Source organism: Amycolatopsis heterodermiae, from assembly GCF_034929455.1.
Lineage (GTDB): Bacteria > Actinomycetota > Actinomycetes > Mycobacteriales > Pseudonocardiaceae > Amycolatopsis > Amycolatopsis heterodermiae.
This window is the reverse complement of sequence record NZ_JAYFSI010000015.1, coordinates 1-55,368: the sequence shown is the minus strand read 5'-3', so window position 1 is coordinate 55,368 and position 55,368 is coordinate 1. Positions and strand designations below refer to the sequence as shown.

Sequence of the window (55,368 nt, the reverse complement as noted above, 5' to 3'; positions counted from 1 at the left end):
ACGAGCGCGACGGCGTCCCGTGGTGGGCGATGCGGTTCGTGCCCTTCAACGGCGGTGCCGTCGTCCCGGACTGGGCGTTGCGCCCCGCGGACCGGCCGCGGATCGCGGTCACGCTGGGCACGGTGGTGCCGGTGATGTCCGGGGTCAGCAGCCTGGCCGTCGTCCTGGAGGCGCTCGGCGCCTTGGACGTCGAGGTCGTGCTCGCCGCCGGGACCGCGGACCTGACGGAGCTGGGCGAACTACCGCCGAACGTGCGCTCGGTCGGCTACCTCGCGCTGTCGGCGTTCCTGCCGTCCTGCTCGGCGATCGTGCACCACGGCGGGTCAGGCACCACGGCCGCGCCGCTGTCCTACGGCGTCCCGCAGCTCGTGCTGCCGTCCTTCGCCGACAACCCGCTCTCGGCGCGGCGCGTCGCCGACCGGGGTGTCGGCCTCAGCCACGACCCGGCCACCGTGGACGCCGCCACCGTGCGGGCTTTGGTCGGGCGGTTGCTCACCGAAGACGGGTTCCGCACGGCGGCCCAGGAGGTCGCCGCGGAGATGGCGGCCCAGCCCAGCCCCGCCGACGTCCTGGCCCGCGCGGTCGCCGCACTGCGCTGACCCGGGTGGGTGAACACCCCTGGACGGGCCGCCCTAATCTGACCGGGATTCACAGCGAAACCGCGCGGGACGTTCGTGAGTCCAAGGGCGGACGAAAGAGGTGAGCCCGTGCGGAGCCGTTCCTTCCGGCACAGTGTCCTGGCCGTTGCCGTGGTGCTGGGCGCCGCCGCCTGCACGACGTCGACGGCCGGTCAGCCCCAGCCGGTGCCGACCGTGACCGCGGCCGCCCCGGCTGGCGACCGGGTCGACGTCGGGACCATGCACGTCACGGTGCCGAAGGGCGCGAAGTACACCGCGCACAGCCAGGACGGCCTGCTCGACGGCTGTCTCACCGAAGGCACTGTGGTCTGCGAAGCACGGATGCTGGACCTGCGCGAAGCCACTTCGGACCCCAACGCGCCCATCAACCTGCCGAGCTCGAAGCGCCCCTTCGGCTGGTACACCGGCACCGACGTGCCGACGTGCATCACCGCCGCGTCGCCGCCCGGTGAAGCCTCGGTCGCGACGGGCAGCAACCTCGTCGACTCCGGGTTCCGGCCGGTCGGGCCCAAGAACGCCGAGTACGGCGCCTGGCAGGTCAGCTGCGAGGACGCGACGCAGAACAACAAGGTCCGGATGTGGTGGCTGCCGACGAGCAAGATCCTCGTCGTCCAGTACGGGTCCTTCGAGGGCTGGGACGCCAAGATGGACACCCTGCTCGCCGGCGCCACGTTCTCCTAGGCGACCACGTCCAGCGCCGCGCGGATGATCGAATCCGTGTCGATGCCGTGGTACCGGTAGACCTCCTCCAGCGCCCCGGACTGTCCGAAGCCGGTGACCCCCAGGGTCGCCGACGGGACGCGGTTGACCCCGGCGAGGAACGCCAGCGTGTGCGGGTGCCCGTCGAGGACCGTGACCAGCGGGCACGCCCGGGAAGCCGGGAAGACCTGGTCGAGGATCCAGCTGTCACCACTCCCCTGCCCGGCCCGCGCGCGCGTCGCCTCGAACAGCAGCCCCGGGCTCGTCACGCAGACGACGTCCGCCTCGACGCCGACCTGCGCGAGCCGCTCGGCGGCCGCCAGCGTGTCCGGCACCAGGGCGCCCATCGCCGCGAGCGTGACCACCGGCGCCTCGGCCCGGCGCAGCAGGTACGCGCCCGCCACGACCTGGCGGCGACGCCGTTCGCGCGCGGCGGGATCGGCCGGGACGTCGGCCAGGGTCTGGTCGACCGGGCGCGTCGAGAGCCGGAAGTACGACGACGTGCCGCCCGGCTTGCCCAGCCGGCCCAGCGCGGCCAGCAGCGTCCACTCGGTGTCGATCGCGAACGCCGGTTCGTAGCTGACGCAACCGGGCTGCTCGATGCCGATCGACGGCGTGGTGATCGACTGGTGCGCGCCGCCTTCCGGGGCCAGCGTGACACCTGACGGCGTGCCGATGAGGATCGACTGGCCGCCCGCGTAGATCCCGAACGACCACGGCTCGAGCGCGCGCTCGACGAACGGGTCGTACATCACGCCGATCGGCAGCAGCGGCTCGCCCCAGCGGCTCCAGGTGGCACCCAGCTCACCCAGGAGCCCGACCAGGTTCGTCTCCGCGATGCCCAGCTCGACGTGCTGGCCGGTGGGCTTCTCGCGCCAGTGCATGATCGTCTCGGGGTCGTCCTCGAACCAGTCGCGGCGCTCGATCGCCGACCAGACGCCGACCTTGTTGACCCAGCCGCCGAGGTTGGTCGTCGAGCTGACGTCGGGGCTTACCGTCACGACGCGCTTCGCTGCTTCGGGCGCTTCGCGCGTCAGGTCGAGCAGGACGCGTCCTAGGGCGGCCTGCGTCGTCGCGGTCCCGGACGGCGTCCGGCCGATGTCGACCGGCAGCTCCACCGAAGGCACCGAAGGAACGTCTGGACGGCGAAGGCGCGAAGCAACTTCGGCGCACAGGGCGGCTTCGGGTGACCCCTCCGCGAAGCCCTGCCACGGCGTTGAAAGATCGGTGCCGAGCGACCCGGCCAGCTCCTCCATCTGGGAGACGGTCAGCAGCGACGAGTGGTTCTGCGGGTGCCCCTGGGTCGGCAGGCCGCGGCCCTTGACGGTGTAGGCGAAGATCACCGTCGGCCGGCTGTCCGAAATGGACGCGAAGACCTCGTCGAGGGAGCCGAGGTCGTGGCCGCCGAGGTTCCGGATCGCGGCCAGCAGCGTCTCGTCGTCGAGTGACGTCACCAGGGCGGCGAGCGCGTCGTTGCCCGCGGGCAGCCGGTCGCGCAGCTGGGCGGCGTCGCAGCGAAGCAGCCGCTGGTACTCGGGGTTCGGCATCGCGTCGATGCGCTCGCGCAGCTCCGCGCCGCCGGGCCGGGTGAACAGCTCCTCCAGCAGCCGCCCGTACTTCAGGGTCAGCACCTGCCAGCCGGCCGCGTCGAACATGCCCTGCAGCCGCCCGGCCGCGATGTTCGGCACCACGCGGTCCAGCGACTGGCGGTTGAGGTCGACGATCCAGACGATCTCGCCCAGCTCGGCCACGGCCGGGTCGAGGATGGCCTCCCAGATCGCGCCCTCGTCCAGCTCGGCGTCGCCGACCAGGGAGTACTGCCGTCCGGTGCCCGCGTCGCGCCCTCGGGTCGTCAGGTAGCGGCGGGCCAGCGCACCCCAGATCGGCGCGGTCGCGCCGATGCCGACCGAGCCGGTCGAGTAGTCCACCGGGTCCGGGTCCTTCGCGCGGCTCGGGTAGCTCTGCAGGCCGCCGAACTCGCGCAACGTCGGCAGGTAAGTCTCGTCCAGCTCGCCGAGCAGGTAGTTGATCGCGTGGAGCACCGGCGAGGCGTGCGGCTTCACCGAGACGCGGTCCTCGGGACGCAGGTGGCGGAACCACAGCGACGTCATGATCGAGACCAGCGACGCGCACGACGCCTGGTGCCCGCCGACCTTGAGCCCGGACGGGTTGGGCCGCACCCGGTTGGCCTGGTGCACGATCGCGGTGGCGAGCCACAGCACCCGCCGTTCGATCGCGGCGAGCTCGTCGGAGCCGGTCGCCGGAGCGGTCGGGGAGGTCTGGGTCATCGTCGACACCTTTCGTGCAGGAAACGCCACCAGGACAGCACTGGCAGGCGCATCGCACAACCGATGCCACCCGAGCTGCGCAGAATGCACGCCGGATGGGGACGGCTCAGGTCTCCGGCTGGGCAGAATGCACGCGCTCCAGAAGCGGCTTCAGCCGGTACGGGACGAGCTCCCGCATGACGAGCGAGATGTTCGTCCGCTCCACCCCCGGCGAGGCGAGGATGCGCCCGGCGATCCGGTAGAGGTCGTCCGCGTCGACGGCGACGACCTGCACCATCAGGTCGCTCGCCCCGGTCAGCCCGCAGACCTCGGTCACTTCGGGGATCGCGGCCAGCGCGTCGGCGATTTCGGCGAGGCGCCGCTGGTCGACCTGCGCGTTGACGAACGCGCGCAGCGGGTAGCCCAGCCGCGCCGGGTTGATGCGGCGCTCGAACGACTCGAGCACCCCGCGCTGTTCCAGGCGCACGAGCCGGGCCTGCACCGTGTTGCGGGACAGGCCCAGGCGCTCGGCCAGGGCGACCGCCGTCGAGCGCGGGTCCGCGCCCAGGGCGAGCAGGAGCCGCGCGTCGATGTCGTCGAGGGTGTCGGGCACGACGCCGATCTTCGCAGGCCGTGAGCGGTGTCACCACGAGCGGGTTGCGATCCGACTGTTTCCGATATATCGTGAACGTGTCGCAACAGTTCGAGAAAGGAACACAGACATGCGTAGGCAACGACACCCCTTCAGCCAAGAACACCCCTTCGCCCAGGGACGTGGGCGCACCCCCTTCGGTGGTTTCGGCGACTTCCCCCCGGGCTTCGGCCCTGGTGGCGGACGCGGCCGGGGCCACGGTCCGGGCCGGCGAGGCCACGGTGGCCGTCGCAGCCGGCGCGGTGACGTCCGCGCCGCGATCCTGGCGCTGCTCGCCGAGCAGCCCCGGCACGGCTACGAGATCATCCGCGAGATCGGCGAGCGCTCCGGCGGCTTCTGGCGGCCGAGCCCCGGCTCGGTCTACCCGACGCTGCAGCTGCTGGCCGACGAAGGCCTGGTCATCAGCAAGGACGAGCACGGCAAGAAGCTCTTCGAGCTGACCGACGCCGGCCGCACCGCCGCGGAGCAGCAGGACAGCACCCCGCCGTGGGAGCAGATCGCGCAGGACGTCGACGCGTCCGAGGTCGGGCTCGCCAAGGCGGGCAAGAACCTCGCCGCCGCCGTCGTGCAGATCATGCGCGCGGGCACCGAGAGCCAGCAGGCCCGCGCGGCCGAGGTGCTCAACGACGCCCGGCGCTCGCTCTACGGCATCCTCGGTGAGGACGAGGACGAGTCTTCGGCTCCGTCCGAAGAAGCAGCCGAGTGACCTGGCAGGACGAGGCCGGTGGGCTTGACCCGCGTGTGCACGCGGTAGCCCACCGGCAGCGTCAGGTCGGTTTCCCGATTCCCGTTACGCTGCAAGGACTTCGCGATCGCCTGTTCGGCGACCGGTTTGCTGAATTCGATCTTCAGCACGGCTTCGAGGTCCGCGGCGGTCGCGAAACGCCACTCGGTGGCGACGCGGCGGCAGCCGAACCCGGCCCGGGCGAAGAACCTTTCGACCGCGGCCGGGTCGTACTGGGGTAGGTCGGCGCGCATCCAGCCGCCGTACGGCTCGCTGGTGACGTCGAGATCGACGATCAGCACCACTCCGCCCGGCCGCAGCACCCGCTCGGCCTCCGCCAGCCCGGGCTCGCACCCGGGCCCGAAGAAGTACGCGGTGCGCGCGTGCACGACGTTGACGCTCGCGCTGCGGACCGGCAGCCGCTGGGCCCGGCCGTGCCGCACATCCACGTTCGCCAGGCCCCGTACCCGCTTCAGCGCGTCCCGTACCAGCGGCTCGTGCGGCTCGATCCCGAGCACCGAACGCGCTTCGCGCGCGAAGTGCGGCAAGTGGAACCCGTCGCCGCAGCCGACGTCCAGCACGTCCAGCCCGGCCCAGTCGCACTCCTCACGCAGCACGCGCCAGATCTCGCCGCCGCTGTCCTGCGCCCGGTTCTCCAGCTCGTAGTCGGCCTGGTAGTACCAGATGTTCGGGCTCGGCACGACCTCCGCGCGCCGGGACGACCACCGCACCGCTGCTCCTTCCGGGGCCTACTTCGCCGACAGTGATTTTCCGGCGTCGAAATCTTGGCGGAAACCTTACGGATCACGCCTAGAATTCGGTGGGTCTCGGGAGGAGCACTTCATGGCATTCGGCCCGCCCAGTACCCCGTCCCCGGTCCCGGCCGGAATTCCGTGCTGGATCGAGCTGGCCTGCCGCGAGCAGGCCATCGCCGAGAGATTCTACGGCGCCCTCTTCGGCTGGACCTTCGCCACGCAACGAGATCCCGCGACGTCCGACGGACGTTACGCGATCGCGACGCTCAACGAGCTCCCGGTCGGCGGCCTGTACCGCGCCGCCGAGGGCGCGCCGCTGGGCTGGATGCCGCACATCTCCGTGCCGCACACCGCGAGCGCGGCCGAATGGGTGGAACACCTCGGCGGACGGCTGACGCTCGGCCCGATGCCGATCCCGCAGCGGGGAACGATCCTGCACGCCTACGACGCGTGCGGCGCGCCGGTGGTGTTCTGGGAGGTCCCGCCGGACTGGGAGTTCGTCACCGGGATCCCGAACACCTTCAGCGGCGCCGACCTCAACACCCACGACGGCGTCGCGGCGGATCACTTCTACACCAAGCTCTTCACCTACTCGAGCCACCAGATCGGCGACGGCGAATCGCTCGACTACGCCGAATGGCTCATCGAGCACCAGCCGGTGCTGTACCGCTACGTGATGGGCTCGGAGTACAGCCTCGACACCCCGCCGCACTGGCTCGTGTACTTCGACATCGACCCGGCGCGCGGTGTGGACGCCGTCGCGGGCGAGGCGCTCATGAACGGCGGCACCGTCGTGATCCAGCCGTACGACACCCCGTTCGGCCGGATGTCGATCCTCGCCGACCCGGAGGGCGCGGTGTTCGCCGTGATCGACCACTCGCGCATCGCCGAAGGCTGGGGCCGCGCCGAGGTCGACGACCCCTACGACGACTGACGCCCGAGCAACGCCAGCACCACGACCAGCGCGTACCCGCCCGCCACCAGCCACATCCCGGTGGCGGGCAGCAGCGCGCCGACGAGCGCGACCCCGATCGCCCCGCCGGTCTGGCGCGACGCGTTGAGCACGCCGGCGGCCAGCCCGGCCTGGTCCGGCAACGAGTTCATGGCCAGCGACGTCATCGCGGGCATCGCGAGCGAACAGCAGCCGAACACCACCGAGACCACGACGAACGGCACCAGCGCGCGACCCGCGGGCAGCAGCGCCAAGCCCGCCGAGCCGGCCAGCCCGGCCAGCGCGCCGGCGATCATCGGGACGCGCGCGCCGAAGCGCCCGGTCAGGCGTCCGCTGAAGAACGCGTTGAGCCCCACCGCCATCGTGACCGGCACGAGCGCGAGACCGGCGGCGAGCGCACCCAGCCCCCACTGACGTTGCAGGTACAGCGCCAAGGCGAACAGGGTGCCGTAGAGGCAGAAGTTGAACAGGCCGCCGATGCCGGTCGCCACCGCGAAGTTCCGGATCTTCAGGACGCCCAGCGGCAGCACGGGATCCGGCACCCGCCGTTCGACCACGACGAACACCGCTCCGGCCAGCACTCCCCCGGCGATCAGCACGAGCGTCGTCCACGCGGACCAGCCCGCGTGACCGGACTCGATGAACCCCGCGACGAGGCAGGCCAGCGCGGCCGTGCCCGCCAGCTGCCCGGCCAGGTCCAGCCGGGCGGACTCGTGGCGCGGCGGTTCGGCGACCGCCCGGCGCGTCAGGACGATCGCGACGATCCCGACCGGCACGTTCACGGCGAACACCAGCCGCCAGTCGGCCAGGCCGACCGCGAGCCCGCCGAGCACCGGACCGGCGGCGAGGCCGACCCCGCTCATCCCGCCCCACACGCCGAGCGCGCGGGCCCGCTGCTTCGGGTCCGGGAACTGGTGGACGATCAGCGCCAGCGACGACGGCAGCAGCGCGGCGGCGCCGGCCCCCTGCACGGCGCGCGCGGTGATCAGCCAGGGGGCCGAACCCGCGAGCGCGCAGCCGATGCTGGCGACCACGAAGACGGCGACGCCTGCCTCGAAGACCCGGCGGGACCCCCACCGGTCACCGGCCGCGCCCCAGGTGAGCAGGAACGCGGCGAGCGTCACGGTGTAGGCGTCGACGACCCACTGCAGCGCGGCGGTGGACGGCTCGCCGAAGTCGGCGCCGATCGGCGGGAGCGCGAGGTTCACGATCGTCGCGTCGAGGGTGATCATCAGGAAGCCCAGGCAGACGGCGGCGAGCGCGAGCCTGGCCGGGGCGCGGGTTTCGGTGGACATGCCCCGAGTCAAACCCCTGGACGCTTCGGTGGTCCACGAACCATCGCCTACCTCTGGTAGGCGGAACCTCCCACCGCAGGTCAGCCCAGCGGCACGAACGCCGAAAGCAGCAGCCAGGACACCACGGCCGAGGGCAGCAGCGAGTCGAGGCGGTCCATGATCCCGCCGTGCCCGGGCAGCAGCGTGCCCATGTCCTTGACGCCGAGGTCGCGCTTGATCAGCGATTCGACGAGGTCGCCCAGCGTCGCGGTCAGCACGATCGCGACGCCGAAGATCACGCCCTGCCAGACGTGGCCGTCGAGCAGCAGGCTGAGCGTCAGCGTTCCGGCCACGACCCCGCCGACCAGGGAACCGCCGAAGCCTTCCCAGGTCTTCTTCGGGCTGATGGTGGGCGCCATCGGGTGCTTCCCGCCGAGGACGCCGGCGATGTACCCACCGGTGTCCGAGGCGACCACGCCGATCAGGAAGGTCAGGACCCGCCCGACACCGTCCGAAGGCGGGACGAGCATCGCCGCGAAAGCGCCGAACAACGGCAGGTAGGCAGCGGCGAACACCGACGCGCTGATGTCACGCAGGTAGCCCTTCGCCCCGCCGGGCAGCCGCCAGAGCAGGCAGGCGAGCACGGTGAGGACGAACGCCGTCAGCGCGCCTTCCCGGCCGAACGGCCAGGCCAGCCAGATCATCGCCTGCCCGCCGACCAGCACCGGAATCATCGCGACCCGGGTGTCGGCAACCCGGCGCAGCACCCCGGCGAACTCGAAGGTACCGACCGCGATCGCGATCGCGATGATCCCGATGAAGAGAAAGCGCACAGTGAGCAGGGAGACGATGATCGCGGCCCCGAGCAGCAACCCGACACCGATCGCCGCGGGCAGGTTCCGCCCGGCTTTGGACCCCTTCTTGACCTCCGGCGCGCTCTCGGCCGGCTCGGCCGCCTGGGCCGCCGCCGAACCGCCGATGCCGTTGGGCAACGCAGCCGGTTGAGCCGCTTCCGGCGAAGCCGCACCAGCCGGCTCGGCCGCAGCGCTCCCGGCACCCGCCAACCGGTCTGCTTCGCCGATTTCCGAGGTACCCGCCGCCGCGGTGCCCGCAGCCGACAACCGGTCCGCTTCGCCCGTGCCCGAAGGCCCCGGCACAACCGGCGTCGCCGCTCCGTTGGCGGAACCCGGGGTCACCGGCGTCGCCGAACCCGGTCCCGGCCTCTCCGCCACCGCGCCGTTCCCCGGGCGCTCCGGTGTGGCCGGAGTGCCGCCGTCCGGCGTCCCGGGGGCGGCCACCGGTTCTTCGCCGGTGGCGTCCACCCGGTCTTCGCGTTCCTCGCTCACCTGTGCCATCAGACCTCGAGCAGCTCGGCTTCCTTGTGCTTGACCAGCTCGTCGACCTTGTGCGAGTACGTGTCGGTGAGGTTCTGCAGTTCCTTCTCCGCGCGCACGACCTCGTCCTCGCCCGCTTCGCCGTCCTTGCCGATGCGGTCGAGCTCTTCCTTGGCCTTGCGGCGGATGCTGCGGATGGTCACCCGAGCGTCCTCACCCTTGCCCTTGGCGACCTTCACCATCTCCTTGCGCCGCTCCTCGGTGAGCTGCGGGATGACGATCCGGATGACCTGGCCGTCGTTGCTCGGGTTGACCCCGAGGTCCGACTCGCGGATGGCCTTCTCGATGGCGTTGAGCTGGGTCTGGTCGTAGGGCTTGATCAGCGCCATCCGGGCTTCCGGCACGTTCACGCTGGCCAGCTGGTTCAGCGGGGTCGGCGCGCCGTAGTACTCGACCACGATGCGCGAGAACATCGACGAAGTGGCCCGGCCAGTGCGCACCGAGGTCAGGTCGTCCTTGGCGACGGACACCGCTTTTTCCATCTTCTCCTCGGCGTCGAGGAGGGTCTCGTCGATCACGGCTACTCCCGGTGTTGTGATGGTGTGGCGCTTGCTGATCCCAGCAGGTCTAGGCCGGTACCCCGTCGGCGGGGGTACTGACCAACGTGCCGATTCTTTCACCACTCACCGCGCGGGCGATGTTCCCCTCGGTGAGCAGGTTGAACACGATGATCGGCATGTTGTTGTCCATGCAGAGGCTGAACGCCGTCGCGTCCGCGACCTTGAGGTCCCGCTCCAGGACCTCGCGGTGGGTGATCTCGCGGAACATCTCGGCGGTCGGGTCGGCCTTGGGGTCCGCGGTGTAGACGCCGTCGACGGCCTTGGCCATCAGCACGGCCTCGCAGCCCAGCTCGAGGGCCCGCTGCGCGGCCGCGGTGTCGGTGGAGAAGTACGGCATGCCGACCCCGGCGCCGAAGATCACGACGCGGCCCTTCTCCAGGTGCCGCTCGGCGCGGCGCGGGATGTACGGCTCGGCGACCTGGCCCATCGTGATCGCGGTCTGCACCCGGGTGGGCAGGCCCTCCTTCTCCAGGAAGTCCTGCAGCGCCAGGCAGTTCATCACGGTGCCCAGCATCGCCATGTAGTCGGCGCGGTCGCGGTCCATGCCCCGCTGCGACAGCTCGGCGCCGCGGAAGTAGTTGCCGCCGCCGATCACGACGGCGACCTGGACGCCGGTGCGGGCGACGTCGGCGATCTGCTGCGCGACCGAGTGGACGACATCCGGATCGACGCCGATCGAACCACCGCCGAACATCTCGCCGCCCAGTTTCAGCAGCACCCGCCGGTAGCCACCTTCGACCCGGTCACCCATCTATGTCGCCTCCTAGGCCCTTCGACCCTCGAAAATTCTTCTTCTGGACCCGGCAGTGCCCCGTCCCCGATGGACGGAGACGGGGCACTGGGGGTGAAACCTATACCCGGACCTGGCCTCAGGCCTGGCCGACCTCGAAGCGGGCGAACTTGGTGATCGTCACGCCGGCCGCGTCGAGCAGGGCCTTGACGGTCTTCTTGTTGTCCTTGACCGAAGGCTGCTCGAGCAGGACGTTGTCCTTGTAGTAAGCGTTGACCTTGCCCTCGATGATCTTCGTGAGGGCCTGCTCCGGCTTGCCCTCTTCACGAGCGGTCTTCTCCGCGATGGAGCGCTCGTTCTCGACGATCTCGGCGGGCACCTCGTCGCGGGTCAGGTACTTCGCGCGCAGCGCGGCGACCTGCATGGCGGCGGCGCGGGCGGCCTCGGTGTCGTCACCGGTGAACTCGATGAGCACACCGACGGCCGGCGGCAGGTCCGAACCGCGGCGGTGCAGGTAGTTCGTGGTCTGGCCCTCGAAGGACACGACGCGGCGCAGCTCGAGCTTCTCGCCGATGCGGGCGGACAGCTCCTGCACGACCTCGTTGACCGTCTTACCGTCCAGCTCGGCGCCCTTGAGGGCGTCCACGTCGCTGGTCTTGAGGGCCTTCGCGACGTCGACGATCTTCGCGGCGAGCGCCTGGAACTCGGCGTTCTTCGCGACGAAGTCGGTCTCGGAGTCGAGCTCGATCAGGACGCCGCCGTCGCCGGCGACGAGGCCCTCGGCCGTGGCGCGCTCGGCGCGCTTGCCGACGTCCTTGGCGCCCTTGATCCGGAGGAACTCGACGGCCTTGTCGAAGTCGCCGTCGTTCTCCTCCATCGCCTTCTTGCAGTCCATGAAGCCGGCGCCGGTCATCTCGCGCAGGCGCTTCACGTCAGCGGCGGTGTAGTTCGCCATTCTGCTAAATCCGTCCTTTTCAGGTACGTGAAATCCTTGGGGGGAGCTACGTCCGTGCGGCCGGGCCGGGAGCCGGCCCGGCCGCACGGACGGCGGTGCATCAGGAGGAGGCGGTCGCCTGCTCGGCGGGGGCCTCGGCCGGCGTCTCGACCGGAGCGTCCACGGCCGCGGCGGCCTCGGTCGCGTCGGCGGCGGCGGTCTCGGAGCCGGCGAGCAGCTCCTTCTCCCACTCGGCCAGCGGCTCGTCGGTGGCGACACCCGGCTCCGACTTGGAGTCGGCGGAAGCACCGTTGCGGCTGGAGCGCTGCATGAGACCGGCGGCCGCGGCCTCGGCGACGACCTTGGTCAGCAGCGCAGCCGACCGGATGGCGTCGTCGTTGCCCGGGATCGGGTAGTCGACCTCGTCCGGGTCGCAGTTGGTGTCCAGGATCGCGACGACCGGGATGTTCAGCTTGCGAGCCTCGCCGACGGCGATGTGCTCCTTCTTCGTGTCGACGATCCACACGATGCTCGGCACCTTGGCCATGTCGCGGATACCGCCGAGGGTCTTCTCGAGCTTGTCCTTCTCGCGGGTCAGCGTCAGGATCTCGCGCTTGGTGAGACCTTCGAAGCCGCCGGTCTGCTCGCGCGACTCGAGCTCCTTCAGGCGGAGGAGACGCTTGTGCACGGTCTGGAAGTTGGTCAGCATGCCGCCGAGCCAGCGCTGGTTCACGTAGGGCATGCCCACGCGCGAGGCTTCGGCCGCGATGGCTTCCTGGGCCTGCTTCTTGGTGCCGACGAACATGATCGTGCCGCCGTGCGCGACGGTTTCCTTGATGAACTCGTACGCACGGTCGATGTACGTCAGCGTCTGCTGCAGGTCGATGATGTAGATGCCGTTGCGCTCGGTGAAGATGTAGCGCTTCATCTTCGGGTTCCACCGACGGGTCTGGTGCCCGAAGTGCACGCCGCTGTCGAGCAGCTGCTTCATGGTGACGACGGCCATTGCCGGAATCAACCTCTTCTGTGTCGTGCGCGCCGGAGCCCCTGGGACCCGCCGCGCTACTCGGTTTTGTCGCTCACGGCCGGGAGGCCGCTCGCCCTGGTGCTCGTGCCGGTGCCCGGACCCTGAAGCGAGGACCTCAGGGACCGCCGGACACCGTGCGACTCGCCCGGGTTGGGTGTGCCAAGGCCGGGGAACGCGCACGTGCACGCGAAGTCAGCCCGCTCACGCGGACCGCGGAAAAGATTCTACCCCCTGCCACCAGCCCCTCCCCCACCGGCGGCCACGGCCGGGCCGGGTTGTCCACATCCGGGTGAGTTGTCCACAGATTCGGACATCGGCCCCCACGGCGTCCGAGGCTGCCGCAGGGTGGACGAGTGGAGTCGATCAGACGGTACGGACATGGGGTGCGGAGTCGCGCCACGGGGCTGCTCGCCCTGGTCACAGCGCTTTTCGCGGGTGCGGCAGTGCTCGCGACCGGAGTGACCGGCCCTGGCCCCGCGGGCGCCACATCGATCACAGCGGAAGCCGCCAACCCCAACCTTGCGAGCAGGGCACCGCGCACGGCGGAAGCGGCTGACCTTGACCTCGCGGGTACCTCAGCGCGCACGGCGCAAGGAACCAACCCCGACTTCGCAAGCGGTGCAACGCAGGTGGCCGAGGTGGCCAGCCCCGACCTCGCGAGCACGGCAGCGCTCGCGGCGGATGCGACCAGCCTCGCCTTCCCGGACCCCGTGCTACTCGCCGCTGCAGCGAACAGCGCCAGCTCTCCCGCGGCCTACCCCGGCTTCGCGGCGGCCAAGCCGACCGTGCCCGAGGCGTGGGGAGCTGAGCCGGAATCACCCGGCTCGCCTTTTCCGCCGCCACCCGCGGCCTGGACCGTGCCTCAGCCGCGGCTTTCCTGGCCGCTTTCACCCGTTCCGGTGGTCACCAAATACTTCGACGCACCGGAAACGCCCTACGGTGCCGGCCACCGTGGGGTTGACCTCGCGGCAGTGCCCGGGCAGGAGGTTCTGGCGGCCGATGCCGGTGTGGTCGTGTTCGCCGGGCTCGTCGCCGGGCGGCCGGTGATCTCCGTGGACCACGATGGCGGCCTGCGGACCACCTACGAGCCCGTCTCACCCGAGGTGGCCGCGGGTGACCAGGTGTTTCGCGGCCAGGTGCTCGGCACCGTCCTCGCCGGGCACCCCAGCTGCGCGGTCGCTGCCTGCCTGCACTGGGGTGTGCGCCGGGGCGAGGAGTACGTCGATCCGCTGTCGCTGACCGGTGAGGTCGGCGAGTACCGGCTCAAGCCGTGGGGCGCTGGCCCGTGATCAGCTGCCGGTCTGCTCGACCAGCTTGGCGCGCAGCCGCATGACCGCGCGGGTGTGCAGCTGGCTGACCCGCGACTCCGTGACGCCGAGGACCTTCCCGATCTCGGCGAGGGTCAGGCTCTCGAAGTAGTAGAGGCTGACCACGATCTTGTCGCGCTCGTTGAGCTGCCCGATCGCCTGCGCGAGCTGGCGGCGGTTGTCCTGGTCGACGAGCACCGCCACCGGGTCGACCGCGTCGTCGTCGGGCAGCGTGTCGACCAGCGAGCCGCTGTCCTTGCCCGCGGCCACCAGGTCCTCGAGCGCGACGACGCTGGTGAGCTGCATCTGGCCGTAGAAGTCGCGCAGGTCGTCGAGGCCGATGCCGAGCTCGACGGCGAGTTCGGCGTCGGTCGGGGTGCGGTGCAGGCGGGCGCCCAAGCGCTCCATCGCACGCTCGGCTTCCTTCGCCTTCGCGCGGATCGCGCGCGGGACCCAGTCCTGCGAACGGAGGTCGTCGAGGATCGCGCCGCGGATGCGCTGCATCGCGTAGGTCTCGAAGCGCAGGCCGCGCTCGGGGTCGAACTTCTCGATCGCGTCGACCAGCCCGAAGATGCCGGACTGCACGAGGTCGCCCACGTCGACGTGGGTGGGCAGCCCGGTGCCGACCCGGCCGGCGACGTACTTGACCAGCGGGGCGTAGTGCAGCACGAGCCGGTCGCGCGACACCTGGTCCGGGCTGTCGGCGAACTGCCGCCACAGCGCCGCGATCCCGGCGTCGACGTCGTAAGCGGCCCGAGATTCCGCGGGCGCGTCAGCGTCACCGCGGGTGTTCACCCCGGTGGCTTCGGTGACGTGCGGTCCTGCGGTCATTGCACAGTCGTCCTCGGCGTGCGGCTCAGTGTCGTCTCCGTGCTCGTGCGGATGCGCGTGCGCCGCCAGGCCTGCTGGTGACGACCCCAACGAGGCTCCCCCGGCCGCTTCAGGCCCTGGGATGCGCTCGGTCATGGATCGCTTTCAACCGGTCGACGGTTACATGAGTGTAGAGCTGCGTCGTGGCAAGCGTAGCGTGACCAAGCAGTTCCTGAACGCTCCTGAGATCGGCACCCCCTTCGAGCAGATGCGTCGCCGCCGAATGACGGAGGCCGTGCGGGCCCATGTCCTGCGTTCCGGGCACCGCCGTGACGGCGTCGTGGACCACGCGCCGCACCGCACGCGGGTCGACGCGTTTTCCCCGGACGCCGAGGAAGAGCGCGGGCTCGACGCCCCCACCGGCGCTTTCGGCGAGGATCTTCGGACGCCCCTCCTCGATCCAGTCGCCCAGCGCCCCGGCGGCGGGCACGCCGAACGGGACCACCCGTTCCTTCCCGCCCTTGCCGAGCACGGTCACGACACGACGGGAGAAATCGGCGCCGCCGACGTCCAACCCGCACAACTCGGACACGCGGATGCCCGTGGCGTAGAGCAGCTCGACCATCGCGCGATCACGCAGTGCGATCGGATCGCGTTCCGCCGCGCCGGCCGCCGACGCCCGCATGACCTCGTCCGCCTGCCCGGCCCGCAGCACACCCGGCAGGGTGCGGTGCGCCCGCGGAGCGGCGAGCCTGCCGCCGGGATCGGCGGTGAGGTGCTCGGCGCGGTGCGCCCAGGCGGTGAACGTTCGGGCCGAGGCCGCCCGCCGTGCCAGCGTCGTGCGGCTGGCCCCACCGGTCTGCTGCGCGGCGAGCCACGCCCGCAGCCGGGCGAGGTCCAGATCCGCGAGCCCGCCCCCGGCCTCGACGACGAACCCGAGCAGCGACACCGCGTCACCGACGTACGCGCGGACGGTGTGCGCGGACAGGCCGCGCTCCAGCCCGAGGTGCCGTTCGTAGCCGGCGAGGACGGCCTGGACCGGCTCGGGCAGCGTGGCCCGGAGCCCGCGCAGGTCCGGCCGGCGGGATCGGGATGGCGGCGGCATGGACGTCACGCTGCGCGAACATCCGCCGCCGGTCAAGGATCGCCACGCGGGCCCACCGGTCCGGCCGAACATATTCGACGATTTCGCGAGGAATCCGTGGTGCTCACGCGCTTTGCCTCCGCCGTCGCCAACCCGCCTCGCCGCGTACGGCGAATCCGTCGATCTCCAGTTCCGGCAGCAGCGCCCGCACCCTCCGCAGCGGCACGCCGGACTCGGTCGCGATCTCGGCGTCCGACCGGTCCCGGCGCACGGCCAGTGCCTCGTACGTCCGAAGGGCGTCGGGGCCCAGCCGGTCGGTCGGGCGTTTCGCCCGGGTTGGGGCACTCGCCTCCGCGACGCCGAAGAAGCCCACGCTCTCGAGGATTTCGTCGACCGTCGAGACCAGCGTCGCCCGGGACTCGCGGATCAGCGCGTGGCAGCCGGCCGACATGCCGGAGGAGACCGGCCCCGGCAGTGCCATCACCACCTTGCCCAGGGCACCGGCGGTGCTCGCGGTGTTGCGGGCGCCGCTGCGCCGCCCGGCCTCGACCACCACGGTGCCTTCGGTGAGGGCGGCGATGAGCCGGTTGCGGACCAGGAACCGGTGCCGCGCCGGCGGGGTGCCGGGCGGGTATTCGCTGACGACCGCGCCGCCGCTGCGGATGATCCGGTCGAGCAGCGGGACGTGGCCCGCGGGATATCCCGCGTCGAGGGCGCAGCCCAGCACTGCGACGGTGACCCCGGACGCGGCGAGCGCACCACGGTGGGCGATGCCGTCGATGCCGTAGGCCGCCCCGGAGAAGACAGGCACGCCGCGGGCGGCGAGCCCGTGGGCGAACTCGGCGGCGTAGTGCTCGCCGTAGTTGGTCGAGGCCCGGGCCCCCACGACCGCCACGGCGCGGTCGGCCACGGTGCCGAGCGGGACGTCACCGCTGACCCACAGCGCCAACGGCGGCACGGCCTCCGCGACCCCGCGCTGGGCGGCGAGGTCGAGGGAGAGCAGCGGCCAGGCCGGCCACTCGTCGTCCTCGGGCACGACCAGCCGCGCCCCGGCCGCCGCGGCCCGCGCGAAGTCCTGGGTGACGAAGTCGTACGCGCGGCGGGCTTCGGTGGCCTTCACGACCTCGGGCGGGCAGTCGCCCAGCCGCACGCGGGCGGCGGCCTCCACCGGCCCGTGTTGCGCCACGAAGGCGACGAGCGCGGGGGCCGGTGGCTCGGCAACTCGCAGCAGGTAGGCGCGGGCTCGGTGTAGTTCGTCGGGGCCCCCTTCGAGGGTGGGTGCGGGGCTGACCGGTTCGGGCTCGCCGGGCAGGTGTCCGGCGGGCGGGCCTTCATGAGTGCTCATGCCGCCACCTGCTCTCGGGCGCTTGGGGGCGAGCCGACCTGATGGGCGGCGGGTGACTCGATGGAGAGTTGGTCCGCGTTGGTGCTCATACCGCTACCTGCTCTCGGACGGCCGGGGCCGGGGCCGAGCCCATCTGCCTGGCGGCAGACAGCGAATCGGTGGCAGCACGCTGGAGTTCGCTGGGGCCCGTGCCGCCACCCACTTTCGGAAGCGCGCCGGGGCTCGTTGGGGTTCATGCCGCCACTCGCTCTCGGAAGTCCAAGGCTGCGCCTACCTGTTCGGCTCCAGGGCGGGGTTCGCCGTCCAGGTCGGCGAGGGTCCACGCGATGCGCAGGCAGCGGTCCGCTCCTCGGCCGCTCAGGGCTCCTCGGTCCATTGCGCGGTCCAGGAGGACCGTCGACTCCGCTGGGAGGGCGAACTCACGTCGCAGGGCCGGGCCGGGGACTTCGGAGTTCGCGCGCCAGCCGTGGTCGTGCCAGCGGTGGGCCGCGCGGGCGCGGGCTTCCAGTACCCGGGCCCGGACCGTTTCCGAGGACTCCGCCGTTCCCGTGTCGTGGGCGCTGATCGCGCTCAACGGGCGGAGGCGGACTCGGAGGTCCACGCGATCCAGCAGCGGGCCCGACAAACGGCCGAGGTAGCGGCGGCGGGCCATCGGTGAGCAGACGCAGTCCGCGTCCTTCGGCGGGGCACACGGGCACGGGTTCGACGCCAGGACGAGCTGGAACCGCGCCGGGTAGGTGATCGCGCCCTTCACCCTGGCGATGCGGACCTCGCCCTCCTCCAGCACCGTCCGCAGCGACTCCAGGCGTTGGCTGCCGAACTCGCACACCTCGTCCAGGAACAGCACTCCTCGGTGGGCGCGGCTGATCGCGCCGGGGGACGCGAGGCCGCTGCCGCCGCCGATCAGGGCCGGTACCGAGATCGAATGGTGCGGGGCCACGAACGGCGGCACCGTGACCAGCGGCGACGACTTCGACAGCGAGCCGTCGACCGAATGGACCGCCGTGACCTCCAGGGACTCGTCGGGTGACAGCGGCGGCAGCAGGCCGGGCAGCCGTTTCGCGAGCATCGTCTTGCCCACGCCCGGCGGTCCGGTGAGCAGCAGGTGGTGGCCGCCCGCCGCGGCGACCTCCAGGGCCCAGCGCGCCTCCGGCTGGCCGACCACGTCGGCGAGGTCCGGGACCTGCGGTGGCGTCGCCGGGGCAGGTGGTGCTGGCGCGACCAGGCCGGTTTCGCCCTTCAGCCACCCCACCAGGTCGCGCAGGTGGGTCACGCCGCCCACCTCGATGCCGTCGACCAGCGCGGCCTCGACGAGGGACTCCGCGGGGACGACGGCGCGTTCGTACCCGGCCGTTCTTGCCGCCAGCAGGCCGGGGAGAACGCCGCGGACCGCGCGGACCCGGCCGTCCAGCGCGAGCTCGCCGAGCAGGACCGTCCCGAGCAGCCGGGTCGCCGGGACCGCACCCGTGGCCGCGAGCACGGCCGCCGCGATGCCGAGGTCGTAGGCCGAGCCGACCTTCGGGAGGTTCGCCGGGGACAGGCCGAGGGTCACCTTGCCGTCGGGCCAGGGCTGCCCGGAGTTGCGCACGGCCGAGCGGACGCGGTCCTTCGCCTCGCGCAGCCCGGCGTCCGGCAGGCCGACGAGGGTGATGCGGCTCAGCCCGCCGCCGAGGTCGGCCTCGATCTCGATGACACGGCCGTCGATGCCCAGCAGGGCGACCGACCAGGACTTGGCGATCGGCATCAGAAGGCCGCCTCGATGTGCTGCAGCCGCGGGCGGGCGCCGGCCTCGGCGAGGATCGTGACGACGTCGTAGCGGACCGGGCACCAGCCGATGCGGAACTCGCGCAGCCAGCGTTGCGCCGCGCGGCGGACCCGGCCGGCCTTCTCGTCGGTGACGGTCTCGGACGGCAGGCCGAACTCCGTGCCCGAGCGGGTCTTCACTTCGCAGAAGACGACGCGCGTGCGGTCGGTCAGGACGAGGTCGAGCTCGCCCTCGCGGCACCGCCAGTTGCGGCCCAGCAGGACCAGGCCGCGGTCCTGCAGGTGCCGGGCGGCCAGGTCCTCGCCCCAGGTGCCGAAGTCGCGGCGGTGTCTCGCGAGCTGATCGGTGCCCGTCATCGTGTTTCGTCCCCTCGCCGCGCCGTTGCGGTCACCGAGGCGGTCCCGGCGATCACGGTGCGTGCTTGATCGACGGTGCCAGGGTGCGGGGCGGGGTCACCAGACCCGGATCGCCGGGTTGTGGACAACCGGGGGGATGTGGACAACTGCTCTGCCGGGAGACGGTGTGGGACCGGAAATGTCGGTGCAGCGTGCTAGGGGCGGGTGCTGCCGAACGCGCGGATGGAACCGAACCAAGGGCGAGGAGAACGACGAACTAGCCGGAGGACGGCCGCGTCATTTCGGGCTCCGACACCGACCGCCGGGCCCTGGAGACGGCAAAACCGGCGAAACCGCGCCGGTTCAGCGCGGTTTCGCCGGTTTGACGTGCTTGCTCAGCCCGAGAACGGGCCGTCCTCGGGAAGCCGGAGGTCCGGCTTGTCGAGCTCTTCGACGTTGACGTCCTTGAAGGTGATCACTCGCACGTGCTTGACGAACCGGGCGGGGCGGTACATGTCCCAGACCCACGCGTCGGACATGCGGACCTCGAAGTACACCTCGCCACCGCCGTCGCGGACCTGGACGTCCACCGCGTTGGCCAGGTAGAACCGCCGCTCGGTCTCCACCACGTACGAGAACTGGCCGACGATGTCGCGGTACTCGCGGTACAGCGAGAGCTCCATCTCGGTCTCGTACTTCTCGAGATCCTCTGCGCTCATGAAATCCGCGCCCCTCCTCGGGATCGTGCTCCTGCTCCGCCGGCGGAGCGTTCATTGTGACCTACGCCGGCGCCCGGGGCATGCAGCGGCAGGCTGAGTTGCGGGTCCAGTGCTTCGTCGAGGACGGCGGCCAGCCCGGCTCCGGCGTCCTTCTCCATGGCTTTCTCCAGTGCGGCGTAGGTCAGCACGACCGGCCGCGCGGGGCGCATGCCGTGCGCGATCGCCGCCGTGGCGACGTTCGTGTACGACCAGCGGTGGACGTCGCTGGGACCGTGTTCGCGCAGCGCCGCCAGGTGGTCCGACGTGCTGTAACCCTTGTGCACGTCGAATCCGTAGTGCGGCAGCTCGTCGTGGTGACCGGCCATGATGCGGTCTCGGGTCACCTTCGCCAGCACCGACGCGCCCGCGATGCAGGCCACCGTCCGGTCGCCCTTGATCACCGCGGCGTTCGGGGCGGTCAGCCCGGGGATGCGGAACCCGTCGGTGAGGACGTAGCCCGGCGACACGCGCAGGGCCGCCGCGGCGCGGCGCATGCCCTCGAAGTTCATCACCCGAATGCCGTAGAGGTCGATCTCCTCGTGCGGGATGACGATCACCGAGTAGTCGACGGCCCGGGCGAGGACCAGGTCGTAGACCCGGTCCCGCGCCTTGGCCGTCATCAGCTTCGAGTCCGTCAGCTCGGTGAGCTTCGCCGCGTCGCCTTGCTTGAGGACGCAGGCGGCGACCACCAGCGGCCCCGCGCACGCCCCGGCGCCGGCTTCGTCCACACCGGCGACCGGGCCGAGGCCACGGCGGTCGAGCGCGCCCTGCAGACCCCAGAAGAGGTCGCCGCGCACCACGGCCCGCGGCGGCCGGATCGGCTCGGCCGCGGTGAGGGGAACGGGAACTGTCAAGGCTGCATCACCCGTCTGCCGCACGTCCGGGTGGCTAGCTCTTCCGCCCGGCCGCCCGGCGCAGTCCGGACTTGAGCTTGCGCCCGAGGAACAGCGCGGGCCAAGCGCCCGCGATCCCGGCGCCGAGCGGGACCCCGCTCTGCCACGCCGGCGCGCCGAGCGCGACCGGCTGGGCCGTTTCCTGCGGGTTGTGGTCGGTGATCCCGCCCCACCGGCCCGGCGGCAGGACGATGATCCGCGCCTTGCCGATGATGTTGTCGACCGGGACCGCGCCGTTCACGCCGCCGCCGCCCTGGAACCGCGAGTCGTCGGAGTTGTTGCGGTTGTCGCCCATGACCCAGACCATCCCCGCGGGGACCTTGACCGGCTCGAAGGGCTTCTCCGCCTGGTCGGACGGGTCCTCCCAGTGGACGTACGGCTCGTCGAGCGCCTTGCCGTCCACGATGACCCGGCCCTGCGGGTCGCAGCACTGGACGGTCTGGCCGCCGACCGCGATCACGCGCTTGACGAAGTCGCGCTCGTCCGGCGGGGCGAACCCGACCAGCGAACCGAGGCCACGGAGACCGCGGACCACGATGTTGCTCGACTCCTGCGGCGGGATCTCGTTGTTGACCCACGCCGGCGGGCCCTTGAAGACGACGACGTCGCCCGGTCCGGGCTCGGTGAAGTCGTAGGTGACGCGGTCCACGAGGATCCGGTCACCGGTGCAGCCGGGGCACCCGTGGAGCGTGGCTTCCATCGACCCCGAAGGGATCATGAAGACCTTCGCCAGGAATGTCTGGATCAAGATCGTGAGCACCAGGGCGATCACGAGCAGGATCGGCAGTTCCTTCCAGAACGACCGTTTCTTGGCGGGCTTGGCGCGCCTGCGGCGGGCGCCCCCGCGCTCCTCGGAGCGGGACCGGCGGGGCTGGTCCTCCTCGGAGCGATCGGGGTCATCCTCAGGAGCGTTCTGGGACACGGGTTCGGCCACGTCGTCAGGCTACCGGTACCGGGTGATGGCTCAGTTAGCCGAAGCCGTCTCGCGGTTCTCGCGGCGCTCCTTGATCTTGGCCTTCTTGCCGCGCAGGTCGCGCAGGTAGTACAGCTTCGCGCGCCGCACGTCGCCGCGCTTGTGGACCTCGACCTCGGCCACGTTCGGCGAGTGCACCGGGAAGGTGCGCTCCACGCCGACACCGAAGGAGACCTTGCGCACGGTGAAGGTCTCCCGGATGCCGCCGCCCTGACGGCGGATCACGACGCCCTGGAAGACCTGGTTGCGCTCACGGTTGCCCTCGATGACGCGGACGTGCACCTTGAGCGTGTCGCCCGGGCGGAAGGCCGGGATGTCGGAACGCAGTGACTGCTTGTCCAGCGCGTCCAGGGTGTTCATCGGTGGTCCGTCCTCGTCTTCGTATGGCTTGCGTACACATCCCCCAGGCGCGCAACGGTGCCGCTGCGGGCGACCCAGGGGGCTGATGGCGGGCTCGTGAACGAGGAAGTCCACTCACGCCAACCTGTCAAGTATTACAGACCGGGTTCCGGCGGAAGCACCGGCCCCTGCGCCTGCTCGGGATCCAGGCCCTCCAGGACCCCGCGATCGTGCTTGCCGAGGCTACCTTCCGGCAGCTGCGCCAGGAGATCGGGGCGCCGGCGGGCGGTGCGTTCCAGGGCCTGGTCGCGCCGCCAGCGGTCGATCAGCGCGTGGTTGCCGGACCGCAGGACGTCGGGCACCGCCAGGTCCCGCCAGACCTCGGGACGCGTGTAGCTGGGTCCTTCGAGCAGTCCGTCGGAGAAGGAGTCCTCGGCGGCCGAACGGACGTTGCCAAGCACCCCGGGCAGCAGCCGGACGACGGCCTCGACCATGACGAGCACCGCCGCCTCGCCGCCGACCAGGACGTAGTCGCCGATCGACACCTCGTCCACCGGCATCCGGCGGGCGGCGTCGTCGACGACGCGCTGGTCGATGCCCTCGTACCGGCCGCACGCGAAGACCAGGTGCTTCTCCTCGGCGTACGCGTGCGCGAGCTCCTGGGTGAAGGGCCGCCCGGCCGGCGTCGGCACGACCAGGCGGGTCTCCGGACGGCAGACGTCGTCCAGTGCCGGGCCCCAGATCTGCGGCTTCATGACCATGCCGGGGCCGCCGCCGTACGGCGCGTCGTCGACCGCGCGGTGGACGTCGTGGGTCCATTCGCGCAGGTCGTGCACGCCGACCTCGATCAGGCCGCGGTCGATCGCCCGGCCCAGCAGCGCGGCGCGCAGCGGGTCGAGGTACTCGGGAAAGATCGTGACGACGTCGATCCTCATTCGGCGTCCAGGAGCCCTTCGGGCGGATCCAGGACGACTCGCCCGCCCGCGACGTCCACCGTGGGGACGATCGCCCGGACGAACGGGACCAGCACGTCACGGCCGTCGACGTCCAGCTCGAGGAGCTCGCCCGCGGGCGAGTGGACGACCTCGACGACCTTGCCGACGACGGTCCCGTCGAGCAGCTCGGCCCGCAGGCCGGCCAGCTCGTGGTCGTAGAACTCGTCGGGGTCGGTCGTCGGCGGCAGCGCGTCGGTGTCGACGAGCAGGAGGGCGCCGCGCAGCGTCTCGGCGACGTCGCGGGTCAAGACCTCCTCGAAACGCACCAGCAGCCGCCCGCTGTGTTCGCGGGCGGCTGCGATGGTGAGATCCCTTTTGCTGCCGTCGCGCAGCTTCGTCGTGACGACCGCACCGACCTTGAACCGCTCTTCCGGCGAATCCGTGCGCACGTCCACCGCGAGTTCCCCGCGGATTCCGTGCGCTTTGGCGATACGGCCTGCTACGACGTCCATCTGACCGTTCTCTGAAAGACCCGGATCAGCGGTCGGTGTCGACGACGTCCACGCGGACGCCGCGGCCACCGATGCCGCCCATGACGGTGCGCAGGGCGGTCGCGGTGCGTCCGCCCCGGCCGATCACCTTGCCGAGGTCGTCGGGGTGCACGTGCACCTCGAGCGTGCGGCCACGACGCGTGGTCAGCAGCTCGACCCGGACCTCGTCCGGGTTGTCGACGATCCCGCGCACCAGGTGCTCGAGGGAGTCAGCCAGAAAGCTCACTCGGCCTTCTCACCCTCGGCGGCTTCGGCCTTCTCGGCCTCGGCCTTCTTGGGGGCGGACTTCTTCTTCGGCGTGGTGGCCTCGGTGGAGGGCTCCTCGCCGGCCGCGGCCAGTGCGGCGTTGAACAGGTCCTGCTTGGACGGCTTCGGCTCAGCGACCTTCAGGGTGCCTTCGGTGCCCGGCAGGCCCTTGTACTTCTGCCAGTCACCGGTGATCTCGAGGAGACGCTGGACCGGCTCGGTCGGCTGCGCGCCGACACCCAGCCAGTACTGGGCACGCTCGGAGACGACCTCGATGAGGCTCGGCTCCTCCTTCGGGTGGTACTTGCCGATCGTCTCGATGGCCTTGCCGTCCCGGCGGGTGCGCGCGTCGGCGACGATGATGCGGTAGTACGGCGCACGGATCTTGCCGAGGCGCTGCAGCTTGATCTTGACGGCCACGGGTGTGGGTACTCCTCAAATCTCTCTGGTGCTGGGGTGGGCGCACGCGGTCCGAGTGGGGACACGGAAGCGGGCACCCGAAGGTCACAGCTTTCGCGCGGTGAGAGGGTCCGGCGGAAGCAGGCAGTGCACCATTCTGCCAGACGGGGTCCGGCACCTCTGAAAGTGGCCTCAGAAAGAGGCCACGCCCAGCGCCCCGAGCAGGATGGTGAGCGCCGGGAGGAAGTTGTTCACCTGGTGCGCGACGATGCTCGCCGGCAGCCGTCCGGTGACGAGCCGCGCCAAGCCGATCGGCACCGCGATGACCAGCAGCAGGGTGGTGCGCAGGGGTTCGAGGTGACTGGCCGCGAACACCGCCGTCGACAGCAGGAACGCGGCGACGCGGCCCCAGCGCTCGCTGCGCCACTGCAGCCGTTCCGCCGCGCCCCAGAGCAGGCCGCGGTAGATGACCTCTTCGCAGATCGGGCCGAGCAGCCAGAGGTAGACGAACATCACGACGGCCGCCGACACCGACATCTGCCGGTCCTCGACCAGGGAGCTGATCGCGGACGTCGCGTTCGCGTCGCCGACCAGCCGCGTCCAGAGGTAGGCGGCGACGGTGGTGAAGACGAGGCCGATGCAGCCGTACTTGAAGCCGACGCGCACGTCGGCCCAGCGCCACTCGATCCGCAGGTCGACGAGCGGCCCGTTGCCGCGCACGTAGGTGACCAGCACCGCGACGGCGGCCGCGATCATCGTCGGCAGCATCGTGCCCAGCAGCACGACGCGGATCGGCAGCGGGCCGGGGCCGGTGTCGCCGACCAGCACGGACACGAACGCGGCCGAGGCCAGCAGGACCACTTCGACGAGCAGGAACGCCCCGAACCCCCAGCGGTGCGCGGGCGGCGACGCCAGGAACGCCGTGGCGTCGGCGGGCTCTTCGGGGGGAGGCAGTGCGTCGGGAAGGGGCTCCCGAGGCTGGGAAGTGGTCACGCCTGCCCTCCGCGGGTCGCTCGGCTCCTGCCTCCGAGCCTAGCGGCCGGAATGTGATCGCACAGTATCCGTCCAACTACTGTCCACGATCTTCGCAAGCACTTCAGTGCGCGACGAACAGCAGCACCGCGGGCGGCAGGTTGTTGGCCGCGTGCGCGATGACCCCGGCGCTCACTCGGCCGGACAGGTGCCGGGCCAGCCCGATCGCGAGGCCCTGGCCGAACAGCGCGATCGTGCGCGTCGGCTCGCCGTGCAGCTGGGCGAACACCAGCGCGGTGAGCACGAGCACCGCCCACGGCGGGATCCGGTGGAACGACAGCGCCTTCCAGAGCGTGCCGCGGACCAGCAGTTCCTCGGTGAGCGGGGCGCCCGCGATGACGATCACCGCGGCCAGCACGAGCCAGACCGTGTCTCCGTCGAAGGTGTCCGCGAGGTCGGTGAGCGGGCTGTCGGAGACGTCGTCGGCGCCGTAGACCGCGATCAGCACGAGGTTGAGCCCGTAACCGACGACGAGCGCCAGCGCGCCGCAGGCGAGGCCGATCCGGACGTCGCGCCAGGTCGGCGTGATCCCGAAGTCGGCGCGCAGGCCGTGGCCCCAGAGCCAGGAGCCGGCGGCCGGGCCGAGGCCGAGCAGCAGGTTGGGCACGAAGGCCAGCAGCAGGAGCGGCCCGATGTCCCGCAGCTCGAGGGGGTCGAACTCACCGACGTTGCGGTTGACCGCCGCGGCGATGATCAGGTTGATCAGGTAGTAGCCGGCGATCCCGGCGAAGAACGCCACGAAACACCAGTGCGCCCCCAGCACGCGCCGTGCGCCGTCGTCGTCCGTCACGCACCCAACGCTAAAGTGCCGACCCCGCAAGGAAAACAGCGGGGGTCATGCGTACACGACGCCGCCGAGGACGATGTGCTCCGGATGCCGGAGGACGCCGAGGTCGTCGCGCGGATCGCTCGCGTAGACGAGCAGGTCCGCGGGCGCGCCGTCGGTGATGCCGGGGTGCCCGAGCCAGTCGCGGGCGGCCCAGGACGCGCTCGCGAGGGCCTGCTCCCGGGTCATGCCCGCGCCGTGCAGCGCCTCGATCTCGTCGACGAGCCTGCCGTGCTCGACCATGCCGCCCGCGTCGCTGCCCGCGAAGACGCGGACGCCCACTTCGATGGCCGCGGAGACCATCTCGCCGACGCCGGCGTGCAGCGCGCGCATGTGGTCCGCGTACGCCGGGTATCTGCCGGCCTTGTCCGCGATGCCCGGGAAGTTCTCGATGTTGATCAGCGTCGGCACCAGCGCGACGTCGTGGCGGGCCAGCTCGGACAGCTGATCGGCGCTCAGTCCGGTGCCGTGCTCGAGGCAGTCGATGCCGGACGCGAGCAGTCCCGGCAGCGCGGCCTCGCCGAACACGTGCGCCGTGACGCGGGCGCCGTGCTGGTGCGCGACCGCGACGGCTTCGGCGAGGACGTCGTCCGGCCACAGCGGCGCGAGGTCGCCGACACCGCGGTCGATCCAGTCCCCCACCAGCTTGACCCAGCCGTCGCCGTCCTTCGCCTGTTCGGCGACGGCGGCGGGCAGCTGGGACGGGTCGTCCAGCTCGATGCCCAGGCCGGGGATGTAGCGCTTGGTCAGGGCGAGGTGCTGCCCGGCGCGGATGATCGTCGGCAGGTCCGCTCGCCGTTGCAGCGGACGGACGTCGATCGGCAGGCCGCAGTCGCGGATCAGCAGCGTGCCCGCGTCGCGGTCGGTGACGGCCTGGGCCTCGGCTTCTTCGAGCGAGACGGGCCCGTGGACGCCGATGCCGGGGTGGCAGTGCGCGTCGACCAGCCCGGGCACCAGGAAGACGTCACGGGCGAGCGTCTCGGCGCCGGGCACCGGTTCGAACGAGATCCGGCCGCCGGTGATCCAGAGTTCCCCGGACTCGCCGCCGGGCAGGATCACCCCGGCGGCGTGGAGCGCGGTGCTCAATTGTCCTTGGGGTTCTTCGGCAGCTTGAACTTCGACGGGTCGAAGCCCGGGACGTCGTTCATCCCGCCGAGCTTGGACAGGTCGGGCATGCCGCCCGGCATCTGACCGCCCGGGGGCAGCATCGGCATGCCGCCGGGGAAGCCGCCGCGGACCTTGGGCTGTGTGGGACCGCGTCCCTTCTTGCCCTTCTTGCCCTTGCGCGACTTGGAGCCGCCGCCCCCGCCGCCGAAGCCGAACCGGCCGGCCATCTGGGCCATCATCTTGCGAGCCTCGAAGAACCGGTTGACCAGGTCGTTGACCTCGCGCACGGAGACGCCGGAGCCGTTGGCGATGCGCAGGCGGCGCGAGCCGTTGATCATCTTCGGGTCGTCGCGCTCGGCCGGGGTCATGCCGCGGATGATCGCCTGCAGCTTGTCCAGGTGCTTGTCGTCGACCTGGGCCAGCTGGTCCTTCATCTGACCGGCGCCGGGCAGCATGCCGAGCAGGTTGCCGATCGGGCCCATCTTGCGGACCGCGAGCATCTGCTCGAGGAAGTCCTCCAGGGTGAGCTGGCCGCTGGACAGCTTCGCGGCGGCCTTCTCGGCCTGGTCCTGGTCGAAGGCCTGTTCGGCCTGCTCGATCAGGGTCAGCATGTCGCCCATGCCGAGGATCCGCGACGCCATCCGGTCCGGGTGGAAGGTGTCGAAGTCCTCGAGCTTCTCGCCGTTGGAGGCGAAGAGGATCGGCTGGCCGGTGACCTCGCGGACCGACAGCGCGGCACCACCGCGGGCGTCGCCGTCGAGCTTGGTGAGCACGACACCGGTGAAGCCGACGCCGTCGCGGAACGCCTCGGCCGTGGTCACGGCGTCCTGGCCGATCATCGCGTCGACGACGAACAGGGTCTCGTCCGGCTGGACGGCGTCGCGGATGTCCGCGGCCTGCTTCATCAGCTCTTCGTCGACGCCCAGGCGGCCCGCGGTGTCGACGACGACGACGTCGTACTGCGCGTGCTTCGCCTCGGCGATGGCGCGGCGGGCGACGTCGACCGGGTCGCCGACGCCGTTGCCCGGCTCGGGCGCGAACGTCGTGACGCCGGCGCGCTCGCCGACCACCTGCAGCTGCGTGACGGCGTTCGGGCGCTGGAGGTCGCAGGCGACCAGCAGCGGCGCGTGGCCCTGCTTCTTCAGCCACATCGCGAGCTTGCCGGCCAGCGTCGTCTTACCGGCGCCTTGGAGGCCGGCGAGCATGATCACGGTCGGCGGGGTCTTCGCCAGGTTGAGCCGCCGGGTCTCGCCGCCGAGGATCCCGACGAGCTCCTCGTTGACGATCTTGACGACCTGCTGCGCGGGGTTGAGCGCCTGGGAGACCTCGGCGCCCTTCGCCCGTTCCTTGATCCTCGCGATGAAGGTCTTGACCACGCCGAGGGCGACGTCGGCCTCCAGCAGCGCGATGCGGATCTCGCGCGCGGTGGCGTCGATGTCGGCGTCGGACAGCCGGCCCTTGCGCGTGAGCGTCTGAAGGGCGGCGGTGAGCCGATCGGACAGGGTGTCGAACACGGGTGTGCACGCTCCAGCTGGGTCGAGAGTGGCGCGCCGGACCGGGCCGGCCTCTCCCAGAGTAGTCGCTCCGGGTCTCCCACCTCGCGGGTACGCGAAAGTCGCGCACGCGATTAGTACACATAGGTGTACTACGTCGCGCGCGACGTCTCCCTAAAATCGGCTTTAATTTCGGAAATTCACTGGTCGACCGAGCAGGATTCGGTAAACATGTGTGTATGACTTCCGCGACCAGAGCCCGGCCGTCGCTCGCCGAACCGGCCTCCGACGCCGACGAACCGGTCCCGCTGCGGCGGATCGCCGGCCTCTTCCGCCCGCACCGCCGGCCCCTCGCCGCGCTGTTCGCGCTGATCGTCCTGCAGGCCGGGCTCGGCGTCGTCTCGCCGTTCCTCCTGCGCGAGATCCTCGACGACGCCCTCCCGCACCGCGACACGCTGCTGATCAGCGCCCTGGCCGCGGGGATGATCGTCTGCGCGGTCGGCAGCGGCTCCCTCGGCGTCGCGACGACCGGGCTGTCCAACACCATCGGCCAGCGCGTGATGAACGAGCTGCGCGTGTCGGTCTACGGCCACCTGCAGCGGATGTCGCTCGGGTTCTTCACCCGGACGAAGAGCGGCGAAGTGCTCTCGCGGGTGTTCAACGACATCGGCGGCGTCGACAACGTCATCACCACGACCGCCGGGTCGGTGGTGCAGAACGCCACCACGACGATCGCCATCACGGTGGCGCTGGTCGTGCTCGACTGGCAGCTCGCGCTGCTCTCGCTGATCGTCGTTCCGCTCTTCCTGCTGTTCACGCTCCGGCTCGGCAAGAAGCGGCGGACGCTGGCCCGCGGCCGGACCCGGCGGATGGCCCGGCTGACCACGATGGTCGAGGAGTCCCTGTCGGTCACCGGTGTGCTGCTCGCCAAGACGATGGGCAACGAGAAGGCCATGCGGGAGCGCTTCGGGGCCGAGTCGCGGGAGATCGCGTCGCTGGAACGGGCCGCCGCGCTGGCCGGGCGCTGGCAGACCGCGTCGCGGGCGATGAGCCTCACCGTCATCCCGGCGCTGGTGTACTGGATCGCCGGGCTGGCGCTCGCGGGCGGCGCGTCGCCGATCTCGCTCGGCACCGTCGTGGCCTTCACCAGCATGCTCAACCGGCTGGTGACGCCGGCCAGCGCGATGCAGACGATAGGGCAGAACGTGGCGACGTCGAAGGCGCTGTTCGGCCGGATCTTCGAGGTGCTCGACCTGGGCGTGGAGATCAGCGACAAGCCGGGCGCCGGCACGCTTTCCGTGCGCGAGGGCACCGTCTCCATGCGGGACGTCTCCTTCCGGTACGACGAGGACGGGCCGCTCACGCTGAAGGACATCGACCTCGACGTCCCGGCGGGGACGACCACGGCGCTCGTCGGTTCGACCGGCTCGGGCAAGACGACGCTCGCGTACCTCGTGGCGCGGCTCTACGAGGTGACGTCCGGCTCGGTGGAGATCGACGGCACCGACGTCCGCGACGTCACCCTGGCGTCGCTGGCCGCGGGCGTCGGGACGGTGTCGCAGGAGACCTACCTGTTCCACGACACCGTGCGGGAGAACCTGCGCTTCGCGAAGCCGGACGCGACCGACGAGGAGATCGAGGCGGCCGCGAAGGCCGCGCACATCCACGACACCCTGGCCGGGCTGCCCGAGGGGTACGACACGGTCGTCGGCCAGCGCGGCTACCGCTTCTCCGGCGGCGAGAAGCAGCGGATGGCGATCGCGCGGATCCTGCTGCGCAACCCGCCGGTGCTGATCCTCGACGAGGCGACCAGCGCGCTCGACAACCGCACCGAGCGGTCGGTGCAGGCCGAGCTGGACCGCCTCGCCACGGGACGCACGACGCTGACGATCGCGCACCGGCTGTCCACTGTGGAGCACGCGGACCAGATCGTCGTGCTGCACGAGGGCCGGATCGTGGAGCGCGGCACGCACGGCGAACTGCTGGCGCGCGACGGCCGCTACGCCCGGCTGGTGCGCGGAACCGCCTAATCTGGGCGCATGCACCCCGAATCCGACGTCGTTTCGCCGGTCAGCGCGGACCCCGAGCTGGCCGACCTGGCGCGGCAGGTGCGCGAGGGCGTCGGGCGGCTGAACTGGCGGATGCGCGCCGAGCGCGACCCGAGCGGCCCGGGCCCGGCGGTGCTGGCGGTGCTGAGCAGGCTGTACCGGGCGGGCACGCACACACCGTCGGAGCTGGCGGCGGCGGAGCGGCTGCAGCCGCAGTCCCTTACCCGGATCCTGGCGTGGGTGACCGAGCGCGAGCTGGTCACCCGCACCCCCGACCCGGACGACGGACGCCGCTCGCTGATCCGCATCACCCCGGCCGGGCTGGCGGTGCTGCGGGAGTACAGCATCCAACGGGAACGCTGGCTGGCGGCGGCGATGGAGTCGACGCTGTCCCCGACGGAGCGGCAGCTGCTGCGGCTGGCGTCGGAGCTGATGATGCGCGTGGCGGACGCTTGAGTCGCTTGAAAGCTGCCGCGGAGACCCCTCGACCCCTCCGCGGCAGCCTTCAAGACTCCCCCTTTTCGCACCGCCTCCCCGCGGTGCGGGTCCCGGGAACGGACCGCTCCTCCAGCGATCCGCCCCGGAACCCTTGGTCTGGACGGCACACCTCCCCAGGGGCCGTCCGGACCCCCTCACCAGCGGTTCCGGCATCCGCTGGCAGGACGAAGTCTGCCGCGGTGCGGCGGCTGCCAGCAGTGGGAGAACCCTCAATTACCCGTGGGTAGTACTACTCAAGACGTCTTCGAGCGGCTACGCGACGCGGCTCGCTTCGCCGTCGTACGCGCCTTCGCCGCGCGAGCCGCGGCGGCGCGCGCCTTCGTGACGGCCGCGGTGCGCTCGTCCTCCGCCTCGGCCGCGCTCTCCTGCAGCGCCGCCAGCAGCCGGGTGACGCCCTCGGACTGCTCGGCGGCCGTCGGCTGGACGACCTCGGCGCCGTCGATCTTCGACCGGATCAACGCGTCGAGCGCCTCGCGGTAACGGTCGGGGTAGCGACCGGGGTCGAACTCGCCGGTCAGCTCCTCGACCAAGCTCACCGCGCGCCGCAGCTCGCCGGGCCGGATGTCGACGTCCGCGTGCCGGAAGGGGAAGTCCGGCGTGCGCACCTCGTCCGGCCACAGCATCGTTTCCAGGACGAGCACCTGGTCGCGCACCCGCAGCGCGCCGAGCACCTCACGGCGGCGCAGCGCGACGGTGACCAGCGCGATCCGGCCCGACTGCTGCAGGGCCTCGCTGAACAGCACGTACGGCTTCGTCCCGGCCGGCTCGGGCTCGAGGAAGTAGGTCTTCGCGAACCAGATCGGGTCGACGTCGGCCAGCGGCGTGAAGCCGCGGATGTCGATCGTGCGGCCGGGCATCGGCAGCGACGCGAGCTCGTGGTCCGACAGCAGCACGACGTCACCACCGGGGACCGGGTAGCCCCGGATCATCTGCTCGGGCGGCACCTCGGCGCCGTCGACCTCGCAGACGCGCTTCACCCGGACGCGGCCGCCGTCGGTGCTGTGCACCTGGTGCAGCGGGATCTCGTGCTCCTCGGTCGCGCTGTACGCCTTCACCGGAATGGCGTAACTGCCGAACCCGATCGTGCCCGTCCACACCGCCCGCATAGGAGCCACCTCCGCAGCTCCAGGCTAGGCGGGCGGCCTTGCGGGACGACAGCTACAAACGGGTGTCGGGCGCGACGGATTCGCTCACGCATTCGAACGACGGCGTGACCTCGTCGAGCGCCTCGGCCGAGCAGCGGGCCGCGATGGCCGCCTCGCGCAGCACCTCGGCGACGACCTCGACGTCCAGTGGCGGCGCCGCGGCGAGAGCCTCCGAACCGGTCTCGACGCGGCGGGCGAGCCCGGCGAGCGCGTGGGAGATGGCCTCCTGCCCGGCGACCAGCTGGGCGACGACGTCGGTGAGCTCGGCCGTGGTGGCGCCCGGGCCGCCGCAGCGCAGGCCGGCGGCGAGTTCCTCGGCACACGAGCGCAAGTGGGTGGCGACGACCGTCGGCGGCAGCGTCAGCTGTGGCGGATCCTGCATCGCGCACCCCCTCAGGCCGGTCAGAGCAGCCATAGTGCCACCGCACACGGCGTCACCGGACGCGACACACCGCCGTCTGCATATTTGACCGAGCGTTCTCGATAGCGCTAGGGTTTTGATCATGTCCCGGGTCAAGGAGTTCGACGTCGACGAAGCCTGTGACGCCGCCTTGGCGCTCTTCCGGCGTCACGGCTACGAGGCGACGTCGGTCAGCGACCTCGTCACGCACCTCGGCGTCGCCAAGGCGAGCCTGTACGCCACCTTCGGCACGAAGCACGCGTTCTACGTCACGGCGTTGAAGCGCTACGCCGAGCAGACCGACGCGCGGGTTCTCGCGAGCCTGTCGCGACCGGGCTCCGGTGTGGCCGCTGTGCGCGGACTGCTGGAGAGCTACGTCGCCGACATCCTGGGCGAAGCCGGCCCCATCGGCTGCTTCGTCGTCAACGCCGCCGTCGAGCTTCTCCCCCGCGACCCGGAGGTCGCGCGGGTCGTCGAGCGCAGCTGGGACACCCTCGAGGTGGCGCTCACGATGGCACTGGAACGCGCGAAGGCCCAGGACGAACTCCCCGGCGGCAGTGATCCGGCGACGCTGGCCCGGTTCCTGCTCACCGTGCTCCAGGGCCTGCGCGTCCTGGGCAAGGGCACGGACGCGGCGAGCCGGCTGAAGGCGGCCGTCTCACAGGCGATGCGTTTACTCATTCAAGAATGATCGGACCAGAAAGAAGGCACTCATGGGGGCACGCTTCGCGGGCAAGGTCGTCCTGGTGACGGGCGGCAGCTCGGGCATCGGACGGGCGACGGCACGCGCGTTCGCCGACGAGGGCGCGACCGTGGTCGTCGCCGGGCGCGACGAGCAGCGGCTCGCCTCGACGGTCAAGGAGATCGGCGGCTCGGCGAGCGCGATCGTCGCGGACGTCACCGACTCCGCGGACGTCGCGCGCACGGTCGAGACGGTCGTCGCGCGGCACGGCGCGCTGGACGTCGCGTTCAACAACGCCGGCATCCTCGGCGAGCCGGCGGCCACCGGCGACCTGCGCGAGGACGTCTTCGACGCGGTGATCGGCACCAACCTCACCGGCACCTGGCTGTGCATGAAGCACGAGATCGCCCACATGCGGGCGCACGGCGGCGGCGCGATCGTCAACATGGCGTCGAACATCGGCTCGCACGGCCGGATCCCCGGCATGGCGGCCTACGCGGCGTCGAAGGCCGCGGTGAGCGTGCTGACCCGCACCGCGGCGCGCGACCACATCGCCGAGGGCATCCGTGTGAACGCCGTCAGCCCGGGTCCGACGGACACCGGGATGTCGCTGCGGCCCGGCGAGACGGACGCCGATCGCGCCGAGCGGCTCAAGTCCGCGCTTCCGCTGGGCCGGGTGGGTGCCACCGCCGAAGTGGCCGCAGCGGTGCTGTGGCTGGCTTCGGACGAGGCGGGGTTCACGGTCGGCCACGACCTGGTGGTCGACGGCGGCGCGACCGCCTGAGCGGCCCCACCCGGGCCCGCGTCGCTTCAGGATTCACGGTTGCGCATGGTGACGATCCCCTCTCGTACCGGGACGGACGGTGTGCACGGCGTGGGTTCAGGACTCGCGGTTGCGCACGGGGCTCCCCTTCCGGGCGATGCGGGCAGGTGGGCGTGGGTTCAGGACTCGCGGTTACGCATCGGGCACTCCCTTCAGGCGTCGCGGGCGGGTAGGCATCGGGTTCAGGACTCGCGGTTACGCATCGGGCACTCCCTTCAGGCGTCGCGGGCGGGTCGGCTTGGGCTCAGGACTCGCGATTGCGCACAGCGGCACTCCTTCCGGGCGTCACGGACAGACGGACATGGGTTCAGGACTCGCGATTGCGCACGGGGCTCTCCCTTCGGGCGTCACGGACAGGCGGACATGGGTTCAGGACTCGCGATTGCGCACGGGGCTCTCCCTTCGGGCGTCACGGACAGGCGGACTTGGGTCAGGACTCGCGGTTACGCACAGCGGCTCTCCCTTCGAGTGCGGTGACAGACGGAAGCGGTTTCAGGACTCGCGATTACGCACAGCAGTTCTCCTTTCAAGCGCGGTGACGGACAGGAGCAGTTTCAGGACTCGCGATTACGCACAGCGGCACTCCTTCCAGGCGCGGTGACAGACGGAAACCGGGTTCAGGACTCGCGATTGCGCACGGCGGCTCTCCTCTCGCGGCACGGACTGCGGGGCGCGGGGGCTCAGGATTCGCGGTTGCGCACGGCGGCGGCCTCCCTTCACTGGTCCGATCGTGTGGCAATCATCGATCGCGGCCGCCCGGTGTGATGGGGTGGACTCGGATCGTCGGATCACCCACGGGAGTTGCACCGCCTTGAGTATGGACGGCGCCCATCCGGCCGAACCCCGTGCGGGTCACTCGCGGGGGATGCTCAGTCCTGGTCACTGGACGCTCTGGCGGCAGCGCGGGTCGCTGATCTTCTACGTCTTCCTGGTCGAGTCGGTGGCGCTCGTGGCCACCGTCTGGACCGCCGTCGTGGTGCCCGTCCGGCTGTGGGACCTGGTCGTCCTCGCGGTGCTGGCCGTCCTCGGCGTGCTGCAGGCGGAGCTGGGCCGGCAGATCGAGCGCGTCCGGCGGCTGGTGTCCGACACCCCGCACATCAACCTGACGTCGGTCTGGACGTTCGCCGGGGTGCTGCTCCTGCCGCCCGCGCTCGGCGCCGCGCTGGTCGTCGTCCTGTACGTGCACCTGGCGACGCGCAGCCTCGCGCGGATCAAGCGCGTTCCGCCGTTCCGGACCGCGCTGAACGCGACGCTGGTCGTCATCACCTGCTACGCGGCCGAGTTCGTCCTGCACCGGCTCGGCGTGCCGGACATGTACGCGGCGCTGACGTCCGGCTGGCGCGGCGTCACGGCCATCACGCTGGCCGCGGTGACGTACTTCCTGTTCGCCGCGATCACGATCGTGCCGGCGCTGACGATCACCAAGCGCACGGTGGCGGCGTTCTTCGGCGGCCTCGGCGACAACTTGCTCGAGGTCGCGACGCTGTGCCTGGGCATGCTCACGGCGTTGACGCTGGCGACGCTGCCCGCGCTGGCGATCGCGATCGTGCCGCCGCTGCTGGTGCTGCACCGGGCGGTGCTGATCAAGCAGCTCGAGATCGCCGCGACGACCGACGAGAAGACGGGCTTGTTCAACACGACCGGCTGGCACCTGCTCGCGTCGCGCGAGCTGGCCAGGGCGCAGCGCAGCACGCAGAGCAGCTTCGGCGTGCTGATGATCGACCTGGACCACTTCAAGCTGATCAACGACGCACACGGGCACCTCGCGGGCGACACGGTCCTCCGCGCGATCGCGACGACGATCAAGAACGCGGTCCGCGACTACGACTCGGTCGGCCGCTTCGGCGGCGAGGAGTTCGTGGTCCTGCTCCCGGACATCGGCCCGGCGGCCGTGCTCGCGGTGGCCGAACGCATCCGCGCGGCGATCGCGGCGCTGGAGGTCGAGTACGAGGACGGCAGCCAGGTACGCGTGATCGACGCCCTGTCGGCCTCGATCGGCGTGGCGACCTACCCCGACGGCGGCACGGCCGTCGACCGCCTGCTGCAGGCCGCGGACAAGGCCCTCTACCGGGCCAAGGACGCGGGCCGCAACAAAGTCGTCGACGGCACCGCCATCGCCTAGGCGGCTGCGGGACTACCGGGTTCCAGCCGCCAGAGATCGCCGAGGACCTTCAGCAGAGTCTCCTGACGCTCCTCGAGGACGGCCGGAGTCCACACGGCGCTGTCGAGCACCTGAGCGGTCAGGACGAACGGCGGCCAACTCGTCTTCTCGAAGTACTTGGTCTTCTTCACTTCGAACTCGAGGTTGCCGGCTTGGGAGTTCTTCCGCCTCGAAAGCAGGACGAGGTTCGCCAGGCGGTGAACCCAGTACGACCGCTCCTGCGGAGTGAACTCCGTAGTCCATGCGCTGTCCGCTGCGGGCGATTGGGGCAAAACGTGTTCCACGCTGATCAGCGGGGAGTGTTCGTAGCTCTTCCCACCGTCCGACAGCGCAGAATCGAGGCGTAGCAGCACATACTGACGAATCCGCGTGACTGTGTAGATCTCGGCGTTCAGCTTCTCGGCGGTCGCCGCTCGTTCTTCATCGGACAACTGGAGCGGGGACTCGTCCGCGTAGAGGTCGCGTCCCTTCTCCATCCAGTCCAGGACACGGCCGTAACGCTCGATCCGGCGAGTGATGTCGACCCGACGGACGAGAATGCTCGCTGCAAGCCGTTCGAGGTCGACCAGGAAGCGAAGAAGCTCTGCGGAATCGGCCGTCGGACGACTGAAGTAGCTGATGGCCGGAGGGATCCAGTCGGTGTTGTCCAGCTGTTTCAACCAGCCCAGCAGCCGGTTGATCGCTTCTGCGTCGGGCCCTCCGGCGTAGCTCGCGCGCGTAACCGCCTCGAAGGCGTCCGAGTAGGGAACCAGCACGTCGTCGATGAACTTCTTGCCGTCCGGCACGCGCTGCAGGACCGACGCGCGGAACTCCTTCAAGATCGACTCACGAGCCTTCGTCTTCGCGTACACCATGCGGATGTGGGAGAAGAGATCGCCGAAGTCGCTGCGACCGAGATCGTCCTCCTCGTGGGCCCACTTGGTGGTGTAGGCGTCCTGGTCGGCTTCCGGGATGGAGCCGATGATCTCCGCCTTCAGGATGTCGGTGTGCGTGAGATCCAAGCCACGCTCGTTGAGCACCGAGAAGATGCGGTAGGCCGACTCGAAGTCGGCCGTCGACACCACGACCAGGTATGTGTGCCGGTCGATGAACGAAACCAGCCGCTCGCGCTCCACCATCTCCAGCTCGCCCAACCGCGCCTTGAGGTGGAGCGCGTTCTCGACCAGGCGTGCCCGGCTGTCGGGTCGCACGTTCACCAAGGACGCGAGCAGAGCGTTTCCTTCTCGTTCCTGGACGTACTTCTCGAAGAACCCCTGGTCCTGATCACGAAGACTGAGGCGAGGCTGATCCGCGGTCTGCTTGATCGGGTCTCCCTTCTGGAAGATCCGGCTCTCCAGTGACGCGGCGTAGGGAGGCGAGACACAGTCACGGAGAACACTCAGCAGCACCGTGAGGGTGGTGAGGCGCTGCTGCCCGTCGACCACCTCGGCCAGCGCCTCCTTTTCCGCCTTGACCAGCACGATGCTGCCGAGGAAGTAGGGATCGGCTTCGGTGAGCGAGTCCTTGGCACGAGAAGCGGCGAGAAGATCGTCGAACATCTCCCCCGCCTGTTCGGTCGTCCAGGCGTATGGGCGCTGATAACGAGGGATCGTGAAGTGGTAGTCGTCGGTGAAGATGTCGCCGACGGTGTGCTCCGCTGCTTGGATTTTCGTCCCGGCCATGCGGGAGATCTCGGTGGCGAGACGCCGGCTGTTACAAGATCCACCGCCCGCTCGTCGCCGACTCCGCCATCGCCTGATCCACACCCCCTTGACCAGGCGACTTGCCATTTTTGCTCGCTTGAGCTAACTTTTGCTCATGCGAGCAAGAACGTTCACCGAGTCCGGCAGGCGGGCCCAGATCGTGCGGGCGGCGATCGAAGTGATCGCCGAGGCCGGGTACGCCAAGGCGTCGTTCAGCCGGATCGCGAAGCACGCGGGTCTGTCGAGCACCGGCATGATCAGCTACCACTTCGCGGGCAAGGACGACCTGCTCGCGGTGTGCGTCACGGAGATCGAAAAGATCACCGGGGCGTTCATGGGGCCGCGGATCGACGCCGCCGTCGGGCACGTCGCGCAGCTGCGGGCCTACGTCGAATCGAACGTCGCGCTCGTCGGCGAGCACCCCGCCGAAGTCCGCGCCCTGATCGACCTGGTGAAGAACGCCGGTTCGCAGAGCGCGAGCGTCAACGGGCGGATCGCCTTGTTCGAAGAGCACTTCCGCACCGGGCAGGCGGCCGGCGTCTTCGGCCGCTTCGACCCGCGGACGGCGGCGCTCGCCTTCACCACCGGCCTCGACGCCGTCGTCGCCATCGCGGCCGCCGCTGTACCCGAACCCGCCGAGCTCACGCGCATCGGCCGTGAGCTCGCCGACCTCTACGTGCGGGCGACCGCACCCGAAACCACTGGGGAACCCGCATGATGATCGAACAGAAGTCCGAGCCCGACGCCGGCCTGCGCCGGGTCATCCGCGCCAACGTGCTGAACGTCGTCTTCGAAGTGATCGTGCCGATGGCGCTGTTCTACGGCCTGCGCGCGGCCGGCGTCAGCCAGTGGTGGTCGCTGATGGCCGGCATCCTGGTCGCCGCGCCGTACGTGCTGTGGACGATCGCCCGCAACCGCAAGGTCGACCTCGTCGCCCTGGTGACGCTGAGCGTCATGGTGCTGTCGGTGGTGCTGGGCCTGCTCTCGGACGACCCGCGCACGCTGGTGATTCGCGAAGGGTGGACCGCCGCGCTGGGTGGCGTGTTCGGCGCGTGGATGCTGGTCACGGTGTTCATCGGACGGCCAGCGCAGCTGACGCTGGGCCGCACGATCGCCGAGATCAAGCGCGGCGCCGAGGGCGCGGACGCGTGGGCGTCCCGCTGGGACACCGACGCCCGCTTCCGGCGCGGCCTGCGGATCAACACGGCCGCCTGGGGCGGTGTGCTGATGCTCAGCGCGGTCGTGCACATCGTGCTCGTCTACACCCTGCCGATCGACCTGATCTCGCTGGTCACCACCGTGCAGTGGTTCGCGATGCTGGCCGCCCTGATCGTCTGGCACGTCTGGTACCTCAAGAAGGAGAACCTCGATGCCTGACGTCCTGATCGCCGGCGCCGGCCCGACCGGCCTGCTGACCGCGTTCGAACTGGAACGCGCCGGGCTCGACGTCCTGGTCCTCGAGCGCGACGCCCGCCCGACGGCGCAGTCGAAGGCCCTCGGCCTGCAGCCCCGGTCGGTCGAGGTGCTCGCCGACCGCGGCCTGCTCGCCGCGATCGAGCCGCACGTCGAAGCCCGGCTGCCCGGCGGGCACTTCTCGAACATCCCGATCGACTACACCGAGCTGCCGACCCGTTTCCCGTACCAGCTCGGCGTCGAGCAGGTGCACGTCGCGGCGGCGATCGAAGCGCGGCTGCGCACGCCGGTGCTGCGCGACGCGGCCGTCACCGCGGTGGCGCAGGACGACGAAGGCGTCACAGTCACCGCGGGCGGCCAGGAGTACCAGGCCGGGTGGCTGGTGGCGGCCGACGGCGGCCACAGCACGGTCCGGACGCTGCTGGGCGCCGCGTTCCCCGGCCGCTCGGCGCGGATCTCGCTGGTCGTCGCCGACCTCACGCTCACCCGGAAGCCCGGCGGGTACGCCGATGAATGGCGGCTACCGTCCCAGGCCGCGGGGTTCCTGCTGCCGCTCTCGGGCGGCCGGCACCGCCTGGTCGTCGTCGGCGAGGAGCAGCAGCGGCTCGGCCGCGACGAGCCCGTCACGGCCGGCGAGCTGCAGCGGGCGCTGACCGCCCTGCACGGGCCGGGGTTCGAGGTGGGCGAGGTGCTCTGGGCGTCCCGGTTCGGCGACGCGTCCCGGCAGCTGGAGCGCTACCGCCACGGCCGGGTGCTGTTCGCGGGCGACGCCGCGCACATCCACCTGCCGGTCGGCGGCCAGGGACTCAACCTGGGCCTGCAGGACGCGGTGAACCTCGGCTGGAAGCTGGCCGCGCAGGTCCGCGGCCACGCCCCGGACGGCCTGCTCGACAGCTACCACGGCGAACGTCACCCGGTCGCCGCCCGCGTGCTGGTCAGCACCCGCGCGCAGGCGGTGCTCGGGGTGCCCGATCCCGACGCGGCAGCCGTCCGGGAGATCGTCACGGGCCTGATCGCCGTCCCGGAGGCCCACCGCACGGTCGCGGCGGAGATCTCGGGCCTCGGCGTCACCTACCCGGGTGTTTCCGGCCGCGCGGTCGACGTGCCGTCCACATCGGACGGTCGTGCGGTACTGGTCGGCGCGGACCTGCCGCCGGGGTGGGCCGACCGCGTCGAGACCCGTTCCGGTGCCGGGCCGCAGCTCGTCCGGCCGGACGGTTACGTGGTCTGGAACGGCGGGCCGGGCCTGGAAGACGCGCTGGCCACGTGGTTCGGCGAGCCCGCGGTCGCGCTGGTGTGAGGGTGCCTGAGCCGGGTGACGGCCCGGCTCAGGCACCACTCGTTCAGGAAGACGCGGCCAGCACGGCCTGCTCGACCTCGCGGCGCCAGCCCGGCTCGATGCGGCCGCTGCGTGGAGTCACGGCGAACGAGTCGACCACCGCGCCGCCCAGCGTCGCCACCTTGGCCCAGCGGACTTCCGCGTCGCAGCGGCGCAACGCCCCGGCGACGCGGAACAGCAGGCCGATCCGGTCGGCCGCCCGCAGTTCGAGGACCACCGTGTCCGGTCCGCTCGTCTCGTCGTCGAACCACAGCACCTTCGGCGCGACCGACGCCGCGTCGGGTGAGCCGTAGTCGCGTTCCTTCGCCGCCAGCCGCTGGGTCAGCGGCAAAGTACCGGCGACCGCGCGGGCGAACTGCTCGCGCAGCAGCGTCACCTCCGGCAGCGAACCGAACTTCGGTGACGCCGTGAAGATCCCGGCCCGCCCGCCGTCGTGGCCGCGCAGGATCGCCGAGTGCACCTCCATCGAGTTCAGCGCCAGTACACCGGCCGCCGGCGCCAGCAGCTCCGCGCGGGCCGGCACGGCCAGCAGCACCGTGACGACCTTGCCCTGCGTGCTGATCCGGACCTCGCCGTTGCCCGAGGCGACGGCCTGAGCGACGAGCTCGCGCTGTTCGGAGTCCATCGGCTCGGGAGCGGTGAACCCCTTGCCGCGCAGCACTTCCTCGCAGCCGGTGACCAGCTCGGCGAGCAGCCGGGCCTTCCAGTCCGTCCAGACGCCGGGCCCGGTGGCCAGCGAGTCGGCCTGGGTGAGCGCGTGCAGCAGCTCGACCAGGACGAGGTCGCTGTCCAGGGTCTTCACCACCCGCGCCACGGTGGCCGGCTCGCTGATGTCGCGCCGCGTGGCGGTGTGCGGCAGCAGCAGGTGATGACGGACCATCGCCGAAACCGTCGCGGCGTCGTCCGCGTCGAGCCCGAGCCGGGCCGCGACCTGGGCGGAGATCTTGGCGCCCAGCTCCGAATGGTCGGCGTCGCGGCCCTTGCCGATGTCGTGCAGCAGCGCGCCGACCAACAGCAGGTCCGGCCGCGCCACGGTGGTGGTCAGCTTGGCCGCCTCGACGCAGGTGCGCACGAGGTGCCGGTCGACCGTCCACTGGTGCACCGGCGAACGCGGCGGCAGGTCGCGGACCGCGCCCCACTCGGGGAACAGCCGTGACCACAGGCCGGTCCGGTCGAGCGATTCGACGGCGTCGACCAGGCCCTCCCCCGCGCCCAGCAGCTCGACGAGGGCGTTCAACGCCTCGGCGGGCCACGGCGCGCGCAGCTCGGGCGCGGACTCGGCCAGGGCCTTCAGGGTGCCGAGCGCGATCGGCTTGCCGGTGCGCGCCGACGCGGCGGCGACCCGGAGCAGCAGCGCCGGGTCCTTCGCCGGGACGGCGTCACGGGCCAGCGAGACCTCGTTCCCGTGCAGCACCACACCTTCGGCGAGCGGCGTGCGCGACGGCCGCCGCCCGAACCGCGCCTTCGGCGGGTCCACAGTGGACCGGAGCGCGACGTCCAGCGCGTACGCGATCGTGCGCCCCGCGCCGGACAGCTTGCGCGCCAAGGTGAAACGGTCGCCGAAGCCGAGCTCGGAGGCCACCAGCTCGGCCTCCGGCGCGGACAGGACGTCCCGCTCGCGCCGGATCTCGCGCCGCAGCTCGGTGCGGACGTCGAGCAGAAGTCCCTTGGCCTCCAGCAGTTCCTCGCCCGGGCGGGCGGTGAGCTGCGCCGCGGCCAGAGCTTCCAGGACGGCGAAGTCCCGCAGCCCGCCCCGCCCGTGCTTGAGATCGGGTTCGGCGGACTGCGCGATCTCACCGCTGCGGGCCCAGCGCTGCCGCACCGACGCCGTCAGATCGGGGATCTGCTTGCGTGCGGTGCGGCGCCACTGGTCCCGTGCCGCCGTGACGAGGCGGCCGCTCAGCTCGGCGTCCCCGGCGAGGTGCCGGGCGTCGAGCAGGCCCATCGCCGTCCGAAGGTCCTCCGAAGCGACCTTCAGCGCTTCGCCGGGCGTGCGGACCGAGTGGTCGAGCCCGACTTTCGCGTCCCACAAGGGATACCAGAGCGCGTCCGCGATCTCGCCGACCCTGCTGTTGCCGTTGTGCACCAGCAGCAGGTCGAGATCGGAGAACGGCACCAGCTCCCGGCGGCCGAGCCCGCCCACGGCGACCAGCGCGACACCCGGTTCCGCGGTGTCGACGCCGGCCGCCGAAGCTCCCCTGCTCAGCCAGAACTCGTAGAGGTCGACCAGGGCCGCCCGCAACGCGGACGCCCCCAGCCTCCCGTGCCTGCCCTCGAGCAGTCGCTCGGTGGCCTTGACCAGTTCGCCCCCGTCGGCCATCCCAGACGCCTATAGAGCGTCCGTGCCGCGCTCGCCGGTCCGTACCCGGATGACCGTCTCGACCGGCGTCACCCACAGCTTGCCGTCGCCGATCTTGCCGGTGTGCGCGGCCGTGGTGATGGCGTCGAGCACCTTCTCCACGTTGGTGTCGTCGGTGACGACCTCGATCTTCAGCTTGGCCACGAAGTCCACCGAGTACTCCGCACCGCGGTAGACCTCGGTGTGGCCCTTCTGGCGGCCGTAACCCTGGACTTCGCTCACCGTCATGCCCAGCACGCCCAGCTGCTCCAGCGCGGAGCGGACGTCGTCCAGCGTGAACGGCTTCACAATCGCCGTGATGAGCTTCATGCCTTGCTCTCCTCGAGTTTCGCGGCCGGAGTGGACTTGACCGGGATGGTGGACGGCGAGCCGAGGCCGCCGCCGGACAACCCGGTGAAGTCGTACGCGCTCTCCGCGTGCTGAGCCTCGTCGATGCCAGTGACCTCGTCCTCCACGCTGACGCGGAAGCCGCCGGCCTTCTTGATCGCGAAGCCGATGATGAAGGTCAACACGAAGGAGTACACCAGCACCGCGCCCGCCGCAGCGGCCTGCCTGCCCAGCTGGGTGAAGCCACCGCCGTAGAACAGGCCGTCGGCGCCGAGCGAGTTCACGCTGGTGGTGCCGAAGAAGCCGATCAGCAGGGTGCCGACGATGCCGCCGACCAGGTGGACGCCCACGACGTCGAGCGAGTCGTCGAAGCCGAAGCGGAACTTCAGCGAGACGGCCAGCGCGCAGAGGGCACCGGCGATGACGCCGATCGCGATGGCCCCGATCGGGCTCACGAAACCACACGCCGGGGTGATGGCGACCAGGCCGGCGACCGCGCCGGAGGCCGCGCCGAGGGTGGTCGGCTTGCCGAACTTGAGCTGCTCGACCAGCAGCCAGCCGAGGACGGCGGCCGCAGTGGCGACGGTGGTGTTGGTGAAGGCGACCGCGGCGAGGTCGTTGGCGGCCAGCGCCGAACCCGCGTTGAAGCCGTACCAGCCGAACCACAGCAGGCTCGCGCCGAGCAGCACGAACGGCACGTTGTGCGGGCGGCCGGTGTCCTTCGGCCAGCCCTTGCGCTTGCCGAGCACGATCGCCAGCGCGAGACCCGCGGCACCGGCGTTGATGTGGACCGCGGTACCACCGGCGAAGTCGAGTGCCTTGAGGTTGTTGGCGATCCAGCCGCCGACGGCGTCCGCGCCGATGAAGCCGTTGAACGAGAACACCCAGTGCGCGACCGGGAAGTACACGACCGTCACCCAGATGACGACGAACAGCGTCCAGCCCCAGAACTTCGCGCGGTCGGCGATGGCGCCCGAGATCAGTGCGGGCGTGATGATCGCGAACATCAGCTGGAACATCACGAAAGCGAGTACCGGCAGCGCGTCCGAGCCCGGCCACGCGACCTCGGGCGAGGAGCTCGTGGCGGCCGTCACGAAGCCGGCGAGCTTGCCGACGGTGTCGCCGAGCCCGGCGAGGTCGAAGTTACCGACCAGGCCGCCGAAGGCGTCGTTGGAGAACGACATCGAGAAGCCGTACAGGGCCCACAACACCCCCACCACGGCCAGCGCGATGAAGTTCATCATCAGCATGTTCAAGACGCTCTTCGCGCGGACCATGCCGCCGTAGAAGAAAGCCAGTCCTGGTGTCATGAGCATGACCAGCGCGGCGCTGGCCAGTACCCATGCGGTGTCTCCTGCGTTCAGCACATCGTCCTCCCGTGCCCTGGGTTCATGCGAAGGCAGTTTTGGCGCGCGGTGTTTCACGGGACGGCTCGTCAGGTTTCACCCGCGTGAACTGTCTGCGCCACGTTGTTACGTCCAGGTTTCCCAGGACCTGTGCTGAAGTGTCCGGTTGCGAAACCTCGTGGTCGAATATCCCCATGACTTCAGGCGACCGCGGGAATGACCCACTGCCACCCCGGGTCGTGGACGCGTTGCGGTGTTCGGTGTGCGGCGACCCGATCGGGCTAACCGATCGCACACTGCGTTGCGACAACCGCCACTCTTTCGATCTAGCCAGACAGGGTTACGTGAACCTGTTGCACGCGCGAATCCCGGCCGGAACGGCGGACACCGCACCGATGGTCACGGCGCGCGCGGACTTCCTGGAGTCGGGGGTCTACCGGGGTCTCGCCGACGAGCTGGCGCGAGTCTGCGCGGACACCGACGGCCTGGTGATCGACGCGGGCGCGGGCACGGGTTACTACCTGGCCCACGTCCTGTCCGCGGCCCCGGCGGCGACCGGCCTGGCCCTGGACGTCTCGGCGGTGGCCCTCCGCCGCGCGGCCCGCGCCCACCCCCGCCTGGGCGCGGCGGTGTGGAACCTGTGGGAGCCGTGGCCGGTGGGCGACGAGGTGGCGTCGGTCCTGCTGAACGTCTTCGCCCCGCGCAACGGCCCGGAGTTCCACCGGGTCCTGCGCCCCGGCGGCCTGCTGACGGTCGCCTCACCGACCCCGGACCACCTCCGCGAGCTGGGCGACCTGGTCCTGACGGTCGACGACCGCAAGGAGGAACGCCTCGACGGCACCCTCGGCGAGTACTTCGCCCGCACGGGCCGCACGGAGGTCCGCCGGACGGTGGAGCTGACCCCGCAGCAGGTACGCCAGGCGGTGGAGATGGGCCCGACGGCCTTCCACCTGGACCGCGGTGACCGTCGCTCGCGCCTGGACGCGCTGACCGAAGCCCAGGAGGTCACGGTGTCGTTCGCGGTCTCGACGTACCGGCGGTTGTGAGGTGGTGGTTTCTGAAGTGGCGCTTCTGTCGGCCCGTGCAGTTGCTGCTCTTCGCTGTCGCGAGCCGGGAGTTCCCCGCCGCCACGGACTGAGGTCTCCGACCTCACCGCCACGAACCGTGGCTTCCCGCCCTCACCGCCGCGAATGACAGTTCCTCGCCCTGGCCGCAGCGAACTGCGCATCCACACTCAGGCGCGCACCCACCGCCGCGAGCTGCGGTTCCGGCCCTCCTCCCCCACGTCATCCTCCCCCGCCCTCCCCGCGTCCGAGCGGCGTGTCTGGAAGGGTGGAGACGTGAAGCCCGACTGGACCGCCCCCGCGACCCTGCTCGCGGATCCTGAGTGGGTGCGGGCCCGCATCGGCGGCGCGGCGAAGCGCTACGGCTGCGCGCGGCCCGAGGTCCTCGGCACGATCTGGTGGTATTCGCTCTCCTCGGTGCTCGTGGCGCCCGCGGTCGAAGGCCTGGTCGCCGGGACTCTCGTCGACCCCGCGCTGGCGGCCACCGAGCTGGACCTCGTCGCCGACGGCCGCTTCCTCGGCGCCCGCTCGACCCGCCCCCTGTCTGGTGGCCTGCCCGAGCTGGGAACGGCGTTCGCCGGGGCGCTTGGCACCGCGATCACGACGATCGCCGCCGTCACCGGCGCCCGCGAACGCGCGCTGGGCGCGATCGCCACCGACTCGATCGGCAACCGGCTCCTCTGGACACCGGATCCGGAGCGCGCGATGACCCTGGCCGAGCCGCTGGTGGCGGCGATCGGCCTCGGCCTGCCGAAGCCGCGCTTCATCCGCGTCGGCCGCACACCCGCAGTCCGCCGTGCCTCGTGCTGCCTGATCTACGAAGCCGGCAACCCGAAGTGCGTGAGCTGCCCGCGTCAGACACCGTCGGAGCGCGAGGCCCGCCTTCGCGCGGCCTTGAGCTGACCGAGTCAGTCGAGGACGGCGACCTCCAGCCCACGCAACCGCTCCGGGTCCGCGATGACCTCGATGCCGGTGATCCGGTCGTCGTCGACGGTGAAGGACAGGACGACCGACAGCCGCCCGCCGCGCACCATCAGCAGACCGAGAACGCCGTCGACGAGGGCCAGTTCGCTGACGCGAGCCCGCGTGGACGCCAGCAGCGCCCCCTTGCGGACGCTGGCGACCCCGCGCAGCACGATCGGTGCCGGGCTCGGGCCGACGAAGCGGTCGGCGTGCAGCACGACGTCCGGATCGAGCAGGGACAGCAGCGCCTCGAAGTCGCCACCACGCGAAGCGGCCAGGAAGGCTTCGACGACCTTGCGCCGCCGGGGCACGTCCGCGGCTGGCGAGCTGCCGCCCTTGACCCGCCGGCGGGCGCGACTGGCGAGCTGCCGCGTCGCCGCCGGGGTCTTGTCGATCATCGGGGCGATGTCGTCGAACGGCACCGCGAACATGTCGTGCAGCACGAACGCGACCCGCTCGGCCGGCCCGAGCGAGTCCAGCACCACCAGCAGGGCCAGCCCGACCGAGTCGGCCAGTTCGGCCTCCTGCTCGGGGTCGCGGACGTCCGCGTCCGGCTCCGGCTGCTGGTCCAGCGGCTCCTCGCGGTGGTTGCGCCGGGTACGGAGCATCGAGAGGCACACCCGCGCGACGACGGTGGTCAGCCACGCACCGACGTTCTCCACGTCACCGGTGTCGGTGCGGTCGAACCGCAGCCAGGCCTCCTGGACGGCGTCGTCGGCCTCGCTCGCCGAGCCGAGTATCCGGTAGGCGACCGCCCGCAGCCGGGGCCGCTCGTGTTCGAACCGCTCGGTCAGTGCGTCCACCGTGTCCCGTTCCTTCCGCGCCGGAGTTCGTAGCAGTAGACCCCGCGGCGACCACCGATGTGACACGAACGCCACGCCACCCGGCGTGATCTCGGTCATCGGTGTTCCCGGCATCTCAGCCGTCGGCGCGGTCCGGGACCCCGGCGGCCGCCCGGCGCAGGGCCTCGGCCAGCAGGGCAACCGGTTCGGAGAGCGGGCCCGGCAGCCGGGCCAGCACCACGCGCCGCCGTTCCGACGGCCCGCCCCGCACCGTCACCACCCGCACCCCCGGCGGCACGGCCTCGGCCAGCGAAGCGGGCAACGTCGTCAGGCCGCACCCGGCCGCCACCAGGTTCAGCTTGGCGAGCCAGTCCCGGGCGGTGTGCGCGACCTCGGGCCGCTCGTCGAGCCCGGGCCACACGCCCATCAGCGTGTCCTCCCCCGCCGACGGCCCCGCGATCCAGCGCTGCCCGCGCAGGTCGGCGACGTCGACCGCGTCCACGCGGGCCAGCGGGTGCCCCGCGGGCACGGCGAGGCACAGCGTGCGCTCGGCGAGCGTCTTGAGCCGCAGCGCCGGGGTTTCGGAGTCCGGCGGCCGGAACGGCGGCACCGAACCCAGCACGGCCAGATCCACCGCTCCCGCACGCAGCGCCCGCACCAGGACCGGCGTCGTGCCTTCCCGGGTGGTGACGCGCACCGCCGGGTGCGTGCGCCGCAGTTCCGCCACGGCGCGAGGCACCAGGACGGCGCCCGCGCTGGGGAACCAGCCGAGCCGCACGCTCCCGCCGTCGGCAGGCAGTCCGGCCAGCTCACGCCCCGCGGCGTCGATCTGGTCCAGCACCGCGATCGCCCGGCGCAGCACAACGTTCCCGGCGACGGTCAGGCGAACCCCACCGGGACGCCGTTCCAGCACCGGTGTCCCGGCCACGCGTTCGAGCGAGGCGATCCGCCGCGACACCGCGGACTGCGTGTAGCCCAGCGCCGCCGCAGCGGCCGTGAGCGTGCCCCGGTCGGCGACCTCCCGGAACACGCGGAGGGCCACCAGGGAGACGTCACCAAAGTCCATGACGTTCACGCATACCAGGCTTGCCTGATTCTCGCTGGGCGCATGATCGTGCCGAACGTAGCGTGAAGGTATGACACGCACCGCCGTGGTGACCGGAGCCAACCAGGGGCTCGGATTCGCTCTCGCCCAAGGACTCGCCACCCACCTCCTTCCGGAAGACCTCGTACTCCTCACCGGTCGCGACGCCGGACGCGTCGCGGCCGCCACCGAACGCGTCGTCGCGGACCCCTCGACGCGCAGCCACGTCGAGGGCCGTGTCCTCGACGTCTCCGATGCCGACGCCGTCGCCCGCTTCGCCACCGGCCTCGGCGCGGTGGACATCGTGCTGTCCAACGCGGTCGGCCCGCTCGACCCCGGGCGATCCCAGGCCGAGCAAGCCGACGTCTTCCTCGACGTCGCCAACGGCGGCACCCAAGCGGTGCTGCGCTCGTTCGGCCCGATCCTGCGCCCGGGCGGCAGGCTGCTCGTCGTCGCCAGCTCGCTGGGCACGCTCGGCCACCTGCCCGAGGCGCTCCGGGCCCGGTTCGACGGCGTGCCGCTCGACGACGTCGAGCGAGCCGTCGAGGACTGGCGCACCGCGATCCACGCCGGCCGGGCCCAGGATCTCGGCTGGCCGGAGTGGATCAACGTGCCTTCCAAGGTTGCCCAGGTCGCCGCCGTGCGCGCCGTGGCCGCGGACCGCCGGGAACGCGACCTCGCCGACGGCACCCTGGTCGCAGCGGTCTGCCCCGGCCTCGTCGACACCCGGGCGTCACGCCCGTGGTTCGCCAACTTCAGCCAGGCCCAGACCCCGGAGCAGGCCGCGCGGGCGGTGCTCGATCTGGTCCTCGACGACCTCGACCCGTCGACGTACGGCGAGCTGATCCGCTTCGGCCATGTCCTGCCCTGGCACAGCGGCAGCCCGACCCGCCACGAGGAACTGATCGGCTAGCCACGCCCTGGACAGTCCTGCCGGAGCTCAGAGCACGCAGAACTCGTTGCCCTCCGGGTCCGCCATCACGATGTGGTCCGGTCGGCCACCCGCTTCGTACTCGTGCAGCACCGTCGCTCCCGCCGCCGTGAGACGGGCTACCGCCTCCACGACCCGCTCCCAACGCATCTCCCAGGCCACCTCGCGGCCACCACCCGCCTGGATGTCCAGGTGCAGCCGGTTCTTCACGACCTTGTTCTCGGGCACCTTGAGGAAGCTCAAGCTCGGGAGAACACCTTCCGGGTCGGTCAGATACGCGCCGTCGTCCCATTCCTCCTCGGGCACACCGAAGTCGGTGAACCACGCTTCCCAGCTCGCGAACCCTGCCGGTGGCGGACGCTCGATGTAGCCGAGGGCCACCGCCCAGAACCTCGCCAGCACGCGAGGCTCCGCGCAATCGAACGTCAGACTCCAGCGCACCGTCACCGGCGCAGCGTATCGGCCAACAGCGCCACCGCCCCCTTCGCAACAGCGATCCCCCGTGCCGAGACGTGGCCTTCGTCCAGTGGCGCCACCGGATCGGAGACCATGACGCTGGTGACCAGTGCTCGGCCGTCGGCGGTGCGGGCCAGGTAGTTCAAGGTCAGCACACCGGGCTCGCTGCCGCCCTTGAACCAGACCTCTGGGAACTTCGCCTTGTCGAGGCCGAGCCCGCCGTCGTTGAGCGACAGTGCGTGCCCGATCTCCGGCTGGTTTTCCTTCTGCAGCCCGGAGAACGCCCGGCAGATGTCGTCCGGTGAGCCGAACCACTCGAGCTGGTCGATCTTCTCCGGTTTTGGCCAGGAGGTGAGACCGGTGAGCGGGAGCCGCTCGAGGCCGGCGACCGCCGCGGGACGTGCCCAGCGTGGCAGCGCCAGGTAGGCGTCGGCGCGGGCCGGGTATTGCGTGGCCTTGAGTTCGAACAACGCTTTCGTCGTCAGGAACGGGATATTGGCCGACGGCCGCTGATTGCCGAACGCGGTGAGCTGCCGCTGCACGGAGTCGCGCCCGAGCCGGTGGATCAGGTGGTCGGTGGCGGTGTTGTCGCTGATCGAGATCATCTTGTCGGCGTACTCCGACAGCGGAAGGCGCGTGCCGGCCGGCTGGTTCTGCAGCACACCCGAAGGCAGGCTCTTCCAGTCGTCGCGGATCGCGAGCTGCTCGGTCCAGGACGCCTTGTGCTCCGCCACCGCTTTGCCGAGCGCGCCGAGCACGTAGAGCTTGAACGCCGAGCCCAGCGGCCGTTGCACGTCGTCCTGCACGCCGTGCACGTCACGGCAGCGGCCGTCCGGCAGGATCTCCGACGCACCGAACGAGACGCGGCCGCCGAGCGCCGCGAGCTGGGCGTCCAGCTCCGGCCAAGACGACGGCACCGGGTCGTCCGCGGTCGCCCGCAGCCCGTCGATCAACCCGGTCTGGTCGACGTGGAGGGCCAGCAGGTAGTCGTCCGCCGGGCCGTGGACCGCCGCCTCGATCTGGTCGGGTGCCTCGGTGACGACTCGCTTCACCTCGAGCCGGCCGAGCCCGGTCAGCGCGGCGTTGATGCCCGCACTCCCGCCCGCCGCGGTCAACAGGACCTGCGCGATGTGCTGCTGCAACTCGGCATCGGCCACCGGGACGCGCCCGGTGGCTTCAACGACCCATTCGAGCTGCTGTACCGCCGTGGGTACTTCGGCGGCGTGGGCGGCCGGGGCCACCAGCGGCACGAGGACCGCTATCACGCCTGCGATTGCTGTTTTCATAGTTCCCCCTGTTCACAACTGCGCTCACATCTGTTCGGCCGGCCGGATCCACAGCCCGGCCACCTGACCGTCCTCCCGGTAGGTCACCTGCACGGTCCGCTCGCCGGCCTCGAAGGCCAGCGGCAGGTGGACGATCGTGTAGTCCCCCGCCGACCGCGCGTACGGCTCTCCCATCCGCTCGTAGCGTCCGACCGATCCGGCCAGCTGCGTCCAGGCGAGCCGCAGCTCGTCCTCGCCAACCGACGCGAGCATGCGGTCGTCGAAGTCCCGGCGCACCTCGTGCCACTGGCACCCGATGAGCTCGACCACGAGCTCCTCGGCGCGGTTGATCGCGTCGGGCCGCTTCAGCTCCGTCATCGACGCGCCTGTGGCCGGATCGACCGGCCGGCCGAACCGCTGGAAAGCGGCCTGCCGGCTGGTACCCAGCAGGTCACCGATCTCCTGCCAGGTGTGCCCGGCCGCCCTGGCCGCGTCCACGGTGTCCCGCAGTGTCGCCTCCGCGTCGCGGACCTTCCGCAACGCGGCACCGACCGCGGCCAAGGGTTCGTCGGGCACGGTGTCAAGAGTGGATTGACGACCGACCGTTGTCAAGTCATTCTTTACGTGCGTTCGCTGCCGACGGGCGGCGCTCCGGCACGTGGCGTCGCAGTACTGGCGATTTCGTCCAGCTCCGCGACGAGGTGGCAGCGACTTGCCACACACGGCACATTTCATACGTTCGAGTGTAGCGCACGGAATGGTAAAGCGTGCTAACCTCGGCAGCACGAAATGACCACGCCCACCACCTGGGAGGCGTGGCCGACCGAAGGGGAGGACGGTTACGGTGAGGACCGATGAGTGAACGCACCTGGGGCTTCCGGACCCGCGCACTGCACGCGGGTGGAACGCCCGACCCGGCGACCGGTGCCCGTGCCGTGCCGATCTACCAGACCACGAGCTTCGTCTTCGAGGACGCGGCCGATGCGGCGAACCTGTTCGCACTGCAGAAGTACGGCAACATCTACAGCCGGATCGGGAACCCGACCGTGGCGGCGTTCGAGGAGCGGATCGCCAGCCTCGAAGGCGCGATCGGCGGGGTCGCCGCCGGCAGCGGCCAGGCCGCGGAATTCCTCACCTTCAGCGCACTCGCCGAGGCGGGCGACCACATCGTGTCGGCAAGCGGGCTCTACGGCGGCACGGTCACCCAGCTCACCGGCACACTCCGGCGGTTCGGCGTGGAGACGACGTTCGTCAGCGGCGGCATCGACGACTACGCCGCGGCGATCACCGACCGGACCCGGCTGCTCTACACCGAGGTGATCGGCAACCCCGGCGGCGGCATCGCCGACCTCGCCGCGCTGGCGGACCTGGCGCACTCCCACGACATCCCGTTAGTGGTCGACGCGACACTGGCGACGCCGTACCTCTGCCGCCCGATGGAGCACGGCGCGGACATCGTGCTGCACTCGGCGACGAAGTTCCTCGGCGGCCACGGGACGACGCTCGGCGGAATCGTCGTCGAGTCAGGGAAGTTCGACTGGGGCAACGGGAAGTTCCCACGGATGACCGAGGCCGTCGAGAGCTACGGCGGCCTCAAGTACTGGGAGAACTTCGGCGAGTACGCCTTCTGCACGCGGCTTCGCGCGGAGCAGTTGCGGGACATCGGCGCGGTCCTCTCACCACACTCAGCTTTCCTGCTGCTGCAAGGAGTCGAAACCCTTCCCCAGCGGATGGACGCGCACGTCGCCAACGCACGCGCCGTGGCGGAATACCTCGAAGGGGACCCGCGCGTGGCGTGGGTGTCGTACGCGAGGCTACCGGCGCACCCGCACCACGACCTGGCGAAGAAGTACCTCCCCGCCGGGCCCGGGGCGGTGTTCTCGTTCGGCATCGACGGCGGTCGCGCGGCCGGCGAGAAGTTCGTCAAGTCGGTGGAGTTGTTGTCGCACCTGGCGAACGTCGGGGACGCCCGCACGCTCGTGATCCACCCGGCGTCGACGACCCACGCACAGCTGTCGGAAGACCAGCTCACAGCAGCCGGTGTGGGCCCGGACCTGATCCGGCTGTCGGTCGGGCTGGAAGACGTCGAGGACATCCTCTGGGACCTCGACCAGGCGCTGGGCAAGGCGGTGGCCGGATGACGTACGCCGTCGGTGCCGTCGAGCGGCGCGGGATCTTGAACCGGACGAAGTCGGTGACGCTGGTGGGCGCGTCCGCGAACCCGTCGCGGCCGAGCTACTTCGTCGCCACCTACCTGCTCTCGTCGACGCGGTACGAGGTCAACTTCGTCAACCCACGCCTGGACACCCTGTTCGGAAAGCCGGTGTACGCCTCGCTCAAGGACGTGCCGGGCGAACCGGACCTCGTCAGCGTGTTCCGGAAGCACGACGACCTGCCGCAGGTGGCCGAGGAAGTGATCGGCGTGGGCGCGCGGACGTTGTGGCTGCAACTCGGGTTGTGGCACGAACCGGTGGCCGACCGGGCGCGGGAGGCGGGGCTGGACGTCGTGATGAACCGGTGCGTGAAGATCGAGCACGCGCGGTTCGCCGGTGGCCTGCACCTGGCCGGGTTCAACACCGGCGTGATCAGCTCGCGGAGGCAGTCGGCACCCTAGGGAAGAGCACGCCCGTTCCCGTCGTTGGCCCGGGTATGACCGAGAAACTGGGGATCACCCTGTCCGGTGGTCCGACCGCGCTTCTGGAGCTGGGTGGCGTCCGGCTGCTCACCGACCCGACGTTCGACCCGCCGGGTGACCACTCGATCGGGCAGCGGGTGCTGGTCAAGACCGAGGACTCGGTGCTGACCGAGGACGCAGTCGGCGTGGTGGACGCCGTGCTGCTCTCCCACGATCAGCATCCGGACAACCTGGACGATCGCGGTCGCGACTACCTCCGGACGGTGCCGCTGACCCTGATCACAGCCAGCGGCGCCGAGCGGCTGGGCGGGACCGCCCGTGGCCTGGCGCCGTGGGAGGAGACGCAGGTCGGGCGGCTCACGGTCACTGCCGTCCCGGCGTTGCACGGGCCCGAAGGCGCGGAGCAGCTGGCCGGTGACGTCACCGGGTTCGTGCTCAGTGGCGAGGGCCTGCGGACGGTGTACGTCAGCGGGGACAACGCGTCGGTAGACCTGGTGCGGGAGATCGCGTCGCGGTTCAGCGTCGACGTTGCGGTGCTGTTTGCCGGCGCCGCGAAGACGAAGCTGTTCGACGGGGCTCCCCTGACGTTGACCAGCGCAAACGCCGCCGAGGCGGCGAAGGTGCTGGGCTCGGCGAAGGTCGTCCCCCTGCATTTCCGGGGCTGGCAGCACTTCAGCGAGGGCCCGGACGTGCTGCGGAAGGAGTTCGAGGCGGCCGGCCTGGCCGACCGGCTGGTGCTGCTCGAACCCGGGGAGCGCGCAGAGGTCTGACTCGGGCCCGTGAGAGGCTGGCCGCATGGCCAAACCGACGCCGCTGCAGTTCCGGAACATCCTCGTCGCCCTGCTGGCGGCGGCGGGCTTCGTGTGGAGCATCGTGGCCGGCCTGCCGTGGTGGGTCAGTGCGATCATCGGCTGCGCGTGCGTTCTGTCGCTGGCCTCGGCCTACCTGAACCGTCCCGACGCGGGCTGACCACGGGTCGTCGACGAGGTGTTCGGCACTCGTCGACGACCCGCGCGTTCAGGCGGAGACACCGCGAGCTGAGCCGCACCGTGCGGGACGGTGCCGGTCCCGTGCGCACGCCAGGCTCGGGCAATCGCGGCGGCATGCCCCGCCGAGCCGCCCGGCTCACGGCTCACGGCTCACGGCTCACGGCTCACGGCT

The 55,368-nt window shown here is 71.1% G+C and carries 57 protein-coding genes (1 of these 57 only partly in view); 20 read left to right on the top strand and 37 right to left on the bottom strand.

Translation table 11 applies throughout. From position 1 onward, the window contains the following. Together VA596_RS42740 and VA596_RS42735 are read left to right on the top strand one after the other, a co-directional pair. Positions 1-599 carry the final stretch of a glycosyltransferase gene (locus VA596_RS42740; protein WP_323335468.1) on the top strand. The gene continues 601 nt to the left of window position 1, outside the view, so the window shows 599 of its 1,200 coding nt (coding positions 602-1,200); its start codon lies off the left edge, out of view; it ends in the stop codon at positions 597-599. Between the two features lie 108 nt (positions 600-707). Next, entirely contained in the window at positions 708-1,319 is a 612-nt protein-coding gene (locus tag VA596_RS42735) for a hypothetical protein (RefSeq protein WP_323335466.1), read from the top strand. Here VA596_RS42735 and VA596_RS42730 read toward each other — a convergent pair. Together VA596_RS42730 and VA596_RS42725 are read right to left on the bottom strand one after the other, a co-directional pair. Beyond that, positions 1,316-3,625: a transketolase-like TK C-terminal-containing protein gene (locus tag VA596_RS42730; RefSeq protein ID WP_323335464.1), complete on the bottom strand. Its 2,310-nt coding sequence runs from the start codon at positions 3,623-3,625 to the stop codon at positions 1,316-1,318. The genes VA596_RS42735 and VA596_RS42730 overlap by 4 nt on opposite strands. A 106-nt stretch (positions 3,626-3,731) precedes the next feature. After that, a complete protein-coding gene (locus tag VA596_RS42725; protein ID WP_323335463.1) occupies positions 3,732-4,217 on the bottom strand; it encodes an Lrp/AsnC family transcriptional regulator in 486 nt (161 codons plus the stop codon). 109 nt (positions 4,218-4,326) lie between these two features. On the opposite strand from VA596_RS42725, the gene VA596_RS42720 reads away from it, so the two are divergent. Continuing rightward, positions 4,327-4,962 (top strand): PadR family transcriptional regulator, encoded by a 636-nt coding sequence (locus VA596_RS42720; protein WP_323335461.1) that lies wholly within the window; start codon positions 4,327-4,329, stop codon positions 4,960-4,962. Here VA596_RS42720 and VA596_RS42715 read toward each other — a convergent pair. Next, entirely contained in the window at positions 4,899-5,711 is an 813-nt protein-coding gene (locus VA596_RS42715) for a class I SAM-dependent methyltransferase (protein WP_323335459.1), read from the bottom strand. The genes VA596_RS42720 and VA596_RS42715 overlap by 64 nt on opposite strands. A gap of 112 nt (positions 5,712-5,823) precedes the next feature. Here VA596_RS42715 and VA596_RS42710 point away from each other — a divergent pair, with 112 nt between their 5' ends. After that, positions 5,824-6,669 carry a VOC family protein gene (locus VA596_RS42710; protein WP_323335458.1) on the top strand — a complete coding sequence of 282 codons (846 nt, stop codon included), beginning with the start codon at positions 5,824-5,826 and terminating at the stop codon, positions 6,667-6,669. On the opposite strand, the gene VA596_RS42705 is transcribed toward VA596_RS42710, so the two are convergent. From VA596_RS42705 to rpsB, 6 genes are all read right to left on the bottom strand, one after another. Continuing rightward, positions 6,657-7,982 (bottom strand): MFS transporter, encoded by a 1,326-nt coding sequence (locus VA596_RS42705; protein ID WP_323335456.1) that lies wholly within the window; start codon positions 7,980-7,982, stop codon positions 6,657-6,659. The genes VA596_RS42710 and VA596_RS42705 overlap by 13 nt on opposite strands. A gap of 80 nt (positions 7,983-8,062) precedes the next feature. Continuing rightward, positions 8,063-8,941, bottom strand: a complete 879-nt coding sequence (locus VA596_RS42700) for a phosphatidate cytidylyltransferase (RefSeq protein ID WP_323335747.1) — start codon at positions 8,939-8,941, stop codon at positions 8,063-8,065. Between the two features lie 374 nt (positions 8,942-9,315). Next, positions 9,316-9,873: a ribosome recycling factor gene (gene frr / locus VA596_RS42695; protein WP_247062391.1), complete on the bottom strand. Its 558-nt coding sequence runs from the start codon at positions 9,871-9,873 to the stop codon at positions 9,316-9,318. Positions 9,874-9,922: 49 nt separating this feature from the next. After that, positions 9,923-10,666 carry a UMP kinase gene (gene pyrH / locus VA596_RS42690; RefSeq protein WP_003065595.1) on the bottom strand — a complete coding sequence of 248 codons (744 nt, stop codon included), beginning with the start codon at positions 10,664-10,666 and terminating at the stop codon, positions 9,923-9,925. Between the two features lie 118 nt (positions 10,667-10,784). Further along, positions 10,785-11,600, bottom strand: coding sequence for a translation elongation factor Ts (gene tsf / locus VA596_RS42685; RefSeq protein ID WP_323335454.1), 816 nt, complete (start codon positions 11,598-11,600; stop codon positions 10,785-10,787). A 100-nt stretch (positions 11,601-11,700) separates the two neighbouring features. Next, on the bottom strand, positions 11,701-12,585 hold the full coding sequence (gene rpsB, locus VA596_RS42680; protein ID WP_323335452.1) for a 30S ribosomal protein S2: 885 nt from the start codon (positions 12,583-12,585) through the stop codon (positions 11,701-11,703). A 650-nt stretch (positions 12,586-13,235) separates the two neighbouring features. Here rpsB and VA596_RS42675 point away from each other — a divergent pair. Next, positions 13,236-13,895, top strand: a complete 660-nt coding sequence (locus VA596_RS42675; RefSeq protein ID WP_323335450.1) for a M23 family metallopeptidase — start codon at positions 13,236-13,238, stop codon at positions 13,893-13,895. On the opposite strand, the gene VA596_RS42670 is transcribed toward VA596_RS42675, so the two are convergent. From VA596_RS42670 to ffh, 17 genes are all read right to left on the bottom strand, one after another. Beyond that, the gene (locus tag VA596_RS42670; protein ID WP_323335448.1) at positions 13,896-14,744 is read right to left on the bottom strand and encodes a FliA/WhiG family RNA polymerase sigma factor; all 849 of its coding nucleotides are present in this window, start codon (positions 14,742-14,744) and stop codon (positions 13,896-13,898) included. It lies immediately after the preceding gene. Positions 14,745-14,853: 109 nt separating this feature from the next. Then, complete coding sequence (locus tag VA596_RS42665; protein WP_323335446.1) at positions 14,854-15,828, bottom strand: tyrosine recombinase XerC; 975 nt, start codon at positions 15,826-15,828, stop codon at positions 14,854-14,856. A 103-nt stretch (positions 15,829-15,931) separates the two neighbouring features. Continuing rightward, positions 15,932-17,152: a DNA-processing protein DprA gene (gene dprA, locus VA596_RS42660; protein WP_323335444.1), complete on the bottom strand. Its 1,221-nt coding sequence runs from the start codon at positions 17,150-17,152 to the stop codon at positions 15,932-15,934. Positions 17,153-17,384: 232 nt separating this feature from the next. Further along, positions 17,385-18,896: a YifB family Mg chelatase-like AAA ATPase gene (locus tag VA596_RS42655; RefSeq protein ID WP_323335442.1), complete on the bottom strand. Its 1,512-nt coding sequence runs from the start codon at positions 18,894-18,896 to the stop codon at positions 17,385-17,387. After that, positions 18,896-19,273 (bottom strand): YraN family protein, encoded by a 378-nt coding sequence (locus tag VA596_RS42650; protein WP_323335441.1) that lies wholly within the window; start codon positions 19,271-19,273, stop codon positions 18,896-18,898. The genes VA596_RS42655 and VA596_RS42650 overlap by 1 nt, the downstream gene beginning before the upstream one ends. Positions 19,274-19,647: 374 nt before the next feature. Further along, positions 19,648-19,971 carry a DUF2469 domain-containing protein gene (locus VA596_RS42645; RefSeq protein ID WP_003096226.1) on the bottom strand — a complete coding sequence of 108 codons (324 nt, stop codon included), beginning with the start codon at positions 19,969-19,971 and terminating at the stop codon, positions 19,648-19,650. After that, complete coding sequence (locus tag VA596_RS42640; protein ID WP_323335745.1) at positions 19,968-20,810, bottom strand: ribonuclease HII; 843 nt, start codon at positions 20,808-20,810, stop codon at positions 19,968-19,970. Before VA596_RS42640 ends, VA596_RS42645 begins: the two co-directional genes overlap by 4 nt. An 88-nt stretch (positions 20,811-20,898) precedes the next feature. Continuing rightward, positions 20,899-21,837: a signal peptidase I gene (gene lepB / locus VA596_RS42635; protein WP_323335439.1), complete on the bottom strand. Its 939-nt coding sequence runs from the start codon at positions 21,835-21,837 to the stop codon at positions 20,899-20,901. Positions 21,838-21,867: 30 nt separating this feature from the next. Continuing rightward, entirely contained in the window at positions 21,868-22,236 is a 369-nt protein-coding gene (gene rplS / locus VA596_RS42630; RefSeq protein ID WP_155545319.1) for a 50S ribosomal protein L19, read from the bottom strand. A gap of 134 nt (positions 22,237-22,370) precedes the next feature. Continuing rightward, on the bottom strand, positions 22,371-23,150 hold the full coding sequence (gene trmD / locus VA596_RS42625) for a tRNA (guanosine(37)-N1)-methyltransferase TrmD (RefSeq protein WP_323335437.1): 780 nt from the start codon (positions 23,148-23,150) through the stop codon (positions 22,371-22,373). Then, positions 23,147-23,662, bottom strand: coding sequence for a ribosome maturation factor RimM (rimM, locus tag VA596_RS42620; protein ID WP_323335435.1), 516 nt, complete (start codon positions 23,660-23,662; stop codon positions 23,147-23,149). The genes trmD and rimM overlap by 4 nt, the downstream gene beginning before the upstream one ends. A 25-nt stretch (positions 23,663-23,687) precedes the next feature. Next, positions 23,688-23,927, bottom strand: coding sequence for an RNA-binding protein (locus VA596_RS42615; RefSeq protein WP_003103110.1), 240 nt, complete (start codon positions 23,925-23,927; stop codon positions 23,688-23,690). After that, on the bottom strand, positions 23,924-24,367 hold the full coding sequence (rpsP, locus tag VA596_RS42610) for a 30S ribosomal protein S16 (protein WP_323335429.1): 444 nt from the start codon (positions 24,365-24,367) through the stop codon (positions 23,924-23,926). Before rpsP ends, VA596_RS42615 begins: the two co-directional genes overlap by 4 nt. Positions 24,368-24,538: 171 nt before the next feature. Next, positions 24,539-25,339, bottom strand: coding sequence for a CPBP family intramembrane glutamic endopeptidase (locus VA596_RS42605; protein WP_323335428.1), 801 nt, complete (start codon positions 25,337-25,339; stop codon positions 24,539-24,541). Between the two features lie 103 nt (positions 25,340-25,442). Then, a complete protein-coding gene (locus VA596_RS42600) occupies positions 25,443-26,168 on the bottom strand; it encodes a CPBP family intramembrane glutamic endopeptidase (RefSeq protein ID WP_323335426.1) in 726 nt (241 codons plus the stop codon). Between the two features lie 45 nt (positions 26,169-26,213). Further along, complete coding sequence (locus VA596_RS42595) at positions 26,214-27,290, bottom strand: amidohydrolase family protein (protein ID WP_323335424.1); 1,077 nt, start codon at positions 27,288-27,290, stop codon at positions 26,214-26,216. Continuing rightward, entirely contained in the window at positions 27,287-28,825 is a 1,539-nt protein-coding gene (gene ffh, locus VA596_RS42590) for a signal recognition particle protein (protein ID WP_323335422.1), read from the bottom strand. The genes VA596_RS42595 and ffh overlap by 4 nt, the downstream gene beginning before the upstream one ends. 218 nt (positions 28,826-29,043) lie before the next feature. On the opposite strand from ffh, the gene VA596_RS42585 reads away from it, so the two are divergent. Together VA596_RS42585 and VA596_RS42580 are read left to right on the top strand one after the other, a co-directional pair. Further along, positions 29,044-30,834, top strand: a complete 1,791-nt coding sequence (locus VA596_RS42585; protein WP_323335420.1) for an ABC transporter ATP-binding protein — start codon at positions 29,044-29,046, stop codon at positions 30,832-30,834. Positions 30,835-30,843: 9 nt separating this feature from the next. After that, the gene (locus tag VA596_RS42580) at positions 30,844-31,308 is read left to right on the top strand and encodes a MarR family winged helix-turn-helix transcriptional regulator (RefSeq protein ID WP_323335418.1); all 465 of its coding nucleotides are present in this window, start codon (positions 30,844-30,846) and stop codon (positions 31,306-31,308) included. 275 nt (positions 31,309-31,583) lie between these two features. Here the strand turns inward: VA596_RS42580 and ku are convergent, their stop codons facing one another. Continuing rightward, a complete protein-coding gene (ku, locus tag VA596_RS42575; RefSeq protein WP_323335416.1) occupies positions 31,584-32,456 on the bottom strand; it encodes a non-homologous end joining protein Ku in 873 nt (290 codons plus the stop codon). A gap of 52 nt (positions 32,457-32,508) precedes the next feature. Further along, positions 32,509-32,877 (bottom strand): hypothetical protein, encoded by a 369-nt coding sequence (locus tag VA596_RS42570; RefSeq protein ID WP_323335414.1) that lies wholly within the window; start codon positions 32,875-32,877, stop codon positions 32,509-32,511. 121 nt (positions 32,878-32,998) lie between these two features. On the opposite strand from VA596_RS42570, the gene VA596_RS42565 reads away from it, so the two are divergent. The 3 genes from VA596_RS42565 to VA596_RS42555 all read left to right on the top strand — a co-directional run bounded on the left by VA596_RS42565 (position 32,999) and on the right by VA596_RS42555 (position 36,522). Beyond that, on the top strand, positions 32,999-33,586 hold the full coding sequence (locus VA596_RS42565) for a TetR/AcrR family transcriptional regulator (RefSeq protein ID WP_323335412.1): 588 nt from the start codon (positions 32,999-33,001) through the stop codon (positions 33,584-33,586). A gap of 22 nt (positions 33,587-33,608) precedes the next feature. Next, positions 33,609-34,361, top strand: a complete 753-nt coding sequence (locus tag VA596_RS42560) for a glucose 1-dehydrogenase (RefSeq protein ID WP_323335411.1) — start codon at positions 33,609-33,611, stop codon at positions 34,359-34,361. An 856-nt stretch (positions 34,362-35,217) separates the two neighbouring features. Continuing rightward, the gene (locus VA596_RS42555) at positions 35,218-36,522 is read left to right on the top strand and encodes a GGDEF domain-containing protein (RefSeq protein ID WP_323335410.1); all 1,305 of its coding nucleotides are present in this window, start codon (positions 35,218-35,220) and stop codon (positions 36,520-36,522) included. Here the strand turns inward: VA596_RS42555 and VA596_RS42550 are convergent. Continuing rightward, complete coding sequence (locus VA596_RS42550; protein WP_323335409.1) at positions 36,519-38,222, bottom strand: DUF262 domain-containing protein; 1,704 nt, start codon at positions 38,220-38,222, stop codon at positions 36,519-36,521. The genes VA596_RS42555 and VA596_RS42550 overlap by 4 nt on opposite strands. Positions 38,223-38,358: 136 nt before the next feature. Here VA596_RS42550 and VA596_RS42545 point away from each other — a divergent pair, with 136 nt between their 5' ends. The 3 genes from VA596_RS42545 to VA596_RS42535 are packed head-to-tail and all read left to right on the top strand — an operon-like array spanning position 38,359 to position 40,956. Beyond that, positions 38,359-38,961: a TetR/AcrR family transcriptional regulator gene (locus VA596_RS42545; RefSeq protein ID WP_323335407.1), complete on the top strand. Its 603-nt coding sequence runs from the start codon at positions 38,359-38,361 to the stop codon at positions 38,959-38,961. Then, a complete protein-coding gene (locus VA596_RS42540; RefSeq protein WP_323335405.1) occupies positions 38,958-39,620 on the top strand; it encodes a VC0807 family protein in 663 nt (220 codons plus the stop codon). Before VA596_RS42545 ends, VA596_RS42540 begins: the two co-directional genes overlap by 4 nt. Then, on the top strand, positions 39,613-40,956 hold the full coding sequence (locus VA596_RS42535; protein ID WP_323335403.1) for an FAD-dependent oxidoreductase: 1,344 nt from the start codon (positions 39,613-39,615) through the stop codon (positions 40,954-40,956). The genes VA596_RS42540 and VA596_RS42535 overlap by 8 nt, the downstream gene beginning before the upstream one ends. 43 nt (positions 40,957-40,999) lie before the next feature. On the opposite strand, the gene VA596_RS42530 is transcribed toward VA596_RS42535, so the two are convergent. From VA596_RS42530 to VA596_RS42520, 3 genes are read right to left on the bottom strand one after another with little or no spacing between them, the layout of a single operon-like run. Continuing rightward, positions 41,000-43,315, bottom strand: coding sequence for a [protein-PII] uridylyltransferase (locus VA596_RS42530; RefSeq protein WP_323335401.1), 2,316 nt, complete (start codon positions 43,313-43,315; stop codon positions 41,000-41,002). A 9-nt stretch (positions 43,316-43,324) separates the two neighbouring features. After that, positions 43,325-43,663 carry a P-II family nitrogen regulator gene (locus tag VA596_RS42525; protein WP_093952295.1) on the bottom strand — a complete coding sequence of 113 codons (339 nt, stop codon included), beginning with the start codon at positions 43,661-43,663 and terminating at the stop codon, positions 43,325-43,327. Next, on the bottom strand, positions 43,660-45,048 hold the full coding sequence (locus VA596_RS42520; RefSeq protein WP_323335398.1) for an ammonium transporter: 1,389 nt from the start codon (positions 45,046-45,048) through the stop codon (positions 43,660-43,662). The genes VA596_RS42525 and VA596_RS42520 overlap by 4 nt, the downstream gene beginning before the upstream one ends. 173 nt (positions 45,049-45,221) lie before the next feature. On the opposite strand from VA596_RS42520, the gene VA596_RS42515 reads away from it, so the two are divergent. Together VA596_RS42515 and VA596_RS42510 are read left to right on the top strand one after the other, a co-directional pair. Continuing rightward, positions 45,222-46,073 carry a putative RNA methyltransferase gene (locus VA596_RS42515; RefSeq protein WP_323335396.1) on the top strand — a complete coding sequence of 284 codons (852 nt, stop codon included), beginning with the start codon at positions 45,222-45,224 and terminating at the stop codon, positions 46,071-46,073. Between the two features lie 294 nt (positions 46,074-46,367). Further along, positions 46,368-46,994 carry a (2Fe-2S)-binding protein gene (locus VA596_RS42510; protein ID WP_323335394.1) on the top strand — a complete coding sequence of 209 codons (627 nt, stop codon included), beginning with the start codon at positions 46,368-46,370 and terminating at the stop codon, positions 46,992-46,994. 5 nt (positions 46,995-46,999) lie between these two features. Here VA596_RS42510 and VA596_RS42505 read toward each other — a convergent pair whose 3' ends face one another. Together VA596_RS42505 and VA596_RS42500 are read right to left on the bottom strand one after the other, a co-directional pair. Further along, positions 47,000-47,857 (bottom strand): sigma-70 family RNA polymerase sigma factor, encoded by an 858-nt coding sequence (locus VA596_RS42505; RefSeq protein WP_323335392.1) that lies wholly within the window; start codon positions 47,855-47,857, stop codon positions 47,000-47,002. Positions 47,858-47,972: 115 nt separating this feature from the next. Further along, positions 47,973-48,902 carry a LysR substrate-binding domain-containing protein gene (locus VA596_RS42500; protein ID WP_323335743.1) on the bottom strand — a complete coding sequence of 310 codons (930 nt, stop codon included), beginning with the start codon at positions 48,900-48,902 and terminating at the stop codon, positions 47,973-47,975. A gap of 70 nt (positions 48,903-48,972) precedes the next feature. Here VA596_RS42500 and VA596_RS42495 point away from each other — a divergent pair, with 70 nt between their 5' ends. Then, positions 48,973-49,833: an SDR family NAD(P)-dependent oxidoreductase gene (locus VA596_RS42495; protein WP_323335390.1), complete on the top strand. Its 861-nt coding sequence runs from the start codon at positions 48,973-48,975 to the stop codon at positions 49,831-49,833. A gap of 27 nt (positions 49,834-49,860) precedes the next feature. Here the strand turns inward: VA596_RS42495 and VA596_RS42490 are convergent, their stop codons facing one another. From VA596_RS42490 to VA596_RS42480, 3 genes are read right to left on the bottom strand one after another with little or no spacing between them, the layout of a single operon-like run. After that, on the bottom strand, positions 49,861-50,298 hold the full coding sequence (locus VA596_RS42490) for a VOC family protein (protein WP_323335388.1): 438 nt from the start codon (positions 50,296-50,298) through the stop codon (positions 49,861-49,863). Next, positions 50,295-51,593 carry a serine hydrolase gene (locus tag VA596_RS42485; RefSeq protein WP_323335386.1) on the bottom strand — a complete coding sequence of 433 codons (1,299 nt, stop codon included), beginning with the start codon at positions 51,591-51,593 and terminating at the stop codon, positions 50,295-50,297. Before VA596_RS42485 ends, VA596_RS42490 begins: the two co-directional genes overlap by 4 nt. A 24-nt stretch (positions 51,594-51,617) precedes the next feature. Then, entirely contained in the window at positions 51,618-52,148 is a 531-nt protein-coding gene (locus VA596_RS42480; protein WP_323335384.1) for a DUF3887 domain-containing protein, read from the bottom strand. 278 nt (positions 52,149-52,426) lie between these two features. Here VA596_RS42480 and VA596_RS42475 point away from each other — a divergent pair, with 278 nt between their 5' ends. From VA596_RS42475 to VA596_RS42460, 4 genes are read left to right on the top strand one after another with little or no spacing between them, the layout of a single operon-like run. Then, complete coding sequence (locus VA596_RS42475; protein WP_323335382.1) at positions 52,427-53,713, top strand: O-acetylhomoserine aminocarboxypropyltransferase/cysteine synthase family protein; 1,287 nt, start codon at positions 52,427-52,429, stop codon at positions 53,711-53,713. Beyond that, positions 53,710-54,186, top strand: a complete 477-nt coding sequence (locus VA596_RS42470; protein WP_323335380.1) for a CoA-binding protein — start codon at positions 53,710-53,712, stop codon at positions 54,184-54,186. Before VA596_RS42475 ends, VA596_RS42470 begins: the two co-directional genes overlap by 4 nt. 35 nt (positions 54,187-54,221) lie before the next feature. After that, positions 54,222-54,977 (top strand): MBL fold metallo-hydrolase, encoded by a 756-nt coding sequence (locus VA596_RS42465; protein ID WP_323335378.1) that lies wholly within the window; start codon positions 54,222-54,224, stop codon positions 54,975-54,977. A gap of 25 nt (positions 54,978-55,002) precedes the next feature. Next, entirely contained in the window at positions 55,003-55,176 is a 174-nt protein-coding gene (locus tag VA596_RS42460; protein WP_247062336.1) for a hypothetical protein, read from the top strand. The last annotated feature ends 192 nt before the right edge of the window (positions 55,177-55,368 follow it).

Excerpts from the sequence above, each read along its gene's own strand:
- VA596_RS42730 (WP_323335464.1), bottom strand. The coding sequence starts at position 3,625 with ATGACCCAGACCTCCCCGACCGCTCCGGCGACCGGCTCCGACGAGCTC.
- VA596_RS42720 (WP_323335461.1), top strand. The coding sequence starts at position 4,327 with ATGCGTAGGCAACGACACCCCTTCAGCCAAGAACACCCCTTCGCCCAG.
- VA596_RS42710 (WP_323335458.1), top strand. The coding sequence starts at position 5,824 with ATGGCATTCGGCCCGCCCAGTACCCCGTCCCCGGTCCCGGCCGGAATT.
- VA596_RS42705 (WP_323335456.1), bottom strand. The coding sequence starts at position 7,982 with ATGTCCACCGAAACCCGCGCCCCGGCCAGGCTCGCGCTCGCCGCCGTC.
- pyrH (WP_003065595.1), bottom strand. The coding sequence starts at position 10,666 with ATGGGTGACCGGGTCGAAGGTGGCTACCGGCGGGTGCTGCTGAAACTG.
- tsf (WP_323335454.1), bottom strand. The coding sequence starts at position 11,600 with ATGGCGAACTACACCGCCGCTGACGTGAAGCGCCTGCGCGAGATGACC.
- rpsB (WP_323335452.1), bottom strand. The coding sequence starts at position 12,585 with ATGGCCGTCGTCACCATGAAGCAGCTGCTCGACAGCGGCGTGCACTTC.
- VA596_RS42670 (WP_323335448.1), bottom strand. The coding sequence starts at position 14,744 with ATGACCGCAGGACCGCACGTCACCGAAGCCACCGGGGTGAACACCCGC.
- VA596_RS42665 (WP_323335446.1), bottom strand. The coding sequence starts at position 15,828 with ATGCCGCCGCCATCCCGATCCCGCCGGCCGGACCTGCGCGGGCTCCGG.
- dprA (WP_323335444.1), bottom strand. The coding sequence starts at position 17,152 with ATGAGCACTCATGAAGGCCCGCCCGCCGGACACCTGCCCGGCGAGCCC.
- VA596_RS42655 (WP_323335442.1), bottom strand. The coding sequence starts at position 18,896 with ATGCCGATCGCCAAGTCCTGGTCGGTCGCCCTGCTGGGCATCGACGGC.
- VA596_RS42650 (WP_323335441.1), bottom strand. The coding sequence starts at position 19,273 with ATGACGGGCACCGATCAGCTCGCGAGACACCGCCGCGACTTCGGCACC.
- VA596_RS42645 (WP_003096226.1), bottom strand. The coding sequence starts at position 19,971 with ATGAGCGCAGAGGATCTCGAGAAGTACGAGACCGAGATGGAGCTCTCG.
- rplS (WP_155545319.1), bottom strand. The coding sequence starts at position 22,236 with ATGAACACCCTGGACGCGCTGGACAAGCAGTCACTGCGTTCCGACATC.
- trmD (WP_323335437.1), bottom strand. The coding sequence starts at position 23,150 with ATGAGGATCGACGTCGTCACGATCTTTCCCGAGTACCTCGACCCGCTG.
- rimM (WP_323335435.1), bottom strand. The coding sequence starts at position 23,662 with ATGGACGTCGTAGCAGGCCGTATCGCCAAAGCGCACGGAATCCGCGGG.
- VA596_RS42585 (WP_323335420.1), top strand. The coding sequence starts at position 29,044 with ATGACTTCCGCGACCAGAGCCCGGCCGTCGCTCGCCGAACCGGCCTCC.
- VA596_RS42580 (WP_323335418.1), top strand. The coding sequence starts at position 30,844 with ATGCACCCCGAATCCGACGTCGTTTCGCCGGTCAGCGCGGACCCCGAG.
- ku (WP_323335416.1), bottom strand. The coding sequence starts at position 32,456 with ATGCGGGCGGTGTGGACGGGCACGATCGGGTTCGGCAGTTACGCCATT.
- VA596_RS42570 (WP_323335414.1), bottom strand. The coding sequence starts at position 32,877 with ATGCAGGATCCGCCACAGCTGACGCTGCCGCCGACGGTCGTCGCCACC.
- VA596_RS42565 (WP_323335412.1), top strand. The coding sequence starts at position 32,999 with ATGTCCCGGGTCAAGGAGTTCGACGTCGACGAAGCCTGTGACGCCGCC.
- VA596_RS42560 (WP_323335411.1), top strand. The coding sequence starts at position 33,609 with ATGGGGGCACGCTTCGCGGGCAAGGTCGTCCTGGTGACGGGCGGCAGC.
- VA596_RS42555 (WP_323335410.1), top strand. The coding sequence starts at position 35,218 with ATGGACGGCGCCCATCCGGCCGAACCCCGTGCGGGTCACTCGCGGGGG.
- VA596_RS42550 (WP_323335409.1), bottom strand. The coding sequence starts at position 38,222 with ATGGCCGGGACGAAAATCCAAGCAGCGGAGCACACCGTCGGCGACATC.
- VA596_RS42545 (WP_323335407.1), top strand. The coding sequence starts at position 38,359 with ATGCGAGCAAGAACGTTCACCGAGTCCGGCAGGCGGGCCCAGATCGTG.
- VA596_RS42540 (WP_323335405.1), top strand. The coding sequence starts at position 38,958 with ATGATGATCGAACAGAAGTCCGAGCCCGACGCCGGCCTGCGCCGGGTC.
- VA596_RS42535 (WP_323335403.1), top strand. The coding sequence starts at position 39,613 with ATGCCTGACGTCCTGATCGCCGGCGCCGGCCCGACCGGCCTGCTGACC.
- VA596_RS42530 (WP_323335401.1), bottom strand. The coding sequence starts at position 43,315 with ATGGCCGACGGGGGCGAACTGGTCAAGGCCACCGAGCGACTGCTCGAG.
- VA596_RS42525 (WP_093952295.1), bottom strand. The coding sequence starts at position 43,663 with ATGAAGCTCATCACGGCGATTGTGAAGCCGTTCACGCTGGACGACGTC.
- VA596_RS42515 (WP_323335396.1), top strand. The coding sequence starts at position 45,222 with ATGACTTCAGGCGACCGCGGGAATGACCCACTGCCACCCCGGGTCGTG.
- VA596_RS42500 (WP_323335743.1), bottom strand. The coding sequence starts at position 48,902 with ATGGACTTTGGTGACGTCTCCCTGGTGGCCCTCCGCGTGTTCCGGGAG.
- VA596_RS42495 (WP_323335390.1), top strand. The coding sequence starts at position 48,973 with ATGACACGCACCGCCGTGGTGACCGGAGCCAACCAGGGGCTCGGATTC.
- VA596_RS42485 (WP_323335386.1), bottom strand. The coding sequence starts at position 51,593 with ATGAAAACAGCAATCGCAGGCGTGATAGCGGTCCTCGTGCCGCTGGTG.
- VA596_RS42475 (WP_323335382.1), top strand. The coding sequence starts at position 52,427 with ATGAGTGAACGCACCTGGGGCTTCCGGACCCGCGCACTGCACGCGGGT.
- VA596_RS42470 (WP_323335380.1), top strand. The coding sequence starts at position 53,710 with ATGACGTACGCCGTCGGTGCCGTCGAGCGGCGCGGGATCTTGAACCGG.
- VA596_RS42465 (WP_323335378.1), top strand. The coding sequence starts at position 54,222 with ATGACCGAGAAACTGGGGATCACCCTGTCCGGTGGTCCGACCGCGCTT.
- VA596_RS42460 (WP_247062336.1), top strand. The coding sequence starts at position 55,003 with ATGGCCAAACCGACGCCGCTGCAGTTCCGGAACATCCTCGTCGCCCTG.